Origin of the sequence: Catellatospora sp. TT07R-123, from assembly GCF_018327705.1 — a bacterium.
GTDB lineage: Bacteria > Actinomycetota > Actinomycetes > Mycobacteriales > Micromonosporaceae > Catellatospora.
In genome coordinates this window covers 2,350,216-2,407,518 of sequence record NZ_BNEM01000001.1, presented here as the reverse complement: position 1 = coordinate 2,407,518, position 57,303 = coordinate 2,350,216, and the positions used below count along the sequence as shown (strand labels likewise).

At 72.4% G+C, this 57,303-nt stretch carries 48 protein-coding genes and 1 riboswitch (2 of these 49 cut by a window edge); of the genes, 23 read left to right on the top strand and 25 right to left on the bottom strand.

The window, feature by feature from the left end:
* Together Cs7R123_RS10180 and Cs7R123_RS10175 are read left to right on the top strand one after the other, a co-directional pair.
* Positions 1–1,736, top strand: partial view of a sensor histidine kinase KdpD gene (locus tag Cs7R123_RS10180; RefSeq protein ID WP_212825473.1) — the 3' portion only. 262 nt of this gene lie to the left of the window's left edge; 1,736 of the gene's 1,998 nt are visible here — the last part of the coding sequence; the start codon falls outside the window, past its left edge; it ends in the stop codon at positions 1,734–1,736.
* Positions 1,737–1,753: 17 nt separating this feature from the next.
* A complete protein-coding gene (locus Cs7R123_RS10175; RefSeq protein WP_212829055.1) occupies positions 1,754–2,167 on the top strand; it encodes a roadblock/LC7 domain-containing protein in 414 nt (137 codons plus the stop codon).
* Between the two features lie 12 nt (positions 2,168–2,179).
* Here Cs7R123_RS10175 and Cs7R123_RS10170 read toward each other — a convergent pair whose 3' ends face one another.
* Positions 2,180–3,622, bottom strand: a complete 1,443-nt coding sequence (locus Cs7R123_RS10170; protein WP_212825471.1) for a serine/threonine-protein kinase — start codon at positions 3,620–3,622, stop codon at positions 2,180–2,182.
* 115 nt (positions 3,623–3,737) lie between these two features.
* Between Cs7R123_RS10170 and Cs7R123_RS10165 the strand changes: the two genes are divergently transcribed.
* The 3 genes from Cs7R123_RS10165 to Cs7R123_RS10155 all read left to right on the top strand — a co-directional run bounded on the left by Cs7R123_RS10165 (position 3,738) and on the right by Cs7R123_RS10155 (position 9,062).
* Positions 3,738–5,039 carry a mannosyltransferase family protein gene (locus tag Cs7R123_RS10165; protein WP_212825469.1) on the top strand — a complete coding sequence of 434 codons (1,302 nt, stop codon included), beginning with the start codon at positions 3,738–3,740 and terminating at the stop codon, positions 5,037–5,039.
* Positions 5,040–5,406: 367 nt separating this feature from the next.
* Positions 5,407–7,833 (top strand): transglycosylase domain-containing protein, encoded by a 2,427-nt coding sequence (locus Cs7R123_RS10160; RefSeq protein ID WP_212825467.1) that lies wholly within the window; start codon positions 5,407–5,409, stop codon positions 7,831–7,833.
* A 170-nt stretch (positions 7,834–8,003) separates the two neighbouring features.
* On the top strand, positions 8,004–9,062 hold the full coding sequence (locus Cs7R123_RS10155) for an IS30 family transposase (protein ID WP_212824477.1): 1,059 nt from the start codon (positions 8,004–8,006) through the stop codon (positions 9,060–9,062).
* Between the two features lie 209 nt (positions 9,063–9,271).
* On the opposite strand, the gene Cs7R123_RS10150 is transcribed toward Cs7R123_RS10155, so the two are convergent.
* Complete coding sequence (locus Cs7R123_RS10150; RefSeq protein ID WP_212825465.1) at positions 9,272–10,132, bottom strand: slipin family protein; 861 nt, start codon at positions 10,130–10,132, stop codon at positions 9,272–9,274.
* A gap of 139 nt (positions 10,133–10,271) precedes the next feature.
* On the opposite strand from Cs7R123_RS10150, the gene Cs7R123_RS10145 reads away from it, so the two are divergent.
* A complete protein-coding gene (locus Cs7R123_RS10145; RefSeq protein ID WP_212825463.1) occupies positions 10,272–10,652 on the top strand; it encodes an MmcQ/YjbR family DNA-binding protein in 381 nt (126 codons plus the stop codon).
* 13 nt (positions 10,653–10,665) lie between these two features.
* Here Cs7R123_RS10145 and corA read toward each other — a convergent pair whose 3' ends face one another.
* The 5 genes from corA to Cs7R123_RS10120 all read right to left on the bottom strand — a co-directional run bounded on the left by corA (position 10,666) and on the right by Cs7R123_RS10120 (position 15,233).
* Positions 10,666–11,784 carry a magnesium/cobalt transporter CorA gene (corA, locus tag Cs7R123_RS10140; protein ID WP_212825461.1) on the bottom strand — a complete coding sequence of 373 codons (1,119 nt, stop codon included), beginning with the start codon at positions 11,782–11,784 and terminating at the stop codon, positions 10,666–10,668.
* A 43-nt stretch (positions 11,785–11,827) separates the two neighbouring features.
* The gene (locus tag Cs7R123_RS10135; protein ID WP_212825459.1) at positions 11,828–12,343 is read right to left on the bottom strand and encodes a GNAT family N-acetyltransferase; all 516 of its coding nucleotides are present in this window, start codon (positions 12,341–12,343) and stop codon (positions 11,828–11,830) included.
* Positions 12,344–12,363: 20 nt separating this feature from the next.
* Positions 12,364–13,227, bottom strand: coding sequence for an NAD(+)/NADH kinase (locus Cs7R123_RS10130; RefSeq protein WP_212825457.1), 864 nt, complete (start codon positions 13,225–13,227; stop codon positions 12,364–12,366).
* Between the two features lie 90 nt (positions 13,228–13,317).
* Positions 13,318–14,898: a hypothetical protein gene (locus tag Cs7R123_RS10125; RefSeq protein ID WP_212825456.1), complete on the bottom strand. Its 1,581-nt coding sequence runs from the start codon at positions 14,896–14,898 to the stop codon at positions 13,318–13,320.
* On the bottom strand, positions 14,895–15,233 hold the full coding sequence (locus Cs7R123_RS10120) for a PadR family transcriptional regulator (protein WP_212825454.1): 339 nt from the start codon (positions 15,231–15,233) through the stop codon (positions 14,895–14,897). The genes Cs7R123_RS10125 and Cs7R123_RS10120 overlap by 4 nt, the downstream gene beginning before the upstream one ends.
* A gap of 191 nt (positions 15,234–15,424) precedes the next feature.
* On the opposite strand from Cs7R123_RS10120, the gene Cs7R123_RS10115 reads away from it, so the two are divergent.
* Positions 15,425–17,257, top strand: a complete 1,833-nt coding sequence (locus Cs7R123_RS10115; RefSeq protein WP_244871738.1) for a M1 family metallopeptidase — start codon at positions 15,425–15,427, stop codon at positions 17,255–17,257.
* A 56-nt stretch (positions 17,258–17,313) separates the two neighbouring features.
* Here Cs7R123_RS10115 and hrpB read toward each other — a convergent pair whose 3' ends face one another.
* A complete protein-coding gene (gene hrpB / locus Cs7R123_RS10110; protein ID WP_212829053.1) occupies positions 17,314–19,812 on the bottom strand; it encodes an ATP-dependent helicase HrpB in 2,499 nt (832 codons plus the stop codon).
* 72 nt (positions 19,813–19,884) lie between these two features.
* On the bottom strand, positions 19,885–21,282 hold the full coding sequence (locus Cs7R123_RS10105) for a hypothetical protein (protein WP_212825452.1): 1,398 nt from the start codon (positions 21,280–21,282) through the stop codon (positions 19,885–19,887).
* Positions 21,283–21,470: 188 nt separating this feature from the next.
* Between Cs7R123_RS10105 and Cs7R123_RS10100 the strand changes: the two genes are divergently transcribed.
* Entirely contained in the window at positions 21,471–22,109 is a 639-nt protein-coding gene (locus Cs7R123_RS10100) for a maleylpyruvate isomerase N-terminal domain-containing protein (RefSeq protein ID WP_212825450.1), read from the top strand.
* On the opposite strand, the gene Cs7R123_RS10095 is transcribed toward Cs7R123_RS10100, so the two are convergent.
* Positions 22,096–22,620 (bottom strand): DUF6886 family protein, encoded by a 525-nt coding sequence (locus Cs7R123_RS10095; RefSeq protein ID WP_244871736.1) that lies wholly within the window; start codon positions 22,618–22,620, stop codon positions 22,096–22,098. The genes Cs7R123_RS10100 and Cs7R123_RS10095 overlap by 14 nt on opposite strands.
* A gap of 79 nt (positions 22,621–22,699) precedes the next feature.
* Between Cs7R123_RS10095 and Cs7R123_RS10090 the strand changes: the two genes are divergently transcribed.
* From Cs7R123_RS10090 to Cs7R123_RS10080, 3 genes are all read left to right on the top strand, one after another.
* Positions 22,700–23,011 (top strand): DUF952 domain-containing protein, encoded by a 312-nt coding sequence (locus tag Cs7R123_RS10090; RefSeq protein WP_212825446.1) that lies wholly within the window; start codon positions 22,700–22,702, stop codon positions 23,009–23,011.
* 47 nt (positions 23,012–23,058) lie between these two features.
* Positions 23,059–24,876 carry a glycoside hydrolase family 15 protein gene (locus Cs7R123_RS10085; protein ID WP_280517286.1) on the top strand — a complete coding sequence of 606 codons (1,818 nt, stop codon included), beginning with the start codon at positions 23,059–23,061 and terminating at the stop codon, positions 24,874–24,876.
* Between the two features lie 55 nt (positions 24,877–24,931).
* A riboswitch (ZMP/ZTP riboswitch) is annotated at positions 24,932–25,024 on the top strand.
* A gap of 23 nt (positions 25,025–25,047) precedes the next feature.
* Entirely contained in the window at positions 25,048–26,490 is a 1,443-nt protein-coding gene (locus Cs7R123_RS10080; protein ID WP_212825444.1) for a glycine hydroxymethyltransferase, read from the top strand.
* Between the two features lie 66 nt (positions 26,491–26,556).
* Here the strand turns inward: Cs7R123_RS10080 and Cs7R123_RS10075 are convergent, their stop codons facing one another.
* From Cs7R123_RS10075 to Cs7R123_RS10065, 3 genes are all read right to left on the bottom strand, one after another.
* Positions 26,557–29,325: a sorbosone dehydrogenase family protein gene (locus Cs7R123_RS10075; RefSeq protein ID WP_212825442.1), complete on the bottom strand. Its 2,769-nt coding sequence runs from the start codon at positions 29,323–29,325 to the stop codon at positions 26,557–26,559.
* Positions 29,326–29,533: 208 nt separating this feature from the next.
* Positions 29,534–30,199, bottom strand: a complete 666-nt coding sequence (locus Cs7R123_RS10070) for a hypothetical protein (RefSeq protein ID WP_212825440.1) — start codon at positions 30,197–30,199, stop codon at positions 29,534–29,536.
* Between the two features lie 34 nt (positions 30,200–30,233).
* Positions 30,234–30,812, bottom strand: coding sequence for an RNA polymerase sigma factor (locus tag Cs7R123_RS10065; RefSeq protein ID WP_244871735.1), 579 nt, complete (start codon positions 30,810–30,812; stop codon positions 30,234–30,236).
* Between the two features lie 219 nt (positions 30,813–31,031).
* On the opposite strand from Cs7R123_RS10065, the gene Cs7R123_RS10060 reads away from it, so the two are divergent.
* From Cs7R123_RS10060 to Cs7R123_RS10050, 3 genes are all read left to right on the top strand, one after another.
* Entirely contained in the window at positions 31,032–31,421 is a 390-nt protein-coding gene (locus Cs7R123_RS10060; protein ID WP_212825438.1) for a hypothetical protein, read from the top strand.
* 2 nt (positions 31,422–31,423) lie between these two features.
* Positions 31,424–33,553: a bifunctional polysaccharide deacetylase/glycosyltransferase family 2 protein gene (locus Cs7R123_RS10055; protein ID WP_212825436.1), complete on the top strand. Its 2,130-nt coding sequence runs from the start codon at positions 31,424–31,426 to the stop codon at positions 33,551–33,553.
* 85 nt (positions 33,554–33,638) lie between these two features.
* The gene (locus tag Cs7R123_RS10050) at positions 33,639–34,742 is read left to right on the top strand and encodes a hypothetical protein (protein WP_244871734.1); all 1,104 of its coding nucleotides are present in this window, start codon (positions 33,639–33,641) and stop codon (positions 34,740–34,742) included.
* 217 nt (positions 34,743–34,959) lie between these two features.
* Here Cs7R123_RS10050 and Cs7R123_RS10045 read toward each other — a convergent pair whose 3' ends face one another.
* Positions 34,960–35,916 (bottom strand): zinc metalloprotease, encoded by a 957-nt coding sequence (locus Cs7R123_RS10045; RefSeq protein ID WP_212825434.1) that lies wholly within the window; start codon positions 35,914–35,916, stop codon positions 34,960–34,962.
* Between the two features lie 223 nt (positions 35,917–36,139).
* Between Cs7R123_RS10045 and ligD the strand changes: the two genes are divergently transcribed.
* Positions 36,140–37,576 carry a non-homologous end-joining DNA ligase gene (ligD, locus tag Cs7R123_RS10040; protein WP_212825432.1) on the top strand — a complete coding sequence of 479 codons (1,437 nt, stop codon included), beginning with the start codon at positions 36,140–36,142 and terminating at the stop codon, positions 37,574–37,576.
* A 21-nt stretch (positions 37,577–37,597) separates the two neighbouring features.
* On the opposite strand, the gene Cs7R123_RS10035 is transcribed toward ligD, so the two are convergent.
* On the bottom strand, positions 37,598–38,131 hold the full coding sequence (locus Cs7R123_RS10035) for an EF-hand domain-containing protein (RefSeq protein WP_212825430.1): 534 nt from the start codon (positions 38,129–38,131) through the stop codon (positions 37,598–37,600).
* A gap of 125 nt (positions 38,132–38,256) precedes the next feature.
* Between Cs7R123_RS10035 and Cs7R123_RS10030 the strand changes: the two genes are divergently transcribed.
* Complete coding sequence (locus tag Cs7R123_RS10030; protein ID WP_212825428.1) at positions 38,257–39,594, top strand: NAD(P)/FAD-dependent oxidoreductase; 1,338 nt, start codon at positions 38,257–38,259, stop codon at positions 39,592–39,594.
* Between the two features lie 24 nt (positions 39,595–39,618).
* On the opposite strand, the gene Cs7R123_RS10025 is transcribed toward Cs7R123_RS10030, so the two are convergent.
* Positions 39,619–40,272 (bottom strand): nucleoside monophosphate kinase, encoded by a 654-nt coding sequence (locus tag Cs7R123_RS10025; protein WP_212825426.1) that lies wholly within the window; start codon positions 40,270–40,272, stop codon positions 39,619–39,621.
* Positions 40,273–40,411: 139 nt separating this feature from the next.
* Here Cs7R123_RS10025 and Cs7R123_RS10020 point away from each other — a divergent pair, with 139 nt between their 5' ends.
* Positions 40,412–41,797 (top strand): FAD-binding oxidoreductase, encoded by a 1,386-nt coding sequence (locus tag Cs7R123_RS10020; RefSeq protein ID WP_244871733.1) that lies wholly within the window; start codon positions 40,412–40,414, stop codon positions 41,795–41,797.
* A 1-nt stretch (position 41,798) separates the two neighbouring features.
* On the top strand, positions 41,799–43,034 hold the full coding sequence (locus Cs7R123_RS10015; protein WP_212825424.1) for a cyclopropane-fatty-acyl-phospholipid synthase family protein: 1,236 nt from the start codon (positions 41,799–41,801) through the stop codon (positions 43,032–43,034).
* A gap of 183 nt (positions 43,035–43,217) precedes the next feature.
* Here the strand turns inward: Cs7R123_RS10015 and Cs7R123_RS10010 are convergent, their stop codons facing one another.
* The 3 genes from Cs7R123_RS10010 to Cs7R123_RS10000 all read right to left on the bottom strand — a co-directional run bounded on the left by Cs7R123_RS10010 (position 43,218) and on the right by Cs7R123_RS10000 (position 46,341).
* Entirely contained in the window at positions 43,218–43,460 is a 243-nt protein-coding gene (locus Cs7R123_RS10010; RefSeq protein ID WP_374706983.1) for a winged helix-turn-helix domain-containing protein, read from the bottom strand.
* A gap of 312 nt (positions 43,461–43,772) precedes the next feature.
* Positions 43,773–44,888 (bottom strand): IS30 family transposase, encoded by a 1,116-nt coding sequence (locus Cs7R123_RS10005; protein ID WP_212825420.1) that lies wholly within the window; start codon positions 44,886–44,888, stop codon positions 43,773–43,775.
* Positions 44,878–46,341 carry a DUF1254 domain-containing protein gene (locus Cs7R123_RS10000; protein WP_212825417.1) on the bottom strand — a complete coding sequence of 488 codons (1,464 nt, stop codon included), beginning with the start codon at positions 46,339–46,341 and terminating at the stop codon, positions 44,878–44,880. Before Cs7R123_RS10000 ends, Cs7R123_RS10005 begins: the two co-directional genes overlap by 11 nt.
* 139 nt (positions 46,342–46,480) lie before the next feature.
* Here Cs7R123_RS10000 and Cs7R123_RS09995 point away from each other — a divergent pair, with 139 nt between their 5' ends.
* From Cs7R123_RS09995 to Cs7R123_RS09985, 3 genes are all read left to right on the top strand, one after another.
* Entirely contained in the window at positions 46,481–48,553 is a 2,073-nt protein-coding gene (locus tag Cs7R123_RS09995; protein ID WP_212825415.1) for a sorbosone dehydrogenase family protein, read from the top strand.
* A 108-nt stretch (positions 48,554–48,661) separates the two neighbouring features.
* The gene (locus tag Cs7R123_RS09990; protein ID WP_212825413.1) at positions 48,662–49,657 is read left to right on the top strand and encodes a dienelactone hydrolase family protein; all 996 of its coding nucleotides are present in this window, start codon (positions 48,662–48,664) and stop codon (positions 49,655–49,657) included.
* On the top strand, positions 49,651–50,358 hold the full coding sequence (locus Cs7R123_RS09985; RefSeq protein ID WP_212825411.1) for a 4'-phosphopantetheinyl transferase superfamily protein: 708 nt from the start codon (positions 49,651–49,653) through the stop codon (positions 50,356–50,358). Before Cs7R123_RS09990 ends, Cs7R123_RS09985 begins: the two co-directional genes overlap by 7 nt.
* Here Cs7R123_RS09985 and Cs7R123_RS09980 read toward each other — a convergent pair.
* From Cs7R123_RS09980 to Cs7R123_RS09970, 3 genes are all read right to left on the bottom strand, one after another.
* The gene (locus Cs7R123_RS09980) at positions 50,337–51,785 is read right to left on the bottom strand and encodes an SDR family NAD(P)-dependent oxidoreductase (RefSeq protein ID WP_212825409.1); all 1,449 of its coding nucleotides are present in this window, start codon (positions 51,783–51,785) and stop codon (positions 50,337–50,339) included. The genes Cs7R123_RS09985 and Cs7R123_RS09980 overlap by 22 nt on opposite strands.
* 212 nt (positions 51,786–51,997) lie before the next feature.
* Complete coding sequence (locus tag Cs7R123_RS09975) at positions 51,998–52,222, bottom strand: ferredoxin (RefSeq protein ID WP_212825407.1); 225 nt, start codon at positions 52,220–52,222, stop codon at positions 51,998–52,000.
* Positions 52,219–53,427 (bottom strand): cytochrome P450, encoded by a 1,209-nt coding sequence (locus Cs7R123_RS09970; protein ID WP_212825405.1) that lies wholly within the window; start codon positions 53,425–53,427, stop codon positions 52,219–52,221. The genes Cs7R123_RS09975 and Cs7R123_RS09970 overlap by 4 nt, the downstream gene beginning before the upstream one ends.
* A gap of 122 nt (positions 53,428–53,549) precedes the next feature.
* Between Cs7R123_RS09970 and Cs7R123_RS09965 the strand changes: the two genes are divergently transcribed.
* A complete protein-coding gene (locus Cs7R123_RS09965) occupies positions 53,550–54,320 on the top strand; it encodes a class I SAM-dependent methyltransferase (RefSeq protein WP_212825403.1) in 771 nt (256 codons plus the stop codon).
* Between the two features lie 36 nt (positions 54,321–54,356).
* On the opposite strand, the gene Cs7R123_RS09960 is transcribed toward Cs7R123_RS09965, so the two are convergent.
* Genes Cs7R123_RS09960 through Cs7R123_RS09950 form a run of 3 tightly spaced genes read right to left on the bottom strand, consistent with a single transcriptional unit; the run spans position 54,357 to position 57,083 of the window.
* Positions 54,357–55,007: a hypothetical protein gene (locus Cs7R123_RS09960; protein ID WP_212825401.1), complete on the bottom strand. Its 651-nt coding sequence runs from the start codon at positions 55,005–55,007 to the stop codon at positions 54,357–54,359.
* Positions 55,004–56,434 (bottom strand): AAA family ATPase, encoded by a 1,431-nt coding sequence (locus Cs7R123_RS09955; RefSeq protein WP_212825399.1) that lies wholly within the window; start codon positions 56,432–56,434, stop codon positions 55,004–55,006. Before Cs7R123_RS09955 ends, Cs7R123_RS09960 begins: the two co-directional genes overlap by 4 nt.
* A 55-nt stretch (positions 56,435–56,489) precedes the next feature.
* Complete coding sequence (locus tag Cs7R123_RS09950; RefSeq protein ID WP_212825397.1) at positions 56,490–57,083, bottom strand: helix-turn-helix domain-containing protein; 594 nt, start codon at positions 57,081–57,083, stop codon at positions 56,490–56,492.
* Between the two features lie 69 nt (positions 57,084–57,152).
* Here Cs7R123_RS09950 and Cs7R123_RS09945 point away from each other — a divergent pair, with 69 nt between their 5' ends.
* Positions 57,153–57,303 carry the beginning of a benzoate/H(+) symporter BenE family transporter gene (locus Cs7R123_RS09945; protein WP_212825395.1) on the top strand. Its footprint extends 1,064 nt past the window's final position, so the window shows 151 of its 1,215 coding nt (coding positions 1–151); it begins with the start codon at positions 57,153–57,155; its stop codon lies beyond the right edge, outside the window.

Sequence of the window (57,303 nt, the reverse complement as noted above, 5' to 3'; positions counted from 1 at the left end):
CCGCCCTGGCCGGCTGGCGCGGCACCGTGGCCGGCACGGACACCGCCGCCGCGCCGTCGCTGGCCCGGCTGCCCCAGCGGCTGCTGGCACTGCGGGCGGGCTACCAGGCGTCCGGCTACGACACCATCGTCGACGAGCTGATCACCGAGATCGACATGACCGCGGTCGGCGCGGTCGACCAGCGGCTGTCGCAGGCCGCCGCGGTCGCGGGCGCGCTGGCCCGGGTCAAGGAGGCCGTCTGCCGGCTGCGCGGGTTCGGCTACTCGGTCCCGCCGCTGGACGGCACCAGCATCGCCGCCCGGGTCGCGCTGCTGCGCCAGGCCCGGACCGACGCGATCGCCCGGCTGGAGGCGACCGCGGCCCGCGCCACCGCGTCCGGCCTGCCGCCCGTCGCCGTCCCGGACGCCGCCGCGGCCGACGCGCTGGCCGCCCGGCTGCCCGGCGGCGCGGTCGACCCGGCGGCCTGGTGGGACGCGGCCAGCGCCGAGATCGACGGCTGGCGTGCGGCAGAGCGCGACCTGGGCACCTGGCTGTCCGGGCGGGCCGAGCGGCAGGTCGACGCGGTGTGGCGCTCGGTGCTCGTCACCGCCGTGGTGGTGCTGCTGGTGCTGCTGCTGGCGGTGGGGGTGTCGGTGGCGGTCGGCCGCGGCATGCTCGCCTCGCTGCGCGAGCTGCGCCGCCGCGCGCTGGCCGTGGCCGAGCAGGAGCTGCCGCAGACGCTGACCCGGCTGCGCGTCGCGGGGCCGCACGACCCGCTCACGCAGGAGCTGCGCATCCTGGAGCGGCCGGGCGGCACCGACGAGATCAGCGAGGTCGCCGCCGCGTTCGAGGCGGTGCGGCTGAGCGCGGTCGAGCTGGCGGTGCACCAAGCGCGGTCCCGGCGTACCCTCAATCTGATCTTCATCAATCTCGCCCGGCGCAGCCAGATCCTGGTCGAGCGGCAGCTGCGCCTGCTCGACGAGATGGAGCGCGACGAGCGCGACCCCGACCACCTGGCCGCGCTGTTCCGGCTGGACCACCTGGCCGCCCGGTTGCGCCGCAACGACGAGAACCTGCTGGTCCTGGCCGGGGCCGAGCCGCGGCGCCGCTGGCGCGAGGGCGTGCCGCTGGCCGCGCTGGCGCTGGCCGCCCTGTCGGAGATCGAGCAGTACGAGCGCGTGCGCGCCGACGTCGCCGACGGGCTGCTCGTCGTCGGGCACGCCGCCGCCGACATCGGCCACCTGCTGGCCGAGCTGCTGGACAACGCCACCGCGTTCTCCGCCCCGCACACCGCGGTGCGGGTCGGTGCGCGGGCGACCGCCGAGGGCGCCGAGGTGGAGATCACCGACGAGGGGATCGGGATCGGCGCCGAGGCGCTGTCGCAGCTGAACGCGCTGCTGGCCCGGCCCGCCGAGGTCGACGTGGCCGCCAGCGAGCGGATGGGCCTGGTGGTGGTGAGCCACCTGGCGGCCCGGCACGGGGTGCGCGTGCGGCTGGCCGCGACCGGCTCGGGGGTCTGCGCCACGGTGCGGCTACCCGCCACTCTGCTGGCCGAGGTCGAACTGTCGGGGGACTCCGCCGCATCGAACTCTGTGGAATCATCGATATCGAAGCCGCGTGGGCACCGGGGGCGCGAACCCGATCCGGAGGCCACCGCGGCGACCCTGACCCGCCTGTACGAGGGTGTGCGGCGCGGCCAGGCGCGAGACGACGGGGCGGCGCCGCCGGCGCCGAACGCCATCGAGGGGGAGTCATGACCACCGCCACCGCCACTCTGAGCAAGCCCGCGCAGGACCTGAACTGGCTGATCGCCGGATTCGCCGACCGGGTGCCGGGCGCCCGGCACGCCGTCGTCGCGTCCTCGGACGGGCTGACCGTGGCCGTCTCGGCGCGCCTGGACCGCCAGACCGCCGACCAGCTCGCCGCGGTCACCTCGGGCCTGATCGGCATGGCCGGGTGCGTGGCCCAGCTCACCGACGGCGACGAGGTGCGCCAGACCGTGGTCGAGATGGGCCGCGGCTACTTCCTCACCATGTCCGTGCGTGACGGCTCGGTGCTGGCCGTGGTCGCCGACGCCGACGCCGACCTGGGCGTGGTCGGCTTCGAGATGGCCCGGCTGGCCAAGCAGACCGGCGAGATCCTCACCCCGGCCCTGCGCGCCGAGCTCCAGCAGGCCCTGCCGCGCTGACGCGCGCCGGGGCTAGTCCTTCAGCTCCTCGGCCATGGCGATCAGCTCGTCGAGCTTGCCGTCGAGCTCCTTGCCCGCCGCGGCGTCGACCTCGTCGGCCTCGACCCAGTCGTGGATGTGGTCCTGGAGCTGCTTGGCGCGGTTGATCACGTTCTTCCACTGGTGCAGGTTCCAGCGCGCGGTCAGGGCGGTCAGGTCCCCGGCGATGTCCGAGGCCCGCTTGGCGGCGATGTCGCCGGTGAGGACCATCTCGGTGGCGCGGCTGCCGATCTGGCCCAGCAGGTCGTTGCCCGCGGCGATGTCGGCCCCGCGGGTCGGCTTCGGGCTGGGGCTCGGGCTGCGCGACGGCTTCGGGGCCGGGCGGCTGGTGGCGGGCGGCGGCGAGGCGTCGCCGCCGGTGGGCTTCATCGCGTTGAACAGCACGAACAGGCCGCCCAGCAGCACCAGCACCATGATCATGGCGAACCCGAGCACCGGCGTACGGCGCCGGCGGCGGTTCATCGCGGGCGGCGGCGGCACGTACTGGCGGGTCGCCGGGGCCGAGGGCACCCGGGCCGCGCCCGAGATCGAGCCGCCGGTCGGGGCCAGCAGGGTCGGGGTGGGCCCGGCCGGGACGCCGACCGCGCCGGGGCCGGTGCCCGGGGCGCCGCCCAGGACGCGCCCGAGGTCGGCCGCGCGCGGGCGCCGGGCCGGGGCCGGGTCGAGCGCCGCGCTGATCAGCACCGCCGCCGCGGGCGGCACGCCGGGCAGGGCCGGCAGCGGCCGGGGGCGGGCGTGCAGGGCGGCGACCTGCTCCCAGTCGTCGGCCGGGTGCAGCCGCCGCCCGGTGGCCATCTCCACCAGCAGCACGCCGAAGGAGTAGACGTCGGCGGCCGGGTTGGCGGCGGCCTGCTGGAGGCGCTCGGGGGCGGCGTACGCCGGGGTGCCGATCACCCAGCCGCCGTGCGCGTCGGGCAGGCCGGTCATGGCGGCGATGCCGAAGTCGAGCACCTTGGCCCCGGTCGGGGTCAGCATGATGTTGCCCGGCTTGATGTCGCGGTGCACCACGTCGCGGGCGTGCGCGGCGGACAGCGCGGCCGCGATCTGCGTGCCGATCGCGGCGACCTGCGGCCACGGCATCGGCCCGGCGGCCATCCGGTCGGCCAGCGAGTCGCCGGTGAGCAGCTCCATCACCAGGTACGGCTCGGAGTGGCCGTCGGGGAAGGAGACCTCGCCGAAGTCGTGCACGGCGGTGATGTTCGGGTGGGTCAGCTGGGCCGCCGACCGCGCCTCCCGCAGCGCGCCCGCGCGCAGGGCGGGGTCGGTGGCCATCGGGCCGGCGAGCACCTTCACCGCCACCGGGCGCCCCAGCACGAGGTCGTGCGCGCGCCACACCTCGGCCATCCCGCCACTGCCGATGCGGCGTTCCAGCAGGTAGCGGTCGTGCAGCTTCAGACCGGGGGTGAAGGCTGACATGGTGCCCAACGCTACCGTGCGGGCGCCCGTCCGGCAGCCTCCGCCTACCCGCTCGGAGGCCGGGACGGCGTAGAGTTGCACGTCCGCACCGAGGTGGCGGCGCTATCCTCTGCGCATGTCCGAGATCGTCATCGCCGTTTCGCCTGTTTCGCCCGATGTGGCGCAGACGGCACCGGCGCCCGCCGGGCCGGTCCCCGCCGGGCCGCCGCCCGCCGCGTCCGTCTGGTCGCGCTGGCGCCCGTCGGTGCTGGCGGGCTTCGTGACCTGGGCCACCGGTATCGCGATCTACTACGCCGTCACCGCGGTGTCGTGGCTGCCGGTGCAGGACCTGTCGGCCAAGGCGGGCGCGGCGCCGGGCACCCTGCACGGACTGCTCGACGCGTGGAACCGCTGGGACACCACCTGGTATCTGATCGTCGCCGACTCCGGCTACACCTACGACGCCCGCGCCACCGCGTTCTTCCCGCTGTACCCGATGGCCGTGCGCGCCGCGGACGCGGTCGTGCCCGGCGGGTCGTACGAGGCGGGCCTGGCCGTGTCGGCGCTGTGCTGCCTCGCGGCGCTGATCCTGCTGCACCGGCTGGCCACCGAGCTGAGCGGTGCGGACGACGCCCGCCGGGCGACGTTCTACCTGCTGGCGTTCCCGACCGGGTTCTACCTGGTCGCGGCGTACAACGAGTCGATGTTCCTGGCGCTGGCGCTGGCCTCGCTGTACTTCATGCGCCGGGGGCGCTGGTGGTGGGCGGGCATGTTCGCCGGGTACGCCAGCGGCACCCGGATGGCGGGCGTGATGCTCGGCGCCGCCTTCGCGGTGGAGTACCTGCGCCAGCGGGGCTTCGCGCTGCGCCGCACCGACGGGCGGCTGCGGGTGAGCTGGCCGAGCCTGAACCGGGGCGTCTTCGCCATCGTGCTGGTCCCCGCCGGGCTGCTGGTGTACATGCTGTACCTCAAGCTGACCTTCGACGACCCGCTGCACTTCCTGGAGTCGCAGAAGAGCTGGTTCCACGACGGGTTCACGCCGCCGTGGCAGGTGGTCATGGACGTCGTCGACCTGATCGACCGCAGCGAGCCGCTGTACGGCCCCGACACCATCCGCAACATCGCCAACCTGGCCACCGCGCTGGGCGTACTGCTGCTGCTCGTGCTGGCCCTGGTCGGGCCGTGGCGGCTGGGCGCGAAGGCCGCCTACCTGGTGGTGTTCGCCGCGGTCGTGATGCTGATGCCGCTGTCCAACCCGATCCACAGCTACTACCCGCTGAGCTCGGTGTGGCGGTTCGCGCTGGAGTGCAGCGTGGCGTTCATGGTGCTGGCGCGGATGGGGCGCCGGCCGGGGTTCGACCGGGCGTACACCGGGGTCGCGCTGGCGCTGCAGGGCGCCATGATCGTCACGTTCGTGCAGGACAACTTCGTGGCGTGAGGAACCGGGTTCCCGCAGCGGGCGCGCCCGCCCGGGACCGGCATCCCGGCGGCGGTGCCCGGCTGGACGCCGACCGGTCCGGCGGGCTGGACGGTGGACCGCTCGGCCGAGTGCCGACCGGTTCTCACGGCCGGATCTGGATGGCCCGTTCGGACGGGTGCCCGGGGTCCGGCCGTGCCCGTCGCGCCCGGCGACACGCGGCGCGACCCGCGCTTTCGCTGATCGACCACCTTCGCTGTCCGCACCGAAAGTTCGGTTAACCGAAATAACTTTGAGTAGTCGTGCCCCCCGGAATCCCGGCCCCCTGCTTAGCCTGCGCCCAGCAACGGCTGGAAACACTCGCTCTCGGGTTAGGACGGTGTGGCAAGTGACTACGTACAGTGATGGAACCCCCGATGGCCAGCCACGTGAGCGGCGCCGGGCCGCGGGGCGGGCGAGCGGCCGGGCCGCGGTGCCCGGGCCGGTGGAGCCGGACGCACCGCTGCCCGCGATCGGCCGCGCCGCGGTGCCCGGCGAGCCGGAACCGCCGAGGCGGGGGCCACGCGGCCGCAAGGGGCGCAGTAGACGCAGGCGCGCCCGCCTGGCCCTGGTCGTGGCGGCGGTCCTGCTGCTGACCGGCGGCGGCCTCATCGGCGGGACCTGGTTCTACGACAGCGTGCCCCGGCCGGAGCAGCTCAGCCTCAAGGAGAACACCGAGATCTGGTCCAGCGACGGCAGGCAGCTGGCCAAGCTGGGTTCGGAGAATCGCACCCTGGTCGTGATGGAGACCCTGGCCAAGCCGGTGCGCGACGCGCTCATCGCGGGCGAGGACAAGAACTTCTACGACCACGACGGCATCGACCCGTGGGGCATCGCCCGAGCGGCCTGGAACAACCTCACCGGCGGGGACCTGCAGGGCGCGTCGACCATCACGCAGCAGTACGCCCGCGCCGCCGCCGACGACCTGGACATCACCTTCGCGCGCAAGGTCCGGGAGGCGGTGATGGCCCGCAAGCTGGAGAAGGAGTACTCCAAGGAAGAGATCATGGGGTTCTACCTCAACACCGTCTACTTCGGCCGCAGTGCGTACGGGGTGGGCGCGGCCGCGCGGGCGTACTTCGGTGTCGAGGCGGCCAAGCTGACCGTGGCGCAGGCGGCGGTGCTGGGCGCGGTGCTGCGCCAGCCCGAGCCGAACTCCGCCCACCAGGGCTACGACCCGCAGAACAACCTCCCCGAGGCCAAACGCCGCTGGGGGTACGTGCTGGACAACATGGTCGAGATGCGCTGGCTGTCGGCGGCCGACCGGGCCGCGCAGGTGTACCCGGAGAAGGACCTCAAGCCGTACAAGCCCGGCCAGTACGCGGGGGAGTGGGGCTACGTCGGCAGCGGCACCGGGCACGTGGTCCACCACGTCGGCGACGAGCTGCGCGCCTGGGGCATCGCCGACTGGCGCAGTGCCGGATACCGCATCACCACCACCATCGACTCCCGGGCCCAGCACGCGCTGGAGCAGCAGGTGTACCGCTCGCACGAGTGGCGCCGGACCTGCAAGACCACGGCCGGCAAGGAGGTGTGCACCGAGGAGCTGGTGCGCGCGGTCGACGGCAAGGGCACCCTGCTGGCCGGGCAGCCGAAGAACCTGATGGCCGCGGCGGTCGCGATCGACCCGGCCAGCGGCCGGGTGCTGGCGTACTACGGCGGCAACGACGGCACCGGCACCGACTACGCCGGGATCAACGCCGCGGGCAGCGACGCTGAGTTCGGCGGGCACCCGCCCGCGTCCTCGTTCAAGATCTACACGCTGGCGGCGGCGCTGGAGCACGGATACTCGATCAAGAGCAGGTGGAACTCGACCGAGCTGAAGAAGAGCGGGGGCGACGAGTTCGACGTCTCCAACTCCGGGCGCGACAACGACGCCAGCTGCGGCAAGGACTGCCCGCTGGACCTGATGACGATCAAGTCGTTCAACGTGCCGTTCTTCAAGATCACCAAGGCGATCGGGCCGGAGCAGGTGATCGACCTGGCGCGCCGCGCGGGCGTACACACCATGTGGTCCACCAACGACGGCAAGGCCCGCCATCTCGACGCCCCGGACGCGAAGATCGGCCGCGACTCCTTCTACTACCAGGTCGGCTTCGGCCAGTACCCGATCACGGTGCTCGACCACGCCACCGGCGCGGCCACCTTCGCCGCCGGCGGCGTCTACCACAAGCCGCACTTCGTGGTGAAGGTCGAGCGCAAGAACCGCGACACCGGCGCCTGGGAACCCGTCCCCGGCACCGGCGAGCAGCTCGAAACCCGCCGCGCCTTCACCAAGGCGATCGCCGACGAGGTGACCGGGGTGCTCAAGCAGATCACCGGTGCGCACGCCCTGAACGGGCGCCAGGCCGCCGCCAAGACCGGCACCTGGGAGAACGGCCAGCGCGACGCCAAGGGCCGCAAACTCTACGACCACCAGAACTCCCACGCCTGGTTCGTGGGGTACACCCCGCAGATCGCCACCGCGGTCTGGGTCGGCAACGTACGCGAGGAGCTGCCGATCCAGGACAAGAACAAGCGGCCCATCGCCGGGGCGCGGCTGCCCGGCGACATCTGGGAGGGGTTCATGAACGCCGCGCACAAGGCGATGAAGCTGCCGCCGCAGCCGCTGCCCGACGGCACGGGCGGCGCGATCGGGCGTACGGACATCGGCGACGGCGTGCCGGAACCGAGCGCACCGCCGACCACCCCGCCGCCGGTAACCCCGTGCGACCCGGCAACCTGCCCGACCTCTCCTACCCCGACCCCCAGCCGCTCCCCGTCCCCGCGCCCCTGACCGGGTCCGCACTCCGGGCGCCGGCCCGCTGGCGTGGCGCGGATCGGCGCGCCCACGCCCGTCCTTAGATAAACGCTGGCCTATCTCATCGAGTCTGATCTCCTTGATCACAACCAGTTGTTGCAATTCGGGTTGTACCGCCCGACGCGACAAGTGGTGGGGGTTGGGCGGTGCCGGGTAAGCGGCTGACGGCAGAGCAGCGGGCGACGATCCAGCGGTGTTGGGCGGCGGGGTTCACCCAGGTCCAGATAGCGATCGCGGTCGGGGTGCACGCCTCGACGGTGTGCCGGGAGGTGGCCCGTAACGGCGATGACCGTTACGGGCCGCCTCACCTGCGGCGCAGGGGTCCGGGCGGGCGGCTGGTGCGGGCGTACCGGCTCCGCTATGACGCGGTGCTGGCGCAGTTGCGGGCCGGGCGGCGGGCGCGGCGGCCCAAGCCGGCGAAGCTGGCCGTCCCGGGGCCGTTGCGCGACACGGTCGTGGCGGGGCTGGCCAAGCGGTGGTCACCGGAGCAGATCGCGGGACGATTGCGTTTCGCCCATCCCGACGCCCCGGAGTGGCACGTGTCCGCAGAGACGATCTACCTGGCGATCTATGTGCAGGCCCGCGGCGGCCTGAAGGACCTGTTCGAACGGCCGGTCCTGCGCACCGGCCGCGCCCACCGCCGCCCGGCGCAGCCCGACGGCCGCCGCGCCCGGTTCGCCGACCTGCCGCACATCAGCACCCGCCCGGCCGACGCCGCCGACCGCAAGACCGCCGGCCACCACGAAGGCGACCTCATCATCGGCGCCCACGGCAGGTCCGGCATCGCCACCGTCGTGGAACGGACCACCCGCTACCTCACCCTGACCGCCCTGCCCGACCACCACGACCCCGCCGCCGTCGCCGAAGCCGTCGCCGACCGACTGACCCACCTGCCCCGCCAACTACTACGCAGCCTCACCTGGGACCGCGGCTTCGAGATGGCCCACTCCCACAAGCTGTTCACCGCCCGCACCGACTGCCAGGTCTACTTCGCCAACCCCCACAGCCCCTGGGAACGCGGCACCAACGAGAACACCAACGGCCTACTACGCGAATACCTGCCCAAAGGCACCGACCTCAGCGTCCACACCCAGGAACACCTCGACGGGGTCGCCGCTGAGATCAACGGACGACCCCGCAAGATCCTCGGCTTCAGAACACCAGCCGAAGTACTCCAGGAACAGCTAATTGCAACTACCGGGTGAAACCGCCCTCGCTGTAGTCGATGAGATAGGCCAGCGTTTATGTAAAGCGGGGCGTGCCGCACCACCCCGCGCACGGAACGCTGGCCGGCGTTCGTGCAGTTTCGGGGAAACTGCACGAACGCCGGCCAAGATTCCTGCACTTTCCCCGAAACTGCACGAATGCACCGCCCCGCCCGCCCGAGGGACGGGGCGGGACGGGGCGGAGCGGGTCACTCCGACGGGGCGCGGTGGTGGGGGATGGGGGGAGTGGGCGGCTGGGGGTCGGTGGGGGCGGCGGCGGACTCGCCCGAGGCCCGGTCGAAGAAGCGGAGCAGCTCCACCGGGAACGGCATCACCAGCGTCGAGTTCTTCTCCGCCGCGACCTCGACCACCGTCTGCAGCAGGCGCAGTTGCAGCGCCCCGGGCGTGTTCGCCATGATCGTCGAGGCGTCGGCCAGGCTCTGCGCGGCCCGGAACTCGCCGTCGGCGGTGATGACCCGGGCGCGCCGCTCCCGCTCCGCCTCGGCCTGCTTCGACATCGACCGCTTCATCGACTCGGGCAGCTGCACGTCCTTGATCTCGACCCGGTCGATGTGGATGCCCCACGCCGTCATCGGCCCGTCGAGCAGCACCCGCAGCTCGCGGTGCAGCTCGTCGCGGTTGGACAGCAGGTCGTCCAGCTCGCTCTTGCCGATGATGGAGCGCAGCGAGGTCTGCGCCAGCAGCTCGACGGCGTACATGTACTTCTGTACCTCGATGACGGCTCGGTACGGGTCGCTGACCCGGAAGTAGACCACCGCGTCGACCTTCACCGAGACGTTGTCCCTGGTGATGCCCTCCTGGGACGGCACCGGCAGGGTCACGATCTGGATGTTGACCTTCCGCAGCCGGTCCACCATCGGGATGATCACCGCGATCCCGGGCTGGCGGACCCGCTTGAGCGCCCGCCCGAACCGGAACACGATGCCCCGCTCCACCTGGTTGATGATCCGTACGCCGCCGAACATCGCCCAGGCGAACACCAGGATCAGCAGCGCGCACGGCACCGCCGTGGCGAGGCTGGCCAGGGCCTTGCCCAACACATCGGACATGACGTCCTCCGACTCTGCGCACCCGTCCCGGCGCGGGCCGTCCCGGTCGTGTCGCGGGTGCTCCGGCATAGAGCATGGCGGATGGCGTCCACTGCCGCTGCCCCCTGCGGGCGCGGCGACCGGCGCATAGGGTGAGGACATGGCCACCTGGGACGACGTACGCCGGATCGCCGCGGCGCTGCCCGAGACCGCCGAACCGTCGCCGCACGAGTGGCGCGTCGGCGACAAGCTGTACGCGTGGGCGCGCCCGCTGCGCAAGGGCGATCTGGAGGCGCTGGGCGACGCCGCGCCCGACGGCCCGATCCTGGCCGCCCGGGTGCCCGATCTCGGCGCCCGCGCGGCGCTGCTGGCCGACGATCCGTCGGTCTACTTCACCACGCCGCACTTCGACGGCTATCCGGCGGTGCTGGTGCGGCTGGAGCTGATCGGACCGGAGGAGCTGGCCGAGCTGGTGACCGAGGCGTGGCTCAGCCGGGCGCCCAAGCGGCTGGCCAAGGCGTTCCTGGCCGAGCGGGGCTGAGCCCGGTCGCGCCTCAGAGCCAGCCGGAGCGGCGGAACGCGCGGTACATGGCGAACGCGACGAGGAACATCAGCGCGAGCACCATCGCGTAGCCGTAGCGCCAGTGCAGCTCGGGCATGAACTCGAAGTTCATGCCGTAGATGCCGGCGATGGCGGTCTGCGCCGCCGCGATGGCCGCCCAGGCCGCGATCTTGCGCATGTCGTTGTTCTGGTCGACGCTCAGCTGCGCCAGGCGCGCCTGCAGGATCGAGTTCAGCAGGTCGTCGTACCCGATGATGCGCTCGACGGTGCGCAGCAGATGGTCGTTGACGTCGCGGAAGTAGCGCCGGATCTCCTTGGGCAGCAGCTCCTTGTCCTCGATGAGCGCCGCCAGCGGGTGCTGGAGCGGGGCCACCGCCCGCTTGAACTCCATCAGCTCGCGCTTGAGCTGGTAGATCTGCGCGGCCCGGTTCTTCGACTGGGAGGAGAAGACGTGGTCCTCCAGCTCGTCGATGTCGTTCTCGAAGGCGACGGCCACCTCCAGGTACGAGTCGACCAGCCGGTCCGACACCGCGTGCGCCACCGCCCAGGGGCCCTGGGCGAGCAGGTCGGGCCGCTTCTCCAGGTCGGCGCGCACGGGCGCGAGCTGCCCGGCCGACCCCTGCCGGACCGTGATCACGAACCCGTCCCCGATGAAGATCACGACCGAGCCGGTCTCCACCACCTCGGAGGTCTCGGTCAGCTCCGGGTGCTCGACGTAGCGGGTGGTGCGCAGGACGAACACGCTGACGTCGCCGAACCGCTCGATCTTGGGGCGCTGCCGGGGCGTGACGGCGGCCTCGACGGCCAGCTCGTCCAGCCCGAACGCGGCCGCGATCGGGGCGAACTCGGCCTCGGTCGGCTGGTGCAGCCCCAGCCACAGGAACGAGCCCCGCTGCGCCCGCACCTGCGCGAGCGCGTCGGCGTACCCGCAGCGGCCGGGGGTGCGGTGGCCGCCGACGTACACCGCGCAGTCGACGACGCAGTCGGCGTGGTCGTGGTCGTGCTCGTCGGGGACGTCGTGCCCGCCGGGACGGATCCGGGAGGCCGCCTTGCGCAGCGGCGCGGTCCATCCCCAGGGTGTCGCGCCCGTCGGGTGCTGGTGTCCGGACACGCGCTCACCTCCGGTGACAGGTCTTCCGGATGATCGTAGTCGGTCAGAGCCGGTCGAACGGCGCCGCGTAGGCGAACGGCCCGACCAGCCCGCGATGGTACGCGTGCAGCGGGCGGGCCTGGAAGTGCGGCGTCCACTCGGGGTCGGGCGGGGTGATGCCCAGGCCGGAGGCGATGCGGAAGCCGAAGCGGTGGTAGTAGCCGTGGTCGCCGAGCAGCACCACGACCGGCTCGTCGAGCGCGTCGGCGGCACCGAGCACCGTGTGCACGAGGGCGCTGCCGACCCCGGTGCGCTGGTGGTCGGGGCGCACGCTCAGCGGCCCGAGCCCGAGCACGGGCGCGTCGCCGACGTGGGCCCGGGTGCACAGGACGTGCCCGATGATGGCTCCGTCGTGGGCGACCGCGACCAGCGACAGCGCGGGCAGCCAGCCGCCGTCGGCGCGCAGCTCGTCCACGAGCCTGGCCTCGGCCGGGGCAGGGCTGTCCGGTCGCGCGAACGCGGCGGTGGTGACGTCGCGGATGGCGACGACGTCGGCGGGTCGTTCTCTGCGGATCAGCACGGCTCCATTGTCCGATGCGGTCAATCGACTTCGAGGCTGCCGCGCACCTGGAGCTTGCGCCGCGCCCGCTCGTAGAACGTGCTGTGCCCCAGCCGCACCACCTGCGCCGCGTCGGTGACGGCGGTGACCGTCAGCCGGTCCCCGGCCCCGACGAACCCGTCGACCCGCCCGTCCACCTCGACGGCCAGCCGCCCGCACGTCGGCAGCAGGCGCAGGCACAGCCGCTCGTCGGCGGGCAGGATCAGCGCCCGGTTGAACGTCGAGTGCGCCGCGGCCGCGGTGACCAGCATCGCGCGCACGGTCGGGGCGACGATCGGGCCGCCCGCGGAGAAGCTGTACGCCGTAGAGCCGGTCGGCGTGGCCACGATGACGGCGTCGGCGGCGTACCGGACGAAGGGCTGCTCCTGCATCTCGATCGCGACCGCCGCCAGGCCGTCGCCGGGGGTCCGTACCACCGCGATGTCGTTGAACGCCGTGACCGCGCGCCCGTCGGGCAGGGTGGCGCGCACCGCCAGCCGCGGCTCCACCGCGTAGTGGTGGTTGTCGATCGCCGACAGCGCCGCGGGCAGGTTGCCGACGTCGATCTCGGCCAGGAAGCCCAGCCGGCCGAGGTTGACGCCGAGCACGGGCGTCGACCGGCCCGCGATCAGGCGCATCGAGCGCAGCATGGTGCCGTCGCCGCCCAGGCTCACCACCAGGTCGGCCCGCTCGGCCAGCTCCTGGGCGGGCACCGGCACCGCCTCGCACGCGATCCGGTCGATCTCGTCGGGCAGGCCGAGCACGGTCACGTCGCGGCGGCTGGCCCAGCCCATCACCATGGTGATCGCGGGCACCGAGTCCCGCTCCGGATGCAGCACCAAGCCGACCGTGTGTACCAGGCCCACGCTGCCACTCTACGGTCCGCGACCGCACGATGATCTTCGTATCGTGCAGTTTCGGGGAAACTGCACTGTGCCTTCGCCGGTGTGCGGGTGTCAGGGCCGGGGGCGGGGCGGGGTGTGGCGGAAGCGGGTCAGTGCGGCCGCGGCCAGCAGCACCAGCGGGACGGGGCCCCAGGCGGGCAGGTCGGGCAGGGTGAGCCAGGCCAGCCAGGTGGTCGCCCCGATCCCGGCGACCAGCGCGGCTGCCCGGGGCAGGGCGTGCCGGTGCGCCCACGCGGCGTGCACGGCCGCCGCGAGCGGCACCACGGCCAGGGTCGCGGCCAGCCCGGTGGTGCGGGCCAGGTGCCAGCCGGTCACGCTCCAGTCGTTGGAATAGACCCCCACCGCGTACGCCGCCAGCAGCGTCACCGTCCCCGCCGTCCCGGCGGCCGTCCACCGGCGCCCCACCCCGCCCTCGGCGCTCGGCGCTCCGCCTGCCGCCAGCGCCCCGCCCGCGGTCAGGCACGTCACCGCAGTGGCCAGCACGTGGGCGGTCACCGCCCCGACCAGCCCCGCGAACGCGACCAGCCCGACGGCGTACCCGATCAGGACCGATCCGGCCTCGCCAGGGGCTGACCACGATCCGCCGCGGTCGGCGCCCGCGCGGCGGCGTCGCAGGCGGGCCATGCCCAGCAGCACGATGCACGTGCCCAGCAGCACCTCGGCCAGCCGCCCGAACTTCGGCAGCTCCCCGGCGGCCCGCCAGGTGCCGGTGTCGACCGGCCCGAGCCAGGCTCCCGGCAACCCGATCAGCAGCGTCGCCCAGAGCCAGGCCCGCTCCGGCGTCCCGGTCGGCCGCGCCGTCCCGCTCGGCCCCGGCGTCCGGCCCGGGCTCAGGTCTCCGGCCGGATCGGGCGTCCCGGCCCGCGCCGGAGGGTGCCGCGTCAGACCGCCCTGGACCGGCGTGCGGACTGCCAGGGCGCCGACGGCCGCGGCGACGACACAGCCCACCTGGGCGATGGTCGGCTGGTAGTAGGAGGCGGTGTGCTGGCCGGGCCAGGCCCGCATCACCACGTCGGCGCCGGTCGCGACGGCCACGGCCCCGGCGGCGATGCCCGCGCGCAGCTCGCCGCTGCCGGGACGGTCGACCCGCCCGGCCACCGGCAGCGCCAGGGCGCCGAAGCACAGCAGTGCGGCGAGCACCCACAGCGGCGGCCGGTGCAGCGGGGTCAGCGGCGCGAGCAGCGGCAGCAGCGCGGTCACCGCGAGCGCGCCCCCGATCGCGGCCCGGCCGGCCCGCGCCGGAGCCAGCACCACCACGGCGGTCGCGACCAGCCAGGCGGCGTACGCGAGGGGGCCGAGCGTGGCGGGACGGCCCGGCGTTGCGGGGGAGCCCTCGATGCGCCACCACAGGAACGCGCTGACGCCCGCGGCCAGGGCCAGCGCGACCGGCGCGGCGGTGCCCAGACCCTCGTCGAGACCGTCGTCGGTGGACAGGCCGAGGCGGCAGCGCGCCCCGTTGCGCAGCAGGTCGGCGGCGTCGGCGGCGGTCGGGCGGCGGCGGCCGGGCGGGGCGGCGTCGAGCAGGGTGGCCAGCAGTTCGGCCCCGCGCTCCTCGCGCCACCAGCGCGGGTACGCGCGCAGCAGCGTCCGGTAGCGACGCTCCAGCGGATCGGCCGCCGCGCCGCCGCTCATGCGGCGGCGGTGCCCTTGGCGCGGCGGCGCAGCCGGGCCGCCGCGGCGCGGGCGTTGCTGGTCATCCGCTGGACTTCGGCGTCGAGCAGTTGGGCCCCGGAGTCGGTGAGGCGGTAGTAGCGGCGCAGCCGCCCGTCGACCACCTCCTCGCCGGCGGCGGCGACGAGCTGCTGGTCGACGAGGCGGTCGAGTGCGCCGTAGAGGGTGCCCGGGCGCAGGATCACCCGGCCGTCGGAGAGGGCGTCGACCTCCTGGATCACGCCGTAGCCGTGCAGGGGTCCTTCGGCCAGCGCGGAGAGGATCAGAAACGTCGGCTCCTGCAGCGCGGTGCTCACCGCCCCAACCTACGCGTGCCGACGCATGCGTGGGGGGCACGCTGGCGGCAAACCGCCATCTTCGCGGAGGTATCGGCGTGTCGCGCTGCCGCCTCATGGTGCCGCCCTGCCCCGACCCATAGATTGACGACAATGTCCGTCGCGGGCACGACCGACACACCCCGTCGGTGTCCCATACCTGGAGGACCTCCATGCTCCGAAGAGCTCTGCGAAGCATCGCCGCAGGTGGTGCCCTCGCGCTGATCGCGACCGCCGCCACCGGTGTGCTCACCGCCACCCCCGCCCACGCGGCCTGCACCCCGGCGCAGGTCGTCGGCAACGCGGGCTTCGAGACCGGCACCACGCCGTGGGGCGGCAGCTCCGGCGTGATCGGCACGTTCGCCGCCCAGCCCGCGCGCACCGGCACCCGCGACGCGTTCCTCAACGGCGTCGGATCCGCCAACACCAAGACGCTGTCGCAGTCGGTCGTCCTGCCCGCGGGCTGCAACTCGGCCACCCTGACGTTCTGGCTGCACATCGACACCGCCGAGACCACCACGAGCACCGCGTACGACACGCTGAGCGTGCAGCTGGGCTCCACCACGGTCGCGTCGTACTCGAACCTCAACAAGGCCGCCGGATACCAGCAGCGCACGGTCAACGTGTCGGCGTTCGCCGGGCAGACGGTGAACCTGCTGTTCACCGGCGTCGAGGACAGCAGCCTCCAGACCAGCTTCGCCATCGACGACGTCGCGCTGGACGTGGCCGAGGGCACCCCCTCCTCGCCCACCCGCACGCCCGCCAACGCCGGATACACGCTGAACCTGACCAGCGACGCGACCGGCGCGAACTGGACCGGCCACGAGACCATCGGCTTCACCAACGTGTCGTCGGTCGCGCTGAGCGAGGTCTACCTGCGACTGTGGGACAACTACCACGGCACCTGCCCGTCGGTGCAGCCGATCAAGGTCAGCAACGTCACCGGCGGCACGGCGGGCAGCCTGGAGGTCGCCTGCACCGCGCTGAAGATCACGCTGCCGGCGCCGCTGGCCCAGGGCCAGTCCGGCACGGTCGGCTTCGACGTGTCGATCGCGGTGCCCGACGGCAGCGACCGGTTCGGCCGCGACGGGTCCTACAACTTCATCGGCAACGCGATCCCCGTGCTCGCGGTCCGCGACGGCGCCGGCTGGCACCTCGACCCGTACACCAACAACGGTGAGAGCTTCTACCAGCTGGCCAGCAACTACACGGTGACCCTGGACCACCCCACGTCCGTGCTCACCCCGGCCAGCGGCACCTCCACCGAGGCGCCGGGCGGCAGCGGGCGCACCGTCACCACCGCGACCGCCAACAACGTGCGCGAGTTCGCCTGGGTGGCCGGGCCGTTCGTCAAGACGAGCACCACCTCGTCGGGCGGCGTGCTGGTCAACACGTACCGGACCTCGGGCATCACCGCCAGCACCGCGTCCAGCATGCAGAGCACCGCGGCGTCGGCGATGGACGGGCACGGCTCGCGCTTCGGGGCGTACCCGTACGGCGAGGTCGACCTGATCCTGCACAACAACTTCTGGTTCGGCGGCATGGAGTACCCGGGCATCGTGCTGTCGCAGGCCAGCGCCACCCCGGTCATCCACGAGCTGGGCCACCAGTGGTTCTACGGCATCGTCGGCGACGACGAGTACACCGTGCCGTGGCTGGACGAGGGCTTCACCGACTACGCCACCGACCTCCAGCGCGGGGTCACCGGCACGAACTGCTGGAACAGCGTGAGCTGGGCGAGCAGCGCCGAGAAGACCACCAACTCGATGGCGTACTGGGACGCGCACTCCAGCCGGTACAGCACGGTGGTCTACACCTACGGCAAGTGCGTGCTGCACGACCTGCGCCGCCTCATCGGCACCAGCGCCATGCAGACCATGCTGCTGAACTACGCCCAGTCCCACTGGTACGGCATCAGCACGGTCGCCGACTTCAAGGCCGCCGCGCAGGCCGCGACCACCACCGACCTGACCTCGTTCTGGACCACGCACCGGGTCGAGGGCTGACAGACCGGCCGGACCCGGGTCAGCGACGCCCCGGGTCCGGCTTCACCCGTCGCCGCTCAGCCGCGCGGTTTGGTCCGCCGGGTCGGCTCGGCGACCGCCGGGTCCTCCGGCCACGGGTGGCGCGGGTAGCGCCCGCGCAGCTCCGCCCGCACCTGCGGATATCCGGTGCGCCAGAACGAGCCCAGGTCGGCGGTGACCGCCGCCGGGCGCCCGGCCGGTGACAGCAGGTGCAGCACCACCGGCACCCGGCCACCCGCGAGCTTCGGCGTGCCCGCCCAGCCGAACACCTCCTGCACCTTCACCGCCAGCACCGGCGCGGCCGGGTCGGTGTAGTCCACCCGGATCCGCGAACCCGTCGGCACCTCGATCCGCTCCGGGGCGAACTGGTCCAGCTGCGCCGCCTGCGCCCACGGCAGCAGCCGCCGCAGCGCGGCCGCCACGTCCACCCGGCTCAGGTCCGCCCGCCGCCGGGCCTGTGCCAGCTCCGGCCCGAGCCAGTCGCCGACCCGGGCCAGCAGCGCGTCGTCGTCGACCGCGGGCCACGGCTCGCCCAGCGCGTACGCGCAGAAGGCCAGCCGCTGCCGCATGGCCTCGGCGTCGCCGTCCCAGCGCAGCAGCTTCAGCCCCTCCCGGCGCAGGCCCTCGGCCAGCGCCGCCGCGACCAGCTCCCGAGGCGGCCGGGACAGGGGCTTCTCCGCCAGGACGATCGCGCCCAGCCGGGTCGCGGTGCGGGCCAGCACGTCCCCGTCCACCCAGGACACCTCGTCGCCGCCGGCCAGCAGGTCCGGCGCCGCCGCGCGGGCGGTCGCCTCGTCGGCGGCCGCGGCCAGCCGCACCCGGGCGTCGCGGCTGCCCGGCTGCCGGTCGGCCGAGGCCACCGCCAGCCAGCCGACCCCGCCCAGCCCCGAACCGGGCGCGAGCTCCGCGGCCGTACCGCCGGTCATCAGATAGGTCCGGCCGCCCGCCGCGCGCAGCCGCGCCAGCCGCTCCGGGTACGCCAGCCCCACCACCAGCGCCGCCGCCAGGTCGTCGGTCAGTGCCGTCCGGTCCGGCTGCGCCCCGGTCTCGCGCAGCGCGGTCGACAGCCGCCGCGTCTCGGTGCGCCACGCGGCGCTCGCGGCCGCGTCCGCCCCGTCGCGCAGCCGCCGCCAGGCCACGGCCAGGTCGTCGGTCGGCGGCGGGCTGTCTGCCGACAGCAGCGCCACCACCTCGGCGGCCCGATGCGCCCCCACCTGCGGCGCCGCGTCGAGCAGCGCGCGGGCCAGGCGCGGATGCGCGCCCACCCGGGCGATGGCGCGGCCGCGCGCGGTGACCCGGCCGTCGGCGTCGACCGCGCCCAGCACGGCCAGCGTCTCCCGGGCCACGTGCGCGGCAGCCGCCGGGGGCGGCTCGGGCAGGGCCAGGCCGCCGCCGTCCGGGCTGCCCCAGCACGCCAGTTGCAGCATGAACGCGGTCAGGTCGGCGGTGGCCAGCTCCGGCTCGGCGTACGCGGGCAGCCGGTCGTGTTCGGCCTGCGACCAGCACCGGTACACCGCGCCCGGTGCCTGCCGCCCCGCGCGGCCCGCCCGCTGCTGCGCCGAGGCCCGCGACACCCGCACCGTCACCAGCGCGTCCAGCCCCCGGGCCAGATCCGTACGCGGGACGCGGGCCAGCCCCGCGTCGACCACGATCCGCACCCCCGGCACAGTCAGGCTGCTCTCGGCCACCGACGTGGCCAGCACCACCCGGCGCCGCGCCCCCTCGTGCAGGACGGCGTCCTGGCTGCCCCCGCCCTGGCGGCCGTGCAGGGTCAGCACGTCGACCCCGGCCAGCCCGCCCAGCCGCGCCGCGACCGCGTCCAGCTCGCGGGCGCCGGGCAGGAACGCCAGCAGGTCACCCGGCGACTCCCGCAGGGCCTGCCGGACCACCGCGGCGACGTGGTCGAGCAGGCGCGGATCCACCCGCAGGCCGTACGGCGCGTCGACGGGCCCCGTCGGCGGGCACCAGTGCACCGCCACCGGGTGCGGGGAGCCCTCGGCCGTGACGATCCGGGTGCCCGGTCCGAGCAGCGCCGCCAGCGGCTGCCCGGCGACCGTCGCCGACGCCGCGACCAGGCGCAGGTCCGGCCGCAGCGCCGCCCGCACGTCCACTCCGAACGCCAGGGCCAGGTCGGCGTCGAGCTGCCGCTCGTGCACCTCGTCCAGCAGCAGCGCCGCCACGCCCGCCAGCTCCGGGTCGCGCTGCATCCGCTGCACCAGCAGCCCTGTCGTCACCACCTCGACCCTGGTGCCGGCGCTGGTCCGGGTGTCGCCGCGCACGCTGTAGCCGACGGGGCCGCCCAGGGCGGTGCCGGTCAGCTCGGCCATCCGGCGCGCGGCGGCGCGGGCGGCGACCCGGCGCGGCTGGGCGACCACGATCCGGCCCGGCAGCGCGTCGGCCAGGGCGAGCGGGGCGAGGGTGGTCTTGCCCGAGCCGGGCGGGGCGACCAGGACGGCGGTGCCGGTGTCGCGCAGCGCGGCGACCAGGTCGGGGAGCACGGCACGGACGGGCAGGTCGGTGTCGGGCCGCGCGGCCAGCTCAGGAAGCACCCGCCCAGTCTGTCCCACGCCACCCGGCCCGCCGCGGGCCGGGCGATACTCCTGCGGAGGTCAGGGGCGTACGAAGGCGATCAACGCCATACCCAGTGCGCTCTGCACCAGTGTCGCGCCCACCAGCAGCGCGAACGGCCACACCCGTGGCGAGCGGGCGCACCACCACGCCACCGTCAGCTGGAAGAACACGGCCAAGAAGATCCACAGCCGGATCGTCTCGCCCCGGTTCACCCCGACCAGGTCCAGAAACGCGAGCACCGCGAACGCGCACACCGTCACCACCGCGACCGGCCGCGCCAGCCCCCGCCGCAGCGCGTCCCAGCCGGCCGCCCCGGACACCACCGTCGCGGCCAGGCCCGCGCACAGCGCGAAGTCCCACAGGTTGCGCCACACCCACACCTGGTACGGCCGTCCGGCGCGGACGTTGAACTCGTTGGCATCGGCCAGCACGTAGTGGAGGTTGACGAACAGGTCGTACCCGAACACCGCCCGCATGCCCAGGTAGGCGGCGGCGAACGCGGCCAGGGTGAGCGACACCAGCCGCAGCAGGTCGTACCAGTCGCAGGCGCGGCGGTGCAGGGCCAGCGCGGCCGTGCCGGCGAAGGCCAGGCCCAGCACCAGCGGCAGCGGTTCGAACAGGAACGTCAGGTACAGCGCCAGGCCCAGCGACACCGCCCACGGCCAGGACTTCGTGCGCAGGAAGCGCAGGTGCAGCCAGAGTGCCAGCAGGATCGGCACGGGGGAGACGGTGTTCAGGATCGGCAGGAACCACAGGCGGCCCGGCACGAGCAGCACCAGGACCATCGCGTACACGGCGGTGCGGTGGTCGCCGAACAGCTCGCGGGCCACCGCGTACGCGAGCAGGCCGGTCAGGCTCGACACCGCGACCACCAGCACGCCCTGCGTGCCCGGGTCGGTGGTGACGGCGCCCAGCAGGTGGTAGAGCAGCGTCTTGCCCGGCATGTTGGTCCGCGCGTGCGCGGGCAGCTCGGGGACCAGGTCCATGTACCGCGAGATGAAGTCGTACGCCGGGTAGGTCAGCGACGGGGTGTGGAACGAGTTGGCCCGGTCGCTGCCGACCAGGGCGGCCAGCGACGCGTCGTCGTACACCCGCATCAGCAGTTGCAGCGGCACCGCCGCGACCAGCCAGACCCCGACCTGCGCCCACGGCCGCAGCCGCCCCGTCACCCGCAGCAGCCCCAGCACCGCGACCAGGGCGACCGCCGCCGGCCACAGCTGCCACCCCGAGAACGCCGCGATGTACGGGTAGATCCACCGCCCGGCCCGTGAGCCCACCGGCAGCACCTGCACCGCGAACAGGACCGCCGCCGCCAGGGTCAGTACCGCACCGCCCAACAGCGCCCGGTGCAGCAGCCGGTGCTGCGGGTCGGCGGTGTCCGGCTGCGGCGCGGCGGGCGCGGCGCGGTCGGCGGTGAGCACGGTGCGCTCGCTCAACGACAGTCCTTTCTCGGGTGGACCGCGCCGCGGCGCACCCGGGTGGGGCCGTGCGCACGACCCCACCCGCGTGCGCCCGCTCGCGGGATGCGGGCGGGCCGAAGTCCGCATCGTCAAACGGCGTGCACCGGCCCGGGATACGCTGCCGTGCGCAGGCATCGACAGCGGTGCACAGGTAGGGTTGGCCCATGACCCCGATGCGTACGGCGTTCCTCGCCGCCGCCCGCTCCGCGGCCGCCCTGCTGGCCGACCCCGCCGTGGCCAAGTCGTGGACCGACCCGAGCGCGCTGTCCGGTTTCACCGTCGGCGGCCTGGCCGAGCACCTGGGCAGCCAGTTGCTGTCGCTGCCGAAGCTGCTGGCCGACCTGCCCGGCGACGGCGAGGTGATCGGGGTGCTGGACCACTACGCCAAGGCCCGCTGGGTCGGCGCCGACCTCGACGCCACCATCAACGTGGCGATCCGCCGCGGCGGGGAGCAGGCCGCCGCCGAGGGCGCGGCCGCGCTGGCCGCGCGGGTCGGCGAGCTGGTGGGCCGGCTGCCGGAGGTGCTCGCGGGCGCCCCGGCCGACCAGTACGTCGTGCCGCCCGCCGGGCCCTGGCGGCTCAGTTTGGACGACTACCTGCTCACCCGGCTGATGGAGATCACCGTCCACTCCGACGACCTGGCCTGCGGGCTGGACATCCCGACGCCGGAGCTGCCCGCCGAGGTCACTGAGCCGGTGCTCGCCCTGCTGTCCGCCCTGGCCGTACGCCGCCACGGCCCCACCGCCGTGCTGCGCGCCCTCAGCCGCTCCGAACGCTCCCCGGCCACCATCAGCGCGTTCTGAGGGCGGGGCGGGCGCCGGCGAGGCGGATGCCGCTGAACTGCATGGTGGAGGCGATGACGGCCTCCCACAGGGGCCACAGGTTGTCGAGCACGCGCAGCTGGATGCCCGCCTGGTCGTGCAGTTCCAGCAGGTCGCCGACGGGTTCGGCGGGGCCGAGCGGCAGCACCGGCTCGGTGGCGACGTGGGCGTGCGGGACCGGCTCGCCGAACGGGCGGAACCGGTCGGCGGGCAGCCGGTACGCGTACAGGCGCACCGATCGCAGTCGCGGCAGCCAGCCGTACTCGACGGCGTGCAGCCGGGTGCCGCCGCCGGGGCCGAGGATCGCGGCGGCGTCGGCGGTCGTGGTGTTGGGGCCGACCCAGGTCAGCGCCCGGGGGCAGTCGCGCGGGAACCAGTAGTCGGGGCAGCGGTCGTGGTCGACGGCCCAGACGTACGCCTCGGGCTGGCGGGCCGTGGCGGCCACGTGCGGGTCGAACCGGGTGATCGTCGGGTCTTCCGAGAAGTGGAGCACTTCGCCAGGATTCGGTCGCATCCGGCCAGACTGGCACGCCCGGCCGGGCGGGTCGACCGGATATCGATACGCTGCACGGATGATCTACCAGATCGCGCTGCCCGAGGACTGGGCGCAGGCGCAGTACACCGGCTCGTACACCGTCTCCACCCGGGGCGTCAGCCTGGAGCAGGAGGGATTCCTGCACGCCAGCGACACCCTGGAGCAGATCCGGGCGGTGCGGGGGCGGTACTACGCCGACCGGGACGACCTGCTGCTGGTCGAGATCGACGAGTCGCTGCTCGACGTGCCGGTGGTCCGCGAGAGCCCGGCCGGCTCGGCCGAGCTGTACCCGCACATCTACGGCCCGCTGCCGCTGTCGGCCGTGGTCCGGGTCGGCCCGCTGCCGTAGCCCGCCGTACCCCTTTCAAGGCCCTGACCTCGGCATATGCTGAGCTGGTGGGGCCGGATGAGGACGGGGACGGACGCTACCTGCCGATCTCCGAGCACGGCATGATCGGCGACATGCGCAGCGTCGCGCTGGTCGGCGTGGACGGCACCATCGACTGGTACTGCTGCCCGAGCTTCGACGCGCCCAGTGTGTTCGCCGCGATCCTGGACGCCGACCGGGGCGGTTCGTTCCGGCTGACAGCCTCGGTGCCGTCCCGCACCAAGCAGTTCTACTTCCCCGACACCAACGTGCTGATCACCCGGTTCTTCGCCGAGGACGGGGTGGGGGAGATCCAGGACTTCATGCCGATCCTGGGCGACTCGACCGAGGCCGACCGGCACCGGCTGATCCGCCGGGTGCTGTGCGTACGCGGCACCATGCCGTTCTCGGCGGTGGTGGCGCCCCGGTTCGACTACGGCCGCTCGTCGCACACGGTCCGCCGCCAGGACGGCATGCTGGTGTTCGAATGCCCGCACCTGAAGCTCGCGCTGACGGCCAGCGTCCCGGTCGCCGACGACGGGCGCGACGCCCGCGCCGAGTTCACCCTGTCCGAGGGGGAGACGGCGGTGTTCGCCCTGGACCGCGTCGACGGCGGGCTCGCGCCCCGCGACTGCCCGCTGCACGAGGCGGCCGAGCAGTTCGAGCAGACGGTCTGCTACTGGCGCCGCTGGCTGAGCCAGTCGCGCTACCGGGGCCGGTGGCGCGAGATGGTGCACCGCAGCGCGCTGACCCTCAAGCTGCTGACGTACGCCCCGACCGGCGCGATCGTGGCCGGGCCGACCACCAGCCTGCCGGAGCAGATCGGCGGCGAGCGCAACTGGGACTACCGCTACGTCTGGATCCGCGACGCGGGCTTCTGCGTGTACGCGATGCTGCGGCTCGGCTTCACCACCGAGGCGACCGCGTTCATGGAGTTCCTGTCCCGGCATGTCAGCCTGCGCGGCGGTGACCAGGCCCCGTTGCAGATCATGTACGGCATCGACGGCCGCACCGACCTGCCCGAGCAGGAGCTGCCGAACCTGGAGGGCTACCGCGGCTCGGCGCCGGTGCGCATCGGCAACGGCGCCGTCGACCAGCTCCAGCTCGACATCTACGGCGCCCTCATCGACTCGATCTACCTGTACGACAAGTGGGTGCAGCCGATCTCCAGCGATCGCTGGGAGGAGGTGCACGACCTGGTCGACTGGGTCTGCGAGCACTGGGACACCCCCGATGAGGGCATCTGGGAGACGCGCGGCGGGCGCAAGAACTTCCTGTTCTCGCGGCTGATGTGCTGGGTCGCCATCGAGCGGGCGATGCGCATGGCCAACCGGCGCGGCCTTCCCGCCGACCTGCGCCGCTGGCGGGAGGCCCGCGATGCGGTCTACCACTGGATCATGAAGAAGGGCTGGTCGCCGGAGCGCGCCGCGTTCACCCAGCACGAAGGCGCCGACGTGCTGGACGCCTCGGTGCTGATGATGCCGATGATGAAGTTCATGGCGCCCACCGATCCGCGCTGGCTGTCCACGCTGGACGCGCTCACCGCCGACCTGGTCTCCGATTCGCTGGTCTACCGGTACGACCCCAAGGCCAGCCCCGACGGGCTGCGCGGCGACGAGGGCACCTTCTCGATCTGCTCGTTCTGGTACGTCGAGGCCCTCACCCGGGCCGGGCGCCTGGACGACGCGCAGCTGGCGTTCGGCAAGATGCTCACCTACGCCAACCACGTCGGGCTGTACGCCGAGCAGATCGGCCAGACCGGCGAGCAACTGGGCAACTTCCCGCAGGCGTTCACCCACCTCGCCCTGATCAGCGCCGCCTTCAACCTCGACCGGGCGCTGGGCTGAAGGCCGTCCCGGACGGTGAGCCAGGACCGCGTGGGCGCGGTCTGGTTGCTAGGCTGAGGTGGGCCGTGACTGGCGCGCTGGGATGGGATCGACCATCGGGAAGCGGCCCCGTCATCGTGACGCTGTGCCGTGCGCCTGGGCCCCCTTTCGCATCGCCAAGGAGGTCCGGCCATGTCCGGTGAGCTGACCAATGAATCCCAGGCCTTCCGGTACGCGCTGGAGGCCGTACGCGCGGTGGAGCCCGCCGTCGCCGCCGCGATCGGCCAGGAACTGGCCGACCAGCGCGAATCGCTGAAGCTGATCGCCAGTGAGAACTACGCCTCGCCCGCGGTGCTGCTGGCGATGGGCAACTGGTTCAGCGACAAGTACGCCGAGGGCACCGTGGGCCGCCGCTTCTACGCGGGCTGCCGCAACGTCGACACCGTCGAGGGCCTGGCCGCGCAGCACGCCAAGGAGCTGTTCGGGGCGCAGCACGCGTACGTGCAGCCGCACTCGGGCATCGACGCGAACCTGGTCGCGTTCTGGGCGATCCTGGCCGCCCGGGTGGAGAGCCCGGCGCTGGAGAAGGCGCAGGTGCGCCACGTCAACGACCTGACCGAGGCGGACTGGTTCAACCTGCGCCGCGAGCTCGGCGACCAGCGGATGCTGGGCATGTCGCTGGACGCGGGCGGCCACCTGACCCACGGCTTCCGCCCCAACATCTCCGGCAAGATGTTCGAGCAGCGCAGCTACGGCACCGACCCGGCCACCGGCCTGATCGACTACGCGGCCCTGCGCGAGACGGCCCGGGAGTTCCGGCCGCTGATCATCGTGGCGGGCTACTCGGCGTACCCCCGGCTGGTGAACTTCGCGACCATGCGGGAGATCGCCGACGAGGTCGGCGCGACCCTGATGGTCGACATGGCGCACTTCGCGGGCCTGGTCGCGGGCAAGGTGCTCACCGGCGACTACGACCCGATCCCGCACGCGCAGATCGTCACCACCACCACGCACAAGTCGCTGCGCGGCCCGCGCGGCGGCATGGTGCTGTGCCAGTCCGAGCTGGCCGACCAGGTCGACCGCGGCTGCCCGATGGTGCTCGGCGGCCCGCTGCCGCACGTGATGGCGGCCAAGGCGGTCGCGCTGGCCGAGGCGAAGCGGCCGGAGTTCCGCGACTACGCCCAGCGCATCGTGGACAACTCGAAGGCGCTGGCCGAGGGCCTGCTGCGGCGCGGCGCGACGCTGGTGACCGGCGGCACCGACAACCACCTGGTGCTGCTGGACGTCTCGTCGTACGGCCTGACCGGCCGCCAGGCCGAGTCGGCGCTGCTGGACTCGGGCATCGTCACCAACCGCAACGCGGTGCCGCAGGACCGCAACGGCGCCTGGTACACCTCCGGCGTCCGGCTGGGCACCCCGGCGCTGACCACGCGCGGGCTCGGCACCGCCGAGATGGACCAGGTCGCCGACCTGATCCACACGGTGCTGTCGCAGACCACGCCGGCGGCCGGCGCCGACGGCAAGGTCTCGCTCGCGCAGTACCGGCTGGCCGACGGGGTCGCCGACACGGTCTCCCGCCGCGCCGCCGACCTGCTGTCCGGCCACCCGCTGTACCCGACCGTCGACCTGGGCTGACGACGAATCGAGCCGGTGACCGACCGAGGTCGGTCACCGGCTCGTCTGTCTCCGGTGCGGGGCGGCTCAGCCCTTGGCCGCCACCTGCGGCCGCGGGCCCACCGCCAGCATCGAGATCTTGTCGTTGAGGTCGGCCCCCACGAACGGGTAGTCGCCCGGCCCGAAGTACCGGCACAGCCCCAGGTCCACCACGGTGTTCTTGCCGCTGGACTGCTCGCAGCCGACCGCCCGCCAGCCCGGGGTCACCCGCAGCGAGGTGGCCTTGTCGTTGCCGACCTTGCCGAGCTGGTCCAGCGCCGCCTCGTACAGGCCGCTGCCGTAGGTGCTGCTGCTGCCCTGCAGGTCGCGGTCCTGGTACGCCTTGGCGCCCTCACCCGTGCCCGGTCCGGCGTAGACCGCGAGCAGCGACACCGCGTCGTCGAGGTCGGTGCCGGCGAGGTTGTGCTCCCCGGCCGGGAACGAGCGGCAGCGGCCCAGCGTGGCCGTGCCCGCCCCGGTGCTGCCGTCGTTGGCGCAGGCCACGGCGTGGAAGCCGGGCTCCACCCGCAGGGTGGTGACGGCGTTGTCGCCGACACCCTTGAGCTCGCCGCGGCTGCCCTCGTACACCCCGGGCTCGAAGCTCTGCTCGTCGCCCTTCGCACCGGCCTGCGCGAACGCGGTGACCGGCGGGCCGACGACGCCGACCAGCGAGATCTTGCCGGCCAGGTCGCCCAGGTCCTTGTACGTGCCGCTGTCGAAGATGCGGCAGGTGCCCAGCGCGGCGCCGCCGGTGCGGTCCTTGTCGCAGGCGATCGCCCGGTAGCCGGGGTTGGCCTTCAGCGCGTTGATCGGGGCGCTGTCGCCGCCGTCGAGCTCGCCCGCGACCGACTCGTACATGCCGGTGCCCAGGGTCTGCGCCACGTCGCCGAGGTCGGCGTCGCGGTAGCCGACCACGCCGCGGCCCGCCTCCGGGTTGCTGAACACGGCGATCAGCGACGCCTGGTCGTTGAGGACGTCCAGGGCCGGGTGCTCGCCCGGACCGAAGTAGCGGCACGTGCCCAGGCCGGTCGGGGCGGCGGTGCCGCCCGCGCAGACGACGGCCCGGTAGCCGCCGGCCACCTTCAGCGAGCTGACGCTGTCGTCCTTGACGCCGCCGAAGCCGGTGCCGGTGCCGTCGGTGATGCCGGTGCCGAGCTTCGCGGAGTCACCCCGGAACGCGCTGTCGGAGTAGACGGTGACCGGTGCGGAGGACGCCTTCTGCACGTACCGGACGCGGTAGATCTTGGCGCCGCTGTCGGTGGCGTCGCCGCTCTTGGGGTACAGGCCGGTGAAGTAGAGCCCGTCGGGCCCCGGGGCCAGGCCGGCGACGCTGGTCTTGCCGCTGCCGGTGTACTGGATCAGGGTCTTGGGGTCCTCGACCGAGCCGTCCTTGTCGAACTCGAACTCCACGATCCGCTTGCCGCGGCTCTGCGGGCCCGACGCCCAGGTCGGGCCGCTGAGGGTGACGAACGCGTGGCCGTACTTGTCCTGCGGGAAGCCCGCGGCGTGGAACACGTCCGGCTCGGTGAAGGCCACGTTGACCGGGCCCTGGGTCGTCTTCCAGTTGTACAGCGCGTTCTTGGTCAGGCCGCTGGAGCCGCCGCTCCAGTGGTAGTCGGCGCCCTTGGTGACGCGGGCGAACCGGTCGTTGGACGACGGCCCGTTCTCCACCTCGTAGTGCTGGCCGTCGGTGGCGCGCCACGCCCCGCCGAACGGGTTGCGGAAGCCGTACGCCCAGACGTAGCTGCGCGCCTTGTCCGGCTTCTTGGCGTCGTAGAACGGGTTGTCGGCCGGCGCGGTGCCGTCGAGGTTCATCCGCAGCACCTTGCCGCGGAAGGAGTCCAGGTCCTTGGCGGTGCTCGCGTCGAAACCGTCGCCCAGGTGCACGTACAGCTTGCCGTCCGGGCCGATGGTCAGGTTCGAGATCTGGTGCGAGGCCGACTGCTCCTCGTCGTCCATCTTGATGACCGTGGTCTTCGTCGCGGCGGTCAGGCCGCCGTCGGTGCTGTGGAACCGGACGATCTTCGGCAGCAGGTCGCCGTCGTCCTTGGTGATCATCGAGGCGAAGACGTCGCCGCTCTTCGGGTCGACCACGATGCCGGTCAGCCCCATCTCGCCGGTGCCCGGGAACTGGGCGCTCGGGTCGAAGTCGAGCAGGTCGTCGGCGTAGGTGCTCTTCTTGAAGTCGCCGGTGAAGACCTTGATGCGGCCGTACAGCTCGGTGACGTAGAACAGCGGCTTGGTCGGGTCGCCGTTCCAGCCGGGCACCATGGCGATGTTGACCGGCAGCTTCATGTCGTCGCCGACCTCCTCGACGACGTACCCCGGCTGGGAGACCTTCCAGTCGGGCGCGCCGGGCAGCGGCTTCTTCTCCACGTCGGTGCGGAAGCGGCGGGTGGCGTACGGCCCCCACGCGCCGGCGGTGTCGCGGTGGCGCACCCGCAGCGTGTACGTCCGGTCCGGCGCCAGGTCGCGCCGGTCGGCGAAGGAGTGCTCGAACACGCCGTCGCCCAGGTGCACGTGCACCCGGCCGACGCCGCTGACGCACCCGGCGAACCAGACCCGCTCACCGCTGGACGGGTTCTCGGTCCAGATCTCCCAGTCGGTGCACAGGTGCGTGTCGCCGGCGTCGTTGTTCTGCATCGGCCGGGTTTCCATGTGCACGTCCGCGCCGCTGACCAGCTTGCCCTCGGCGTCGGGTTCGGTGATGACGGGCGCCTGCGGCGCCAGCGCGCGGGCCTGGGCGGGTGCCGCCCCGGCCGCGCCGATGAACAGGACCGCCGACGCCAGTACGGCGCCGACAGCTCCCAACCTCATTCCATATTTCATGCGAGAAAAGCCCCCCGTGTGTCATCAAATGCGACAAACGAGGTCAGGCTACCTATATCAAACAAAGTGGCGGAGCGTACGCGCCGCGCGTCGAGCTGATCCTGAGGAAAGAAAGGGGGGACCAGCAAGGGTGCGCCAAGCTGGTCCCACCGGGTACAGCGCCTCAGGCCGCGCCGGTGTCACACCCGGTCGGCGGTCATTTCGGCCGGTGGGATGTCGGCGACGGGTGCGTCTTGTCCGGCCCCTTGGACGGGTCGGCGCCCGGCCGATGCGGGCTGGGGCTCGGCTGCGGCTGCGCCGTCAACCGGGTGCAGAACGCGGCCAGGTCCTCGCCCGCCGCCGCGGCCACCAGCTCCGCGTACGCCGGGCTGGTCGTGGCCTTGCTCTTGGCGGGATCGGCCAGGAGGCTGCGGCACTGCTTGTGCACCTTCGCCGCGACGGTCGGCAGCAGGCTGGGCGCCGCCGCCGACGGCGAGGCCGACGGCCGGGCCGTACCGGGGGCGTGGCCGGACGAGGACGCCGCCGCCGTTCCCGGCGACGCCTGCGGCGCGTGCGGGAAGAAGGGTCCGGGCAGCACGCCGGTGCTCGCGGCGAAGGCGACCCCGCCGACCGCCGTGGCGGCCGCGATCGCGGAGATCTTGAACAGCAGTGCGCGCCGCACCCTGCCGCGCCGCCGCCCTCGCGTCACCGCGGCGGACTCCCGGAACGCCGCGGTCGCCGCGGACAGCCCGGCGAGCTCGTCGGGCTGTCCGGGTGCGGCGGCCTCGGCCAGCAGCCGGGCCAGCCGGGGGTGGTCCGCGACCGGCAGACCGGCCAGCAGGCGCTCGCCGTCGTCGGGGTTCATGGGAGGTTGCGCGCTCATCTCATCTCCTTGAGCGTCCAGCCCGGCGCAGCTGTCACAGCCGTGCCCCCGGACCGGCCTCGCCCAGCAGTTCGGCCAGGCGCCGCAGGCCCCGGTGGGCGGCCATGCGCACCGCGCCCGACCGCTTGCCCAGCACCTGCGCGGCGGACCGGGCGTCGAGCCCCATCACCGCTCGCAGCAGGACCGCCTCGGCCTGGTCCGGCGGCAGCGAAGCGATCATCGCCAGCGCTCCGCCCGTGGTGATGGCCTGCTCGGCCGCGAAGGCCGTGTCCTCCAGGCCCGGCAGCTCGACCAGGTCCTCGACCGGCACCGGCTGGGACGGGCGGCGCTGGTGGTGCCGCAGGTGGTCCATGGCCCGGTGCCGGGCGATGGTGGCCGCCCAGCGCCGGAACCCCGCCTCGTCACCCCGGAACGTGTGCAGGTCGCGCACGATGTGCAGCCACGTCTCGGAGGCCACGTCCTCGGCGTCGCCGCCGACCAGGAGCCTCAGATACCGCAGCAGGCCAGGCTGCAGCTCGACGTAGAGCCGGCCGAACGCCGCCTCGTCGCCCCGCGCCGCGGCCGTCACCGCTGCCGAGAGGTCGGTCGTGGCACGCGGATGCACCTCGGTCACCGACCGCTCCTCTCCACCACCGGACTCGGAGCAATGATGGTGCACCGCCGCCGGCTCCGCACGCGCGCCCCTGCCGCCGCGGCGGGACCCGTCTCACCTCCAGTGACACTCCGTGGCGCCGGAGCGCTCATACCCGGGGGTGCGGGTGAGCACCCGGCGGTCGGCGCGGGTCCCACGCGCGGCGTCCGCCTCGAGGCGACGGCGAGGTCGATCAGCAGTATGAGCAGGCGGAAGGTACGCAACCGCCCGGTGTTCGTCGACCGTACGGGTCGGCGGCGGCGGTTGTTCACCATCGCGGCGGCGACCGGCGGGGTGCTCCTCACCACCGCGCTGGCCGTAGTCGCGGCGGGCTTCTTCGGCGCGGCCGGAGGCCTGCCCGGCCTGCCCCAGCTCGGCCCTGATCACCCGCCGACCGCGGTCCCGGCCAGCCCGGCACCGGCGCCCTCCTCCGCGCCGGCGCAGGACCCCTCGCCCCGTACGGTGCCCTCGCCCGCACCCACCGCCATGCCCAGCCCGACGCGGACCACCGGCAAGCCCACTCCGGGCGCGTCGACCGTCACGCACGGCAACCGGCCGTCCGGCCACCCGACCCCCTCGAAGAAGAAGTAGCGATGTCCCGTCACGTGCTGCGGCGCGAAGCCCGCGCCCACTGGGTCCTGCTCGTGCTGGTCCTCGCGGTGGCGCTGACCGGCCTGTGCCTCAACGGCTATGTCGAGCACGTGGGGGCCGAGGGCTCCGGCCCGGTGGCCCCGGCCGACCCGACCGCGGGTCCCGAGGAGGTCCTGTCCGGCGGCCCGGTGGTGCGCCCCAACCCGGACGGCACCGTGACCACCCGCGCGATGCCCGCCCGCACGATCGCCCTCACCTTCGACGACGGCCCGGACCCGGTGTGGACGCCCCAGGTGCTCGACGTGCTCGAACGCCACCACGTCCCGGGCACCTTCTTCGCCGTCGGCACCCAGGTCAACAAGCACCCGGACATCGCCCGGCGCATCACCGGCGGCGGCAGCGAGCTGGGCGCGCACACCTTCACGCACGCCGACCTCGCCTCGACCGGGCCCTGGCTGCGCGACATCGAGCTGACGCTGACCGGCAACGCGATCGCCGCCGCGACGGGCTGCCGCCCCACACTGCTGCGCCCGCCGTACTCCTCGACCCCGGCGGCGGTGACCGCCGGGCTGTACGGCGTGATCCGCGACGCGGGCGCGGCCGGCTACCTCACCGTGCTGGCCGATCTCGACACCCGGGACTGGAGCCGCCCCGGCGTGGCGGCGATCGTGTCCGCCGCGACCCCGCAGGGCGGGGCGGGTGCCGTGGTGATGATGCACGACGCGGGCGGCGACCGGTCGCAGACCGTCGCGGCGCTCGACCAGCTCATCCCGCGGTTGCGGGAGCAGGGCTACCGGTTCACCACGGTGTCGCGGGCGCTGGAGCTCCCGGCGCCCCCGGCGGCCGCGACCGCGCAGCGCCTGCGCGGGCACGCGCTGCGCTGGGCGCAGCTGGGTTCCGGCTGGCTGGCCGCCGTGATGACCTGGTTCATGATGGCCGCGCTGGTGCTGGGGCTGCTGCGCCTGGTCGTGCAGGTCTGGTGCACGCGCGTGCACGTCCGCCGGGTCCGCCGCGCGGCCGGGCGGCGCAAGCGGTACCTCGGGCCCGTCTCGGTGATCGTGCCCGCTTTCAACGAGGCGGCCAACATCCAGGCCACCGTCCGCTCACTGATCGACAGCGACTACCCCGAGGTCGAGGTGATCGTGGTCGACGACGGCTCGACCGACGGCACCGCCGACCTCGTACGCCGGATGCGGCTGCGGCACGTGCAGGTCATCGAGCAGGAGAACGCGGGCAAGCCGACCGCGCTCAACACCGGGGTGATGTTCTCCCAGGGCGACATCCTGGTCATGGTCGACGGCGACACCGTGTTCGAGCCGGACTCGATCGGCGAGCTGGTGCAGCCGCTGGCCGACCGGGACGTCGGCGCGGTGTCGGGCAACACCAAGGTCGCCAACCGCGGCGGCCTGCTGGGCCGCTGGCAGCACCTCGAATACGTGATGGGCTTCAACCTCGACCGGCGCATGTTCGACGTCGCGCGGTGCATGCCGACGGTGCCCGGGGCGATCGGGGCGTTCCGCCGCGAGGCGGTGGTCGACGTCGGCGGGGTCTCCACGCAGACCCTGGCCGAGGACACCGACTTCACCATGGCGATCATCCGGGCCGGGTGGCGCGTGGTGTACGCCCCCGACGCGATCGCCTGGACCGAGGCCCCGTCGAGCCTGCGCCAGCTGTGGCGGCAGCGCTACCGCTGGTGCTACGGCACCATGCAGGCGATGTGGAAGCACCGCCGCGCCCTGTTCGAGGGTGGCGCCTCCGGCGTGCTGGGCCGCCGGGGGCTGGCGTACCTGCTGCTGTTCCAGGTGATCCTGCCGCTGTCGGCCCCGATGGTCGACGTCTACGGCCTGTACGGCGCGTTCTTCCTGCCCCCGGCGCAGGTCGCCGCGGTCTGGCTGGGCTTCACCGCACTCCAGCTGGGCACCGCCGCGTACGCGCTGCGCCTGGACGGCGAGCCGCTCGGTCCGGTCTGGAGCCTGCCGCTCCAGCAGATCGTGTACCGGCAGCTCATGTACCTCGTGGTGATCCAGTCGACGGTGATGGCGCTGATCGGCGACCGGCTGCGCTGGCACCGCATGGTCCGCACCGGCGCGGCCACCGAGCACGCCCGGACGGGGGCGGCCGCCCGTCAGTAAGACTGAGTGACAGATAGAGCTCCGTCGGCGCCTAAAACAGGGAACCTTGTTTCCTGTTTCGGTCCCTCACGCCAACGGAGGCAACATGAGACGACTGGCCCTCCTGCTCGCCCTGCTCATGGCGGCAATGCCCGCCGGGCCGGCCGCCGCGGTCCCGGCCGCCCCGGCCGAGGCGCAGGCCCTGGCCGCCGCGCCCATCTCGATCTACGGTGCGTGGCACTGCAGCAACGACGCCTGCACCTGGTCGGCGGTGCGCACCGTGGCCGAGTTCGACAGCCAGAACCACTGGCTGGTCGACCGCGGCGACGGCCGCCCCTCGGTCAACCTGGTCGTGCTGAGCTTCGTCAACCCGCTGCGCCTGCTCAACCAGACCACCGACGCGGGCAACCTCAACGGGGTGCCGCGCGGGATGACCCAGGACATCGTGACCTACTTCAAGTCGCGCGGGATCGCGGTGATGCTCTCGATCGGCGGCATCACCTACACCGGCGACTGGGACACGGCGCTGGCGGCGAACGGCACCCTGCTCGGGCAGCGCGCGGCGGCGGTGGCCACCCAGCTCGGGGTCGGCATCGAGATCGACTACGAGCAGAACTCCAGCCCGAACACCGTCCAGCTCCAGAACTTCATCAACGCGTACCGGGCGGTGCACCCGTACAACGCGGCGGGCACCGATCCGACCGCACGGCTGACCATCGACGTCGCGGCCGGTGACCGCTGGCTGATCGACCTCAACCAGAAGGCCACCGCCGACTGGCTGCGCACCGACACCCCGGTGCTGGACTGGGCCAACGCGATGGTCCCGGCCCGGCAGCCGTCCGCGTCGACCGCGCAGGCCAACTGGCAGGAGCACATCGACGGCAAGCCGCAGTACAACCCGCCGGTGCCGCCGCTCGCCCCGGCGAAGATGACCGGGGCCTTCTACGTCGCCGAGGGCAGCAAGGTCCGGCCGGAGTGCACCGGCTACGCCGGCTCGCTACAGAAGGCGACCGCGCCGTACGTGCAGTCGGTCGCGCCCAACGGCGCGGGCACGAGCTCGGGCATGCTCGGGTTCATGTTCTGGGCGGCGGAGAAGCCCTCGACGCGCGGCGTGGGCACCATGCCCCCGAACACCTGCGAGAACGGCATGGGTGCCGGTGCGACGGCCCTCAACATCCCGCTCCCGCTCCCGGCCCTGCGCCAGAGCTGACCCGCAACCCGGGCCGACCGGCAACCTGGGCCGACCCGCTCACACCTGTTTTCCATAGACGTTGGCCTATTACGGCGAAGGCGATCTACGCACAATCGCTGTGATAGGCCAACGTCTATGACAAGGCGGGGCCCGGCACCGCGCACCGGTGCCGGGCCCTCGACGGGGGGAGGGTCCGGCACGTCGCCGTGCCGGACCCTGGGCGATGCGGGACCGGTCAGGAGGCGCGGTACGCCGTCCACGCCGACTGCATGCGGGAGACCTGACCGGCGGTGAACTCGTACATGCACGAGTCGTCGGTGTAGTCCATGTAGTTGTGGATCGGGTCGAGCCCGGCCTTGTTCGTGCAGGTGTCACGGTTGGTCGGGCAGCCGAACGCGGCCGACTTCTCCGCCGGGGTGTCCGACACCTGGTCGCCGTTGCCGTTACAGCCGCCCTGGAAGGTGTGGTACAGGTTCAGCCAGTGGCCGATCTCGTGGGTCGCGGTGTCGCCCAGGTTGTACGGGCTCGCGGTGCCGCCCGGCAGCGACTCGGCCAGGATGACCACGCCGTCGTAGGTGTCCAGCGTGGTCTTCGGGAACGTGGCCCAGCCGAGCAGGCTGTCGCTGAGCAGGCCGGTGTAGATGTTCAGCGTGGCCTTGGTGCCGGTGCGCAGGGCCGCCTTCATCTGCTTCTCGGCGGTCGAGCCGTCGACGATCGGGTACCACGCGGGCTTGACCTGGCGGTCGATGGCCTGCAGGTTGAACTGGAACCCGGTGTTGGCACCGCCGAAGCCGCCCGCGTACGACGTGTTCAGGACGCTGATCTGGTTGTTGATCATCGCGTCGGTGATGCTGCCGTTGGCGCGGGTGCCGTCCTCGGAGATGACGTGCACGACGACCTGGATGGTGACCGTGGCGGCCAGTGCCGCGGGGGCGCCGAGCTTGTTGTTGAGGCGCGTGCGGTCGGCCAGGTCCTTCTCCCGGTTGGCGACCTCGGTGGCGGTGAGCTCGTTCGGGTCGTGCTTGGCGGTGGCACCGGGCTTGGCCTTCGCGGCGCCGAGGGCGGCCGGGTCGACGCAGGCGATGGCGCCGCCGGTGCCGACGGCGAGGCTCGCCGCGACGGGGGAGCCGACCAGGGTGGCGCCGAGCAGCGCGGCCATGCCGACGGTGCTGAGGGTGCGCCTCAGAGTCATGGATTCACCTCTCCTGTGGACGGCGCGTCGGGGTCGTTCGCGCCGTGTCCATCCGTGTGGACGACACATTAGAGACGATCGATGGTCACGAGTATCATACGTTCGGATGAATCACTGCATGTCACGCGGGTCTGTTGTGGACGTTCGCCCCACATTGCCGGGCCGCGTCACCGGATCGTCACGTTCGCCCGCGCGGCCGGCGGCGGCGCGGTAGAACGGGGGTATGGCCGACCGGCTCGCGCCCTACCGGGCCAAGCGCAGCGCGGCGCGCACACCCGAACCCGTGCCGGGGGAGGGGCCGCTGCCGCGCGGCGCCGACGACACGTTCGTGATCCAGGAGCACCACGCCCGCGCCCTGCACTGGGACTTCCGGCTCGAACACGGCGGGGTGCTCGTCTCCTGGGCGGTGCCCAAGGGCCTGCCCACCGACCCGCACCGCAACCGCCTCGCGGTCCACACGGAGGACCATCCGCTGGAATACGCCCGCTTCGCCGGAACGATCCCCGCCGGGGAGTACGGCGGCGGCACCGTCACCATCTGGGACCGGGGCACCTACGACTGCGAGACCTGGACCGACGACGAGGTCAAGGTGGTGCTGCACGGGCAGCGGGCGCACGGCCGGTACGCCCTGATCCGCACCCGGGGCGACCAGTGGCTGATGCACCTGATGGACGCCGGGGCACCCGACCGGCAGGCCCTGCCCGCCCTGGTGCGCCCGATGCTGGCCACCCCCGGCGAGCTGCCCGCGCCCGCGCGCGACGCCGACTACGGCTACGAGTTCAAGTGGGACGGGGTGCGCGCCGTCGCCTACGCCGAGGGTGGCCGGGTCCGGCTGGTCAGCCGCAACGACCTCGACGTGACGGCGGCGTACCCGGAGCTGCGGTCGCTGGGGGAGGCGCTGGGGCCGGTCGCAGCCGTGTTCGACGGGGAGATCGTGGCGTTCGACGCCGCCGGGCGGGTGTCGTTCGGGGCGCTGCAACCGCGGATGCACCTGCGCGACGCGGCGGCGGTGCGCGCGGCCGCCGCCCGCACCCCGGTCACGTACGTGCTGTTCGACCTGCTGTTCCTCGACGGGCAGGACACGACGGGGCTGCCGTACCGGCGGCGCCGGGAGCTGCTGGAGTCGCTCGGGCTGCGCGGGCCGCACTGGGACGCGCCGCCGCACACCGAGGGCGGCGGCCCGGACCTGCTCGCCGCGGCACGCGAGCAGCGGCTGGAGGGCGTCGTGGCCAAGCTGCTGGACTCGGCGTACCTGCCGGGGCGGCGGTCGCGTGACTGGATCAAGGTCAAGAACGTGCGTACCCAGGAGGTCGTGGTCGGCGGCTGGCGCCCCGGCAAGGGCAACCGGGCTGACACCATCGGCTCGCTGCTGCTGGGCATACCCGAAGGCCGCAGCCTGCGGTACGTCGGCCAGGTCGGCACCGGCTTCACCCGCGCCGCGCTGGCCGAGCTGCTCGGGCAGCTGCGCCGCCGGTCCCGCGCGACCAGTCCGTTCGACCCCCCGCCCCCGGCCCGCGAGGCAGCCGAGGCCCACTGGACCACCCCGAACCTGGTCGGCGAGGTCATGTTCACCGAATGGACCCGCGACGACCGCCTGCGCCACCCCTCCTGGCGCGGCCTGCGCCCCGACAAGTCCCCGCGCGAGGTCGTCCGCGAGTGACCCACGCGAGGTGGGTGCGGGTCAGCGGCCCAGGAGGGGGACGTCGAGCAGGCCCGCGTGGTAGTCGCGGACGGCCTGGGCGAGTTCGTCGATGCTGAGCTGGCCGTCGTGGTCGGCGTCGATCTGGTCGAACGACTCCTCGGCGTGCGGCTTGGTCACCCCGATCGCCTCGACCCAGCGCTTGAACTCGGTCGGGTTGACCTGCCCGTCGCCGTCGACGTCGCACAGGTCGAGGGTGGCGCTGATGGTCGGGCGCAGCACGGTGCTGAAGCCGGTGTTGCCCATCAGGATGATCTCGGTCTGCGCGATCCGGTCGAACTGCTTGGCGTTGAGCGTGCCGTCCGGGGCGACCCCGGCCTTGCCGGCCAGGTAGTCCCACATCGCCAGGTACGCGTCGAGCACGGCTCTGCCGCGCGGGGAGCGCTCGTCCTCGCCGAAGGCGGCGATGATGCGGCGCCCCTCGGCCTCGAAGTCGGACCGGTCGACGTGCCCGTTGCCATCGGTGTCCCACAACCGGAACCGCCGGGCGAGTCGCTCGCTGCGCACATCCAACATGGCCGCGTCCCCCCTGCCTGCCCCGTTCCGACCGGGACGATTCAATGTGAATGCCTGTCAGGACCTTACCAAGCGTGGTGTGCTCGTTGCTGAGCGTTGTGATTCTGTGACACCCGGAGGTGGGTATGGGCCGGCCGCGCGTCCTCGTCGTCGGAGCCGGGTTCGCCGGGTTCCACACCGCCCGCAAGTTGCACCGGCTGGCCCGCGGCCGGGCCGAGATCATCCTCGTGAGCCCGGACGACTACCTGCTCTACCTGCCGCTGCTGCCGCAGGTCATGGCCGGGGTGCTCGAACCGCGCCGGATCACCGTCTCCCTGGCCGCCACCCTGCGCGGGGTACGGGTCCTGCCCGGCGCCGTCGACGACGTCGACCTCGGCTCGGGCACGGTCAGCTACACCGAGCCGCACGGGCGGGCCGGCCGCCTGGAATACGACCGGCTGGTGCTCACCCCGGGCAGCGTCAACCGGCTGCTGCCCATCCCGGGGGTGGCCCAGCACGCCCACGGGCTGCGCGGCCTGGCCGAGGCCCTCTACCTGCGCGACCACATCACGCTCCAGATCGAGCTCGCCGCCGCGACCGCCGACGCGCACGAGCGCCGGGCCCGCGCCACGTTCGTGGTGGTGGGCGCCGGATACACCGGCACCGAGGCGGCCGCGTACGGCCAGCTGCTCACCGGCGCGCTCGCCCGCACCCAGCCCGCGCTGGGCGAACGCCCCCGCTGGCTGCTGCTCGACACCGCCGACCGGGTGCTGCCCGACCTCGACCCGCGCCTGTCGCGCACCGCCGCCCGGGTGCTGGCCGACCGCGGCGTCGAGGTGCTGACCGGCACCTCGGTCGCCGAGGCCACCGCCGACGGGGTACGCCTCACCGACGGCGCGTTCATCGCCACCCGCTCGCTCATCTGGTGCGTCGGCGTACGCCCCGACCCGCTCGTGGCCGGGCTGGGCCTGGACACCGTCGACGGCCGCCTGGTCGTCGACGAGTACCTGCGGGTGCCGGGCCACCCCGAGGTGCTGGCCTGCGGCGACGCCGCCGCTGTGCCCGACCTGACCCGGCCGGGGAAGCTGTGCCCGATGACCGCCCAGCACGCCGTACGCCAGGGCAGGCTTGCCGCGCACAACGTCGCCGCCTCGTACGGCAGCGGGCGCGTCCGGCCGTACCGGCACAAGGACCTGGGGTTCCTGGTCGATCTCGGCATGACCGACGCCGCGGCCGATCCGTTCGGCATCCCGCTGTCGGGTCTGCCCGCCGCCGCGGTGACGCGCGGCTACCACCTGCTGTCGCTGCCCGGCAACCGCACCCGGGTGGCCGCCGACTGGCTGCTCGGCGCCTTCCTGCGCCCGCAGCTGACCCGGCTCGGCCTGGTCGACGCCAGCACCACCGAACTGGAGTGCACCGCCGCGGGCTCGCGGCCCCGCACGCAGACCCGCGTCGGCGCGGGCGCCGACCCCGGCCCCTGGTGACCCCCGCCGCGGGGCGGCGCGGGGTCAGGTGGGGCGGCGACGCTGGGGGAGGGAGAGCTGGTCGCGGATCGATCGCTGGACGGCGGCCTTGCCGGGGCGGGCGTCGACGGTGACGACCTGCTCCTTGGCCTGGAAGAGCTCCAGCACCGGGTCGGTCAGCCGGTGGTAGTCGGCCAGCCGTACCGCCAGGGCCTCCTCGGTGTCGTCCTCGCGGGTCAGCAGCTCGCCGCCGCAGGCGTCGCAGCGGCCCTCGCGGACCGGGCGGTGCTCGATCAGGTTGTAGTCCAGGCCGCAGCTGGCGCACAGCCGCCGGGCCAGCACCCGCCGCCGCACCTCGCTGTCGGGCAGGTCCAGGTGGATCACCGCGTCGACGTCGTAGCGCTCCATGAAGAACTCGGCCTGGCGGCGGTTGCGGGGGAACCCGTCCAGCACGAAGCCGTACGTCCAGTCGTGCAGGGCCAGGCGCTCGTGCACCACCGACTCGGTCAGCGCGTCGTCGACCAGCTCGCCCGCGTTCATCGCCCGGCGCACCTGCGCACCGATCTTGGTGTGGTACTGCACGTGCCAGCGGTAGATGTCGCCGACGCTGATGTGCACGAGGTCCAGATCGGAGGCGAGCAGCTTCGCCTGGGTGCCCTTGCCGCTGCCCTGGACGCCCATGATGACGTACTTGCGCACCCGTCCACCCTCGCACGCCCGGAAAGGAAGGGCACCTTCTTATCGCTTTCCGCAGCCTTATCGCTTTCCGTGGCGGAAGGGCACCCTGTTAACTCCGGTTTGCGGGTTTCTGGCACGGCTTGCGGGGTACGTTGCCAACGTGGAGGGTGACCCAAGCCGGGCGACCCGGCACTACGGTGTCCACGACCGCGCTGTCGCGCAGCTGCGGCAGCGCTACGACGCCCTGCCGCCGGGCAGTTCCGTGAGACTCGCCAAGAAGACCTCGAACCTGTTCCGGTTCGGCAGCGCCGCCACCGGGCCCGGACTGGACGTGTCCGCCTTCGACCAGGTGCTGGAGGTCGACTCCGGCCGCCGCACCGCCCAGGTCCAGGGCATGGTGACCTACGAGCGGCTCGCCGCCGCCACGCTGCGCCACGGCCTGATGCCGCTGGTCGTGCCGCAGCTCAAGACCATCACGCTGGGCGGGGCGGTCGCGGGGCTGGGCATCGAGTCCACGTCGTTCCGCAACGGGCTGCCGCACGAGTCGGTGCGCGAGCTGGAGGTGCTGACCGGCGACGGGCAGGTGGTCGTCGCGCGGGCCGACAACGAACACGCCGGGCTGCTGCGGGCCTTCCCGAACTCGTACGGGACGCTCGGGTACACCCTGCGCCTGGAGATCGAGCTCGCGCCCGTACGCCCGTATGTGCGCCTGCGGCACCGCCGCTTCACCGACATCGCCGCCGCGGCCGCCGCCCTGGACGAGCTGTGCGCCACCGGGCGCGACGGCGACCGGCCGGTCGACTTCCTCGACGGGGTCGTCTTCGACCGCCGCGACATCGTGCTGACGCTGGCGGACTTCGTCGACGAGGCCCCGGCGACCAGCGACTACACCGGCCAGAAGATCTTCTACCGATCGCTGCGCGAGCACGCCGTCGACCACCTGACCGTGCACGACTACCTGTGGCGCTGGGACACCGACTGGTTCTGGTGCTCGCGGGCGTTCGGCGCCCAGCACCCGCTGGTCCGGCGGCTGTGGCCGCGGCGCTACCGCCGCTCCGACGTGTACCACCACCTGGTCGCCTTCGACCGCCGGCACCGCCTCACCGAGCGGCTAGACCGCCGCCGCGGCCGCCCGCCGCAGGAGGCGGTGGTGCAGGACGTCGAGGTGCCGGTCGGCCGGCTGCCCGAGTTCCTGGACTTCTTCCACCGCGAGATCGGCATCAGCCCGATCTGGCTGTGCCCGCTGCGGCTGCGCAGCGACAGCCCGTGGCCGCTGTACCCGCTCAAGCCCGGCGAGACCTACGTCAACCTCGGCTTCTGGTCGGCCGTGCCGCTCCGGCCGGGCCAGGGGCCCGGCTTCCACAACCGGTTGATCGAGGAAGAGGTGACCGCGCTCGGCGGCCACAAGTCCCTCTACTCGACCGTCCACTACCCGCGGGACGCGTTCTGGCGGCTGTACGACGGCGCCGCGTACACCGCCGCCAAGCGCGCGTACGACCCCGACGGGAGACTGCCCGACCTGTACGACAAGTGCGTGAGGACCTGACATGGCGGTAGCACCGGTAATCAAGCATCTGCTCGGCGACTCGGCCCCGATCCGCGTCCGGGCGTACGACGGGAGCCGGTCCGGCCCCGTCGACGCCCCCGTCCTGTTCGACGTGCGCAACGAACGCGCCCTGTCGTACCTGGTCACCGGCGGCGGCGAGATGGGCCTGGCCCGCGCGTACGCCATGGGCGACCTGGAGGTCGAGGGCGACCTGTACACCGCCATGGCCGGGCTGGCCGACCTCGAATTCGCCGTGCCGTGGACCCAGCGCCTGAGCGCGCTGCGGCGGCTCGGCGGCGTACGGCTGCTGCGCCCGCCGCCGCGGCCCGCCCAGGAGGTGCGCCTGCGCGGTCGCCGCCATTCGCGCGAACGCGACCAGGCCGCCATCTCGCACCACTACGACGTCTCGAACCGGTTCTACGAGTGGCTGCTCGGCCCGTCCATGGCCTACACCTGCGCCGTCTACCCCGACGCGGGGGCGAGCCTGGAGCAGGCCCAATGGCACAAGCACGACCTGGTCGCCCGCAAACTCGGCCTGGAACCCGGGATGCGGCTGCTCGACGTCGGCTGCGGCTGGGGCGGCATGGTCATGCACGCCGCCCGCGAGTACGGCGTACGCGCGCTCGGCGTCACCCTGTCCCGCCGCCAGGCCGAGTGGGCCGCCAAGGCCATCGCCGAGGCCGGGCTGTCCGACCTGGCCGAGGTCCGGCACCTGGACTACCGCGACGTGCCGCCGGGGCGGTTCGACGCGATCAGCTCGATCGGGCTCACCGAGCACATCGGGCGGGCGCAGCTGCCCGGCTACTTCGGGTTCCTGCTGCGGCGGCTCCAGCCCGGCGGCCGGCTGCTCAACCACTGCATCACCCGGCCGAGCAACCACGACCCGGCCAGCCGCAAGCGGCGGTTCATCAACCGGTACATCTTCCCCGACGGCGAGCTGGAGGCGGTCGGCCACCTGGTGTCGGTCATGCACGACGCCGGGTTCGAGGTGCGCCACGAGGAGAACTTCCGCGAGCACTACGCCCGGACGCTGACCGCCTGGTCGCAGAACCTGGAGGGGCGCTGGGACGACGCGGTGCGGGAGATCGGCCTGCCCAAGTCCCGGGTGTGGCGCCTCTACCTGGCGGGCTGCCGCCTGGGCTTCGACCGCAACGCGGTCCAGCTCCACCAGGTCCTCGGCGTCCGCCTCGACTCCCACGCCGACGCCCACGTCCCCCTCCGCCCCCACTGGGAGTGACCCGGCCGGGTGGCGCGGCGCGGACGGGCGCGGCGGGGCGCGGACGGGCGCGGCGCGCCGCGCGGCGGGCATGATCGGAGTCTCCGGTCAGAAAGTGCGATCTGAAGCGACTTCCTGACCGGAGACCCTGATCTTCGTCGGAAGATCCCCATGCCCGGTCAGAACGTACGGTGGGCGGCCTGGTTACCGTTCGGCGACGAAGACGCCGACGCCGGGCAGGCCCTCGACCAGGCCCAGGGCCTTGAGCCAGTTGACCGCGTTGCGTACGACGGTGATCGACACGCCGTACTGCTGGCGCAGCTCCGCCGTGCTGGGCAGCTGATCGCCCGGCTTCAACCTGCCGGAACCGATCTGTTCGGTCAGATCATCGATGATCGTCTGCGTCTTCGACTTCGCCACGTGCTTCTCCCTGGTCCGCGGGGACAAATGGACCATGTGTGTGCCCATACCGCAAACATCAGCATGCCTCTGGACGCCTGCTGATGTTGCCTTATGCATAAGGTTGGCTAGGTTGATGAAGGCAGCGACCTGGTCCACGGGAGACCGTCAAGCTCGCGCTGGCCCTGGCGGTGAGCGTGGCTGCACAGGATCGCTCGGAGGCGATGTCCTGCTGAGCGCGACATTCCCATCCAGGACATCGATCTGGCCCTGCTGGCTGACCTGAACAGTCCGTGACCACTCCGACTCGGCCATAGTGGGTGCAGTTTCGGGGAAAGTGCACGAACGTGGGCGGCCGGCTCAAGCGGTTGTTGCAACGAGGTACTGGTTGAGTCGTTCGGCGGGGTTTTGCCAGTCGAGGGTTTGGCGCGGTCGTCCGTTGAGTTCTCGGGCGACCGCGTCGAGTTCGTCCTGGCTGTATTTGCGGAAGTCGGTGCTGGAGCGGGGGAAGTACTGGCGTAGCAGGCCGTTGGTGTTCTCGTTGCTGCCGCGTTGCCAGGGCGAGTGGGGGTCGCAGAAGTAGACCTTGCAGTCGGTGGCCAGGGTGAACCGGGCGTGGCGGGCCATCTCGGCGCCCTGGTCCCAGGTCAGGGTCTTGCGTAGTTCGTCGGGTAGGCGGTTCATCAGGGTGATGAGGACGTCGGTGACGTTGTCGCTGATGCGTGATTCGGGCAGGGCGCCGAGCATGACGTAGCGGGTGGCGCGTTCGACCAGGGTGATGATCGCGCTGGTGCCGCGGGCGCCGATGATCAGGTCGCCTTCCCAGTGGCCGGGCACGGCCCGGTCGGCGGCCTCGGCCGGGCGGGCCGAGATGTGCAGATCGGCGACCCACGGCCTGGCCGCGCGTGTGGCCGTGGCCGCCCTCGACTGCGGCTTGCGGGCCGCCCGGCCGGAACGCAGCGCGACCTGCCGGGCCAGTTCCTCACGCATCCCGCCCCGGGCCTGGTAGTAGATCGCCTGGTAGATCGTCTCGTGCGACACCCAACACTCCGGCTGATCGGCGTAGTCGATGCGCAGCGACCGGGCGACCTGCACCGGCGACCACCGCTGGGCCAGCCGCTGCTTCACCAGGTGCCACAGCGGTGCCATCGTACGGCTGCGCCGGGCGCGCAGCCTGCCATCACGCGGGCGCCGGGCCCGCTTGTCGGCCCGACGCTGGGCGAACTCGTGGCAGTACTTCCATCGATAGCCCCCACCCCACCGCCCGGTCGCCGGACATCCGGCGGCCCGGCCGCGCGGATGCCAGGCACCACCAGGCGCGTGCGCACCCTGGTAGGCGTTGTTACGGGTCACCTCCCGCCACACCGTCGTACGGTCACGGCCGATCACCGCCGCGATCTGGGCATAACGCAGCCCCTGACCGAACAACACCTCGATCTGGGCGCGCTCCTGCGAAGTCAAACGTCTACCGGGCATGAATCCGATCCTCCAAGATCCATACCTCGTTGCAACAGCCAACAGAAACCGCCGGCCAAGATTCCTGCACTTTCCCCGAAACTGCACCCACGCCAGCCCGCGCGGCGGGGCGGTGGTGGAGGGTCAGGCGGGGGTGATGGGGGGGTATGCGGTAGGTGCCGTCCAGGATTTCGGGGCGGGGCTGGTACATGCGCAGGACCGGGCGGAACGGGCCGGGTGGGGTGGGCAGCCAGTTGGCGGACAGGTCGCCGGCGGGGCGGTCCGGTTGCAGGGCGATGGTCAGCGAGTCGTCGTCGCCCCAGGTCAGGCCCGGGGTGCGGTCGCCGATCGAGTAGCGGCCGATCGGATTGCCGACCAGGTAGAAGTCGGGCAGGTCGTACATGGTGACCGACCAGAAGGCCTCGACCGGCGGCGGGGCGGTGAAGCGCAGCCGGTAGGCCCGGGTGCCGTCCAGCGGCTGCCCGCCGCCGTCGGTGTAGGTCATCGCGTAGACGGCCTCGTAGCCGTGGTTGCCCCACAGCCCGGCGCGGGCGGCGGCGGCGCGCAGCTCGTACGCCCGGTGGGGGTCGGAGATCTTCCACTGCGGGCTGTCGAGCGTGCCGATGCCGAAGAAGTGGCGGTTGTAGTCGAAGCCGTGCGGGTCCACGACCCAGCCGTCGACCGGTGCGGCGAACGGGGTCCGGCTGAGCTGGTCGACGTGCTGACCGCCGCGGGCGGCCCCGGCGGCCAGGGCGGCGGCCAGGCGGTCGTCGGGGTCGGCGTACGGTGACGGGCCTGCCGACAGCAGGCCCAGCGGCTTGAACCGCCGCTGGTGGGCGAGGTCGTCGGCGGCGGGCGGGTTGGCCGCCAGCCGCACCCGCAGCTTCTCCCAGAACAGCAGCTCGGCCGGGACGTCCGGGTCCGGGGCGGGCAGTCCGGCGAGCCGGTGCCCGGTCCCGGTCGGGGTGAGCGTGAGCCGCCGCTGGATCGCCTCGACCCGGGCCAGGTCGTCGGGCCCGGCGCAGGCGTTGCGGCCGACGACGGCCCCGACCGCCGTCGGCATGGCGATCACGGGCACGCCCTCGGGCGCGGCCCCGGTCCAGCCCGGCCCGGTGACCAGGTATGTCCCCTCGCCGGTGCCCGTGGCACGCCGTCCGACGTAGGCCACGTTGTCGGTCCACGCGTCGATGAACTGGAGCACGTAGTAGGCGCCGTCGGTGTCGGGCACGTGCAGCAGCAGCGGCCCGCCGGACAGGTCGAGCGGCGCCATCGAGTAGAGCGTGTCGTTGTTGATCGAGACGAAGCGCATGCACGGGTCGGCCAGCTCGCGGGCGTGGCCGAACGTGTTGTACGGCGCGGGCGGGACCGCCCCCAGCCCCTTGGCGGACAGCGACTCGATCTCGTCCAGGTTGCAGACCAGCGGATACCCGTAGACGTAGGCGTCGGCGGCGAGCGCGGTGAGGTCATCGGTCATGGCGCGTCCTCCGCCGCTCGTACGAGTTGTGAATAGTACAAAACGATATCAATTGCCAAGAACTGGGCGTGTTACACCCGCAATCCGAGCTGATCTTTGTAACCTCGCCGAGTTGCGAACGGACTGTCGGGGGAACGTCATGGACGCGCGGAAGATCGCGATCGCGGGCGAATCGGTGCTGGCAGTGCTCCTGCTGACGTTCGCCGGAGTATTCGTCGCCTGCCAGAACCAGGCCGGCCAGGCCAAACCGTCCTCGGTCGCGCCACTGCAACCGGTGATCACCGAGCCGGCCGCGGACGGACAGCTCGTCAGCGCCGCCGACGTGCACATGGAGACGCGGCCGATGCAGGACGCCGACGCCGCCAGTGAGCACGTCTGCACCGACTGGGAGATCTGGACCGCCCAGCCGCACGAGCGGGTGTGGTTCAGCGACTGCATCGGCGGCGTGCAGAAGACGCACGCGCACCTGGGCGACGGCATGTTCGAGAACGCCTTCGCCGACCGGCGCGACCTGCTGCCCGACCGCGACTACGAGCTGCGGGTGCGGCACAAGGACTCCAGCGGCGACGCGGCCACGCAGTGGAGCGCGTACACGGCGCGGCCGTTCCACACCGACAAGGAGCGCAAGCCGCTGCCCGGGGCTAAGCAGTGGGTGGTCAAGCAGCCCGGGTACAAGGTTGAGGAGGTCGCGGGCGGGCTCTCGCTGCCGGTCAACATCGCGATGGTGCCCGAGCACAACGTCAGCCCCGGCAAGCCGATGTTCTACGTGACCGAGCTGTACGGCACGATCAAGGTCGTCCGGGGCGACTTCCAGGTCAGCACGTACGCCAAGGACCTGCTGAACTTTGATCCGCGCGGCAACTTCCCCGGCGCGGGGGAGATCGGCCTGACCGGCATCGTGGTGGAGCCGAAGACCGGCGACGTCTTCGCCAGCATGCTGTTCCGCAGCGGCGCGCAGACGTACCCGAAGATCGTGCGCTTCCACAGCGAGGACGGCGGCTTCACCGCCGCGACCGCGACCACGGTCATCGAGATGAAGGGCGAGTCGCAGGAGGCGTCGCACCAGATCTCGAACCTGACGATCGGCCCGGACGGCAAGCTGTACGTGCACATGGGCGACGGCTTCACCCCCAGCTCGGCTCGCAAGATCGACTCGATGCGCGGCAAGGTGCTGCGGATGAACCTCGACGGCACCGCGCCGGAGGACAACCCGTTCTTCGACGCCGCCGACAAGAAGAAGGCGCGCGACTACGTCTGGGCGTCGGGCTTCCGCAACCCGTTCGGCGGGGCCTGGCGGGCCGCCGACGGCCAGCACTACTCGGTGGAGAACGGGCCGTCGTCCAACGACCGGTTCGCCCGGGTGGTCAAGGGCGCCGACTACGGCTGGGACGTCGGCGGCGAGACCCTGCGCAAGCGCGCCCTGTACAACTGGCCGGTCACCCACGCCCCGGTCAACATCACGTTCGTGCAGTCGGAGAACTACCAGGGCGCCGGGTTCCCGAAGGAGAAGTACGGCCACGCGTACGTCTCCGAGAGCGGCCCCACCTTCGCCACCGGCCCGCAGGAGCGGGGCAAGCGGATCGTGGAGTTCACGTTCAACGCCAACGGCACGGTCGGGGCGCCCAAGGCCCTGATCGAATACAACGGCTACGGCAAGACCAGCATCGCGGGCCTGGTCGCGGGCCCGGACGCGCTCTACTTCACCGGCCTGTACGCCGAGGACAGCTTCGACCCGGCCGCACCCATGGCCAAGATCTTCCGGGTGCGGTATGTCGGCGGCGACCGCGGCGACCGCCCGGCGGGCTCGAAGGCCGAGTGCACCGACGGCGACCTGCAGGTCACCGCGCGGGCGGGCAAGGCCGAGCTGGCCAAGGGTGTCGGCACCAGCCTCACCCTGGTGATCAAGAACGGCTCGAAGCAGGCGTGCGGCCGCGACGTCGGCGCCGACGCGCAGGAGCTGTTCATCACCCACGGCACGGACAAGGTGTGGTCCTCCGACGACTGCGGCGCCCCGCGCGGCCACCAGGTGGTGAACCTGGCCCCGGGCCGGGAGCTGGTGGTCAACGTGGGCTGGAACGGCAAGTCGAGCTCGGCCTGCGTCAAGGGCGCGATGCGGGTGGCGGCCGGTCCGGCGCTCAAGCCGGGGGAGTACACGCTGTACGGCCGGGTCGGCTCCGACCGCAGCATGCCCGTCAAAATCAAGGTCAAGTAGTACGCGGAACGGCGGTTAAGAAGGGCACCTTCCACATCGGACTCCGATCCGAAGGTGCCCTTCCGCACCCCGCGACGCGGAGCGGGGTGGGGCGCTAGGCTCGGCGCCGTGCCGGTCCGACCCCTCACCCGCCTCGCCCTGTGCCTGACGCTGGCCCTGGCCGGCTGCACGTCGACGGATCCGCGATGGCGCGACGCCAGCGCCCCGCCTGCTCCGAGCGGCACCGCCGCGGTCCTGGCGGCCGCCTCGGCCACACCGGCGCCGCCCAGCGCCAGCCCCTCGCCGTCGGCCCCGGCCGGGGCGCCCAAGGCGGCGCTGGCGGTGGGCGTACGCACGCTGAAACTGTCGCGCGGCGGCCGCAGCCTGACCACCACCGTCTGGTATCCGGCCACCGGCAAGGCCGGGGGCTCGCCGAAGGCGAACGCGCCGGTCGCCCCGGGCCGGTTCCCGCTGGTGGTGTTCAGTCACGGCCTGCACGGGCTGCCCGCCTACTACGAGCAGATCACCCGGCGGCTGGCCGCGGCCGGGTTCGTCGTGGCCGGGCCGACGTACCCGTTCACCAACCGCGACGCCAACCCGTTCAACGCGGGCGACATGGGCAACCAGCCCGCCGACGCCAGCGAGGTGATCACCCGGGTGCTGAAGCTGGACACCGCCTCCGGCGACCCGCTGCGCGGCCACCTCGACGCCGCGCACGTCGCCGTCGGCGGCCACTCCGCGGGCGGCTTCACCTCCGCCGGAATCCTCGCGAACAAGCGCGACACCCGGGTCAAGGCCGCTGTCGTCATCGCGGGCGGCTCGATGGGCGCGTTCAAGGGCGCCCGCACGCCGGTGCTGTTCGTGCACGGCGACCAGGACCCGACCGTCACCTACCAGACCGGCCGCGGCGCCTACACCGGCACCAGCTGGCCCAAGGGCTTCCTCACCCTGCTCGGCCAGGGCCACGGCGAATACCTGGGCCAGGGGGCCAAGGGCTTCGACCAGGTCATCAAGACGATCACCGACTTCCTGCGCTGGACCATGTACGCCGACACCGCCGCCAAGGCCCGGCTGTCCGGCGACGCCACCAAGTCCGGGGTGTCGAAGTTCGAGGCCAAGTGGTGATCGCGGTCTGGTGGGCCCGCCCGGCCGACGCCCGGCCCGAGCACCTGGAGCTGCTCAGCGACGGCGAGCGGCAGCGCCGGGCCGCGCTGCGCCGGCCCGAGGACCAGGCCCGGCAGACCGCGGCCGCCGCGCTGCTGCGCCTGGCCGCGGGCCGCGAGCTCGGCCAGGACCCCCATCGGGTACGGGTCGAGCGCGGCTGCCCCGACTGCGCCGTCCCGCACGGGCGGCCCGTACTGCCCGGCACCGGCCTGCACGTGTCGGTGTCGCACTCCGGCGACCGGATCGCGGTGGTGCTCGGCCGGGGCGGCCCGCTGGGCGTCGACGTCGAGCAGAACCAGCCCGACCGGGACGTCGCCGGGCTGTCCCGCCTGGCGCTCAGCCCCGCCGAACTGGCCCGCGGCATCCCCGACCAGGCCGGGTTCTACACGTACTGGACTCGCAAGGAGTCGGTGCTCAAGGCCACCGGCGACGGGCTGCGGACGGCGATGACGAAGATCGAGGTGTCCGCCCCGCACGAGCCGCCCCGGCTGCACCGCTACGACGGGCGGCCCGAGATCGTCGCCGGGTCGGTCATGTACACGCTGTCACCGGGGGACGGCTACCAGGCGGCGCTGACCGTGCTGGACGCGGCCGCGCCGGACGAGGTCGCCGAGCGGGACGGGTCGGGGCTGCTCGCCGGTCACCAGGGCGACGGCTTGTAGTCCTTCAGGAAGCAGCCGTACAGGTCCTCGCCGAGCTCGCCGCGCACGATCGGGTCGTACACCCGGGCGGCGCCGTCGACCAGGTCGAGCGGGGCGTGGAAACCCGCCTCGGCCAGCCGGATCTTGGTCGGGTGCGGGCGCTCGTCGGTGATCCAGCCGGTGTCGACCGCGGTCATCAGGATGCCGTCGGTCAGCATCTCGCCCGCGCTGGTGCGCGTCAGCATGTTCAGGGCGGCCTTGGCCATGTTCGTGTGCGGGTGCCCCGGCCCCTTGTACCGGCGGCTGAACTGCCCTTCCATCGCCGACACGTTCACCACGTACTTGCGCCGCGCGCCGGACGCGGCCATCGCCGCCCGCAAGCGGCTGACCAGGACGAACGGGGCGGTGACGTTGCACAGCTGCACTTCCAGCAGCTCGATCGGGTCGACCTCCTGCACCACCTGCACCCAGCTGTTGCTGGAGTCGAGGTCGGGCACCAGGCCGCCCGCGTCGATGGCGGTATGGGCGGCGATGCGCTCCAGCGAGGCCCCGCCGGCCGACAGCGCGAGCGAGGTCACCAGCTCCGGGCTGAGCTGCTGGTGCGGCATCGCCTGGATCGCGGCCGCCGCCGGGCTGTCGCCCCGGTAGTGCCCGAACGCGATCAGCTCCGGCATCGGCCCGTCCGGCAGCGGCGCGGACTCGGCGGCCAGCAGCTGCGCGTACGCCTGCGGCGACCGGCGCACCGTCTGCGCCGCGTTGTTGATCAGGATGTCGAGCGGGCCCTGCGCGGCGACCGAGTCGGCCAGCGCCACCACCTGCGCCGGGTCGCGCAGGTCGATGCCGACGATGCGCAGCCGGTGCAGCCAGTCCGCGCTGTCGGGCTGCGCCTTGAACCGGCGCACCGCGTCGCTGGGGAACCGGGTGGTGATCGTGGTGTGCGCGCCGTCGCGCAGCAGCCGCAGCGCGATGTACATGCCGATCTTGGCGCGGCCGCCGGTCAGCAGCGCCCGCCGCCCGGTCAGGTCCGCGCGCGCCTCGCGGCGCTCCCGGTTCAGCTGCGCGCACGGTGGGCACAGCTGGTGGTAGAACGCGTCCACCTGGGTGTAGCGGTCCTTGCAGGTGTAGCAGGCCCGCGCCTGGCGCAGGTGGCCGGCGACGTCGCCCTCGGTCGGCGAGCTCAGGCCGAACACGCCCGAGGTCTCGTCGTCGATGCGGCCGGGCGCCCCGGTGGCCGTCGCGGCGGTGACCGCCTCGTCGGCGGCGAGGACCTCCTCGCGCCGGTCCCGGCGCCGCTGCTGCTTGACGACCTTGAACAGGTGGCCCACGGCACGGCGTACGGCGACCGCGTCCGGGTGGCCGGGGGGCAGCTTCTCGACCTCGGCGAGGACGTTCAGGCAGGCTTCCAGGCGGTCGGGGTCGATGCCCTGCCCGTACTCGTCGACCGTCATGCCCCTGCCCGTCCCGTGCGCTCGCCCATCATGCCCGCAAACTGTACGCAGCCGAACGGGGCAGAGCCGAATCGCGCCACTTTCCGGGGCCCCACTGTCGGCCACGTCACGCCAGCGGCCGACCCGCCCCACTTAGCATTGACGCTGACCTATCTAGAGGACAGATCTTGGAGAATCGTCCTCTAGATAGGCCAGCGTCAATGCAAAACGGGTCAGGCGGGGGCGATGGTTTCGGCGGTGGCGGCGTCGGTGACCAGGATGGCCTCGACGGGGCAGCAGTCGGCCGCGTCCGAGACCTCATCGCTCGGGTCGACCAGCTCACGCACCGGGCGCGACTTCTTGTCGACCAGCTCGAAGTGGTCCGGCGCCGAGCCCGCGCACAGGCCCGAGCCGATGCAGCGCCCCGGGTCGACCTGGACCCGCCACTGCCCGCTCACCAGCGCACCGGAAGTGCTCGCAGACCCCGCACCAGCATGCCCTTCTTCCACTCCAGCTCCCCTTCGGCAACGGCCAGTTCCAGGTTCGGGAAACGGGCGACCAGCGAGCTGATCGCCACCTGGAGCTCCATTCTGGCCAGCTGCGCGCCGACGCAGTGGTGCAGGCCGTGTCCGAAGCCCATGTGCGGGTTGGTCTCGCGGGAGAAGTCCAGGTCCTCGGGGTGGTCGAAGATCCGCGGGTCGCGGTTGGCGGCGGCGAGCGAGCCGAGCACCGGCTCACCGGCGCGGACCAGGATGTCGCCCAGCAGGACGTCCTCGGTGGCATACCGGGCGAACGCGGCGGCGGTGCCCAGGGGCACGTACCGCATCAGCTCCTCGACGGCGGCGGGGATCCGGTCGGGGTGGGCGACCAGTTCGCGATAGCGGTCGGGGTTGGTGAGCAGCACGTACACGAAGTTGGGGATCTGGGTGACCGTGGTCTCGTGCCCGGCCGCGAGCAGGCCCGCCGACAGCTGCACCAGCTCCTGCTCGGACAGGCGGTCGTTGTCCTCGTCGCGGGCGCGCACGAGCGCCCCGAGCAGGTCGTCGGTCTCCTGGACCCGGCGCTGCGCGATGAGCTGCCCGATGTACCCCCACAGGTTGTTGAGGTAGTCCTGGATCTGCTCGGGGGTGAGCGAGGTGGTCGAGATGATCGCCTCGGACCAGACCTGGAACCTGTCCCGGTCCTCGAAGGGCACGCCCAGCAGCTCGCAGATGACCGCGACCGGCAGCGGGGTGGCGTAGTGCTCGCACAGGTCGCCGGGGGAGCCCCCGGCCTCGAACGCGTCGAGCAGGCCGTCGGCGATCTGCTGGGTGCGCGGGCGCAGCGTCTCCACGCGGCGGGCGGTGAACGCCTTGGCCACGAGCTTGCGCAGCCGGGTGTGCTCGGGCGGGTCCATGGACAGCATCCCGGAGTCGCCCTGGCGCGGGTGGGTGCGCGGCTCGTCGCGGCCGACGCTGGCGGCCCTGCTGAACCGGGCGTCGCCGAGCACCGTCCGCACGTCGTCGTAACGGGTGGCCAGCCAGGCCTCCTCCCCGTACGGCAGCCGCACCCGCGTCAGCGGTTCGGCGCCGCGCAGATGGGCGTAGAACGGGTCGAGGTTGAGCCGGTCGGCCTCGCCGAACGGATAGTTGCGGGCGGGCATGACCTGAGGCGTCTGCGTCATCGGTGTCCCCTCACGCGACGAATCGATTTAACTACGTGGATGGTAGTGTCGGACCCTGGCCCGGTCGATAGTTTCGCGTGAAATCAGTCGACATTCAGGATAAGTCAGTCGAGACTGGCGCCGTGAGCCAAGATCGCACATTCGACGAGCTGCTGGCCGAGGGCGCCGCGGCGCCGGTGGACGGCTGGGACTTCTCGTGGTTCGCGGGGCGGGCCACCGAGCAGCGCCCGCCGTGGGGATACGCCAAGCTGGTGGCCGACCGGATGGCGACCGCCCGCGCGGCGCTGGACCTTCAGACCGGCGGCGGCGAGGTCACCGCGGAGCTGGAGCACGTGCCGCCCGTGCTGGTGGCCACCGAGGGCTGGGCGCCGAACCTCGCCCTGGCCCGGCGCAACCTCGCCCGGCTGGGCGCGACCGTGGTCGAGCACGCGGACCGCGAGCCGCTGCCGTTCCCGGACGCCTCGTTCGACCTGGTGGTGAGCCGCCATCCGACCGTCACCGACTGGGCCGAGGTGGCGCGGGTGCTGGCCCCGGGTGGGACGTACCTGTCGCAGCAGATCGGGCCGCGCTCGGTGTTCGGGCTGGCCGAGTTCTTCCTCGGCCCGCTGGACGGCGGCACCGCGCGCGACCCCGAGACGGCGGCCGCGGCGGCGCGGGCCACCGGGCTCGACGTGGCCGACCTGCGCTCGGCGTCGCTGCGCACCGAGTTCTTCGACGTCGCGGCGGTGGTCGTCTACCTGCGCAAGGTGATCTGGATCGTGCCCGGCTTCGACGTGGCGACGTATCGCGACCGGCTGCGGGAGCTGCACGAGCTGATCGGGCGGGAGGGGTCGTTCACCGCGTACAGCGCAAGGTTCCTGATCGAGGCGCGCAAGCCTGCTCACCTCCACTGAACATCTGGCTAATCCGCTGACTGCGCATGATGTGGCCTACCGGTCTACCTGCTTCCAGCGTTCGGCCGTCGCACCGATATCCCTAACCAGCTGCCTCCAACTTGGTAGAGCTGATACTGGGCCGGACCGATCGAGCCGTTCTAGCAGCTGACGGCGGTGCTGATTGAAACGTTTTGCCATTGCATCGCGTCGACGCCCGGTGACGTCGGCGGCCTTTAACAAGCACTGTTGTAGCGTTGTCTTGGGGTCCGCAAGCCGTTCGACCTCATGGATTTGGGGTAGACTAAGTTCTTTGCGGCTGCGCGGATTGCCAGCAACAATTCGTATCTCCTCCTCGCTGAGGAGAAGCCATGCCTCAGTCATCCGAACGGGGATTACCGCAACGGTTTCGGCCATCAGCTCCTCGCTTACGGCTTTATCGATTTCATCGCGTCTTGCCTGATAGCCGGCGTTGTCGGCGTCGCGGTGAACGACGACCAAATCGAGCGGGGTACCTCGCAACAGCTGCACCCCGGCGGACACTCTGGAACCCACGTCTTTCTTGACTCCAGTCAGGAGGCTGAAGTCAGGCTTGCTGAGGTGAACCATCGTGTCGAAGTCAAGGAAGATCGACTCAACGATCTCGGCGATCGGGAGATCGGATGTTCCTTCCGCAATAAATAACCCGCTTCTCACCTGAGCACTCATTTAAGGAACTCCAATGGAAGCATCAGCTGGGCATTGGGGGGTGCGACGAGGTAGGCAATAACGTCGGCTTCGGTGAAGTAGGGCCCGGAACTAGCCGCAGTTCTCCAGGAGTCCTTGAACGGTAGGAGCGCGAGTGCCCGCGCGACTGTGCCGTCAGGGGACATCTGGGGCCTAACCTCCGCAAGCAAGAGGTCGGCCGTGTTGCACAGCTGAACAACACCCGGAGAATGAGTGTTTACGATTACCTGGCGGAACGGATTGGACTCGTCGGGAGCTTCGCTGGCGTCAACGGCAAGATCCTCGACCAACCGCAACATTGCAGGGAGATTTGCGGGATGAATGCCGTTTTCTGGTTCCTCCATGCATATGAGCCCTGTAAAAGACGGGTCTTCAAGTAGAACGCACAGTGCCAAGAACCGCAGCGTTCCCTCGGATAGAGCCCTTGCGGGAAGTCGTAGATCCCCCCGTTCCTCCAGGAAGAGAGTGAAGACCTCTCTTACTTGGTCGAGTTCGACTGTCAAGCCTTTAACTCCCACACCAGATAGGTCTGAAAGTCGGCCTGCTACTCGTGCATACGTTGACTCCGGGTCAGCGGTATCGGCACCTTGAGCACGCTCATGTGCGATCCGATAAAGCGTGGATGCCAAGTGGCGGCCATCCGGGCTTAGCTGTCTTGGCGCGGTCAAGCCATCGGGCGCCCGCAGCGCGGAAGGCTCCAGCGCCAATCGACGCCAACTTTGCATTTCGCGCCGTGCTGCCAGGATGGTTGGATAGTCATTGGTGGTAACTGTACTCAGAACTGTTCGTCCGGCTCTGGCTGCTGCCCGCGGCTGTGGTTTTCCAAAGCTTCCGCCATCACCGTGAACATTAATAACTGTTCCACTTTCACGAATCTCGGTGGACAGGAAAGCGCCACCTCGGCGTTCGCCGACTACGACGGCCGAGCGAAATTTCTTGGCGCTGTGTGGAAACTTCAGGTATTTGGCTGCCTCTCCCCGGCGAATATGTCGCAGTTCTTCGGAGAGCAGGCTCAGCCGTCCCACGGATCCCTCGCTCATGGGGCGCTCGTAGCCGAGCGCAAGTTCGTAGCGCAGAAAGGTTGTGGTCGCGCGTGCGGGCGCGCCTAGGTCGTCCTCCACCTCCGCGGGGACGATCATCTCTGCGGCGAGCTTGATGATGCGCTCGTGATCTCTGTATCCATCCCAGAACAGATCTCGCGGGTCTCCACCGCGAAGGCCCGACGCGCCTCTGACGCGTTGGGATGCCTCGACCAAACTGTCCGTGGCCAGGTATGAGATGAACTCGATCGCGTCAAAGACATTCGACTTGCCCATGCCGTTGGCGCCCGCAATGCAGGTAAATGGGCCGAAGTCGACGCTAATGTCCAAGAGGTTCTTGAACCCCTGAACCTCAAGACGTGTGAGCATGTTCGAGAGCTTAGCGCCGGACTGTAGAGCTGGTACGAGTCGTACGGTGTCGTCGCTACCGCGGGTAGCGGATCAGCAGGCTGGCGGTGACGGGGGTGTCGCCGACGGCGGCGTACAGGTGGGGGACGTCGGCCTGCCAGGTGAGGTGCTCACCGGGGCCCGCGAGCAGCGGGGCGTCGGCGGGGCCGGCGCGCAGCACGCCGCTGAAGACGGTGATGTGCTCGGTGACCCCGGCGTGGTGGGCGGGCGAGGTCTGGGCAGGTCCGGGCGGGACCGTCATCCGGTACAGCTCGAAGGTGACCTCGCGCTCGTCGAAGACCTGGAGCAGCGCCGCCTCGACCGCCGTGCCCCGCACCACGGCCGTCTCGGCCTGGCCGAGCAGGGCGGTGATCGGCACGCCCAGCGCGGCGGTGACCGACCAGAGCGTGTCCAGGGTCGGGTTGCGGGTGCCGTGTTCCAGCCCGGACAGCGTCGCCTTGCCGATCCCGGCCCGCCGGGCCAGCTCCGACAGCGAGACCCCGGCCGACTCGCGCAGCCGTCGCAGCCTCGGCCCGATCTCGCCGCCGCCTAGCGCGGGCGGGGACTGCTCGCCCGCCGCCCCGAGCGTGGGCTGCGGGCGGCTGCGGCCGGTTGCCGGGCCTGTCGTCATGGGGCTATCGTGCCCCATGACGACCGTGTTCCGTATACGGAACACCGCCGCAGGGGAGGGCGAGGCGCCATGGGACGGACGCTGCAACCGGTGCTGGCCGGGCTGGTGACGGCGCTGGTCGGGTTCGCCAGCACGTTCGCGGTGGTGCTGGCCGGGCTGCGCGCCGTCGGGGCCGACCAGCGGCAGGCCGCCTCGGGGCTGCTGGCCGTCAGCGTCGCCG

Excerpts from the sequence above, each read along its gene's own strand:
- Cs7R123_RS10170 (WP_212825471.1), bottom strand. The coding sequence starts at position 3,622 with ATGTCAGCCTTCACCCCCGGTCTGAAGCTGCACGACCGCTACCTGCTG.
- Cs7R123_RS10165 (WP_212825469.1), top strand. The coding sequence starts at position 3,738 with ATGTCCGAGATCGTCATCGCCGTTTCGCCTGTTTCGCCCGATGTGGCG.
- Cs7R123_RS10150 (WP_212825465.1), bottom strand. The coding sequence starts at position 10,132 with ATGTCCGATGTGTTGGGCAAGGCCCTGGCCAGCCTCGCCACGGCGGTG.
- Cs7R123_RS10145 (WP_212825463.1), top strand. The coding sequence starts at position 10,272 with ATGGCCACCTGGGACGACGTACGCCGGATCGCCGCGGCGCTGCCCGAG.
- Cs7R123_RS10125 (WP_212825456.1), bottom strand. The coding sequence starts at position 14,898 with ATGAGCGGCGGCGCGGCGGCCGATCCGCTGGAGCGTCGCTACCGGACG.
- Cs7R123_RS10115 (WP_244871738.1), top strand. The coding sequence starts at position 15,425 with ATGCTCCGAAGAGCTCTGCGAAGCATCGCCGCAGGTGGTGCCCTCGCG.
- Cs7R123_RS10100 (WP_212825450.1), top strand. The coding sequence starts at position 21,471 with ATGACCCCGATGCGTACGGCGTTCCTCGCCGCCGCCCGCTCCGCGGCC.
- Cs7R123_RS10090 (WP_212825446.1), top strand. The coding sequence starts at position 22,700 with ATGATCTACCAGATCGCGCTGCCCGAGGACTGGGCGCAGGCGCAGTAC.
- Cs7R123_RS10080 (WP_212825444.1), top strand. The coding sequence starts at position 25,048 with ATGTCCGGTGAGCTGACCAATGAATCCCAGGCCTTCCGGTACGCGCTG.
- Cs7R123_RS10075 (WP_212825442.1), bottom strand. The coding sequence starts at position 29,325 with ATGAGGTTGGGAGCTGTCGGCGCCGTACTGGCGTCGGCGGTCCTGTTC.
- Cs7R123_RS10070 (WP_212825440.1), bottom strand. The coding sequence starts at position 30,199 with ATGAGCGCGCAACCTCCCATGAACCCCGACGACGGCGAGCGCCTGCTG.
- Cs7R123_RS10060 (WP_212825438.1), top strand. The coding sequence starts at position 31,032 with ATGAGCAGGCGGAAGGTACGCAACCGCCCGGTGTTCGTCGACCGTACG.
- Cs7R123_RS10055 (WP_212825436.1), top strand. The coding sequence starts at position 31,424 with ATGTCCCGTCACGTGCTGCGGCGCGAAGCCCGCGCCCACTGGGTCCTG.
- Cs7R123_RS10050 (WP_244871734.1), top strand. The coding sequence starts at position 33,639 with ATGAGACGACTGGCCCTCCTGCTCGCCCTGCTCATGGCGGCAATGCCC.
- Cs7R123_RS10045 (WP_212825434.1), bottom strand. The coding sequence starts at position 35,916 with ATGACTCTGAGGCGCACCCTCAGCACCGTCGGCATGGCCGCGCTGCTC.
- ligD (WP_212825432.1), top strand. The coding sequence starts at position 36,140 with ATGGCCGACCGGCTCGCGCCCTACCGGGCCAAGCGCAGCGCGGCGCGC.
- Cs7R123_RS10035 (WP_212825430.1), bottom strand. The coding sequence starts at position 38,131 with ATGTTGGATGTGCGCAGCGAGCGACTCGCCCGGCGGTTCCGGTTGTGG.
- Cs7R123_RS10030 (WP_212825428.1), top strand. The coding sequence starts at position 38,257 with ATGGGCCGGCCGCGCGTCCTCGTCGTCGGAGCCGGGTTCGCCGGGTTC.
- Cs7R123_RS10015 (WP_212825424.1), top strand. The coding sequence starts at position 41,799 with ATGGCGGTAGCACCGGTAATCAAGCATCTGCTCGGCGACTCGGCCCCG.
- Cs7R123_RS10005 (WP_212825420.1), bottom strand. The coding sequence starts at position 44,888 with ATGCCCGGTAGACGTTTGACTTCGCAGGAGCGCGCCCAGATCGAGGTG.
- Cs7R123_RS10000 (WP_212825417.1), bottom strand. The coding sequence starts at position 46,341 with ATGACCGATGACCTCACCGCGCTCGCCGCCGACGCCTACGTCTACGGG.
- Cs7R123_RS09995 (WP_212825415.1), top strand. The coding sequence starts at position 46,481 with ATGGACGCGCGGAAGATCGCGATCGCGGGCGAATCGGTGCTGGCAGTG.
- Cs7R123_RS09980 (WP_212825409.1), bottom strand. The coding sequence starts at position 51,785 with ATGACGGTCGACGAGTACGGGCAGGGCATCGACCCCGACCGCCTGGAA.
- Cs7R123_RS09970 (WP_212825405.1), bottom strand. The coding sequence starts at position 53,427 with ATGACGCAGACGCCTCAGGTCATGCCCGCCCGCAACTATCCGTTCGGC.
- Cs7R123_RS09960 (WP_212825401.1), bottom strand. The coding sequence starts at position 55,007 with ATGAGTGCTCAGGTGAGAAGCGGGTTATTTATTGCGGAAGGAACATCC.
- Cs7R123_RS09955 (WP_212825399.1), bottom strand. The coding sequence starts at position 56,434 with ATGCTCACACGTCTTGAGGTTCAGGGGTTCAAGAACCTCTTGGACATT.
- Cs7R123_RS09950 (WP_212825397.1), bottom strand. The coding sequence starts at position 57,083 with ATGACGACAGGCCCGGCAACCGGCCGCAGCCGCCCGCAGCCCACGCTC.